This window comes from Desulfurococcus mucosus DSM 2162 (assembly GCF_000186365.1).
Lineage (GTDB): Archaea > Thermoproteota > Thermoprotei_A > Sulfolobales > Desulfurococcaceae > Desulfurococcus > Desulfurococcus mucosus.
Genome location: NC_014961.1, coordinates 1,090,601 through 1,143,750, shown reverse-complemented (window position 1 = coordinate 1,143,750; position 53,150 = coordinate 1,090,601). Strand labels below are relative to the sequence as shown.

General features: G+C 53.8%; 68 protein-coding genes and 4 tRNA genes (2 of these 72 running past the window's edge). 52 read left to right on the top strand and 20 right to left on the bottom strand.

The features are described 5' to 3' along the window. The 3 genes in view from DESMU_RS06060 to DESMU_RS06050 are tightly spaced (at most 4 nt apart) and all read right to left on the bottom strand, a layout consistent with a single transcriptional unit that may run on beyond the window. Positions 1–223, bottom strand: partial view of a pyruvate ferredoxin oxidoreductase gene (locus DESMU_RS06060; RefSeq protein WP_013562710.1) — the start only. It extends 959 nt beyond the left edge of the window; only the first 223 of its 1,182 coding nucleotides appear in the window; its start codon is at positions 221–223; the stop codon falls past the left edge of the window. Beyond that, positions 224–505: a 4Fe-4S binding protein gene (locus DESMU_RS06055; RefSeq protein WP_013562709.1), complete on the bottom strand. Its 282-nt coding sequence runs from the start codon at positions 503–505 to the stop codon at positions 224–226. Between the two features lie 4 nt (positions 506–509). After that, on the bottom strand, positions 510–1,088 hold the full coding sequence (locus DESMU_RS06050) for a 2-oxoacid:acceptor oxidoreductase subunit gamma family protein (RefSeq protein WP_013562708.1): 579 nt from the start codon (positions 1,086–1,088) through the stop codon (positions 510–512). A gap of 155 nt (positions 1,089–1,243) precedes the next feature. On the opposite strand from DESMU_RS06050, the gene DESMU_RS06045 reads away from it, so the two are divergent. Beyond that, on the top strand, positions 1,244–2,014 hold the full coding sequence (locus DESMU_RS06045) for a DNA polymerase sliding clamp (protein ID WP_083799361.1): 771 nt from the start codon (positions 1,244–1,246) through the stop codon (positions 2,012–2,014). On the opposite strand, the gene DESMU_RS06040 is transcribed toward DESMU_RS06045, so the two are convergent. Beyond that, on the bottom strand, positions 2,001–2,276 hold the full coding sequence (locus DESMU_RS06040; protein WP_245526431.1) for a hypothetical protein: 276 nt from the start codon (positions 2,274–2,276) through the stop codon (positions 2,001–2,003). The two genes, DESMU_RS06045 and DESMU_RS06040, sit on opposite strands and share 14 nt — an antisense overlap. Before the next feature lie 98 nt (positions 2,277–2,374). On the opposite strand from DESMU_RS06040, the gene DESMU_RS06035 reads away from it, so the two are divergent. Continuing rightward, a complete protein-coding gene (locus DESMU_RS06035; RefSeq protein ID WP_013562705.1) occupies positions 2,375–2,749 on the top strand; it encodes a hypothetical protein in 375 nt (124 codons plus the stop codon). On the opposite strand, the gene DESMU_RS06030 is transcribed toward DESMU_RS06035, so the two are convergent. Beyond that, positions 2,746–3,087 (bottom strand): hypothetical protein, encoded by a 342-nt coding sequence (locus tag DESMU_RS06030; protein WP_013562704.1) that lies wholly within the window; start codon positions 3,085–3,087, stop codon positions 2,746–2,748. The two genes, DESMU_RS06035 and DESMU_RS06030, sit on opposite strands and share 4 nt — an antisense overlap. A gap of 188 nt (positions 3,088–3,275) precedes the next feature. Between DESMU_RS06030 and DESMU_RS06025 the strand changes: the two genes are divergently transcribed. Beyond that, positions 3,276–6,065: a DEAD/DEAH box helicase gene (locus DESMU_RS06025; RefSeq protein ID WP_013562703.1), complete on the top strand. Its 2,790-nt coding sequence runs from the start codon at positions 3,276–3,278 to the stop codon at positions 6,063–6,065. A gap of 367 nt (positions 6,066–6,432) precedes the next feature. On the opposite strand, the gene DESMU_RS06020 is transcribed toward DESMU_RS06025, so the two are convergent. After that, on the bottom strand, positions 6,433–8,445 hold the full coding sequence (locus DESMU_RS06020) for a phosphoadenosine phosphosulfate reductase domain-containing protein (RefSeq protein WP_013562702.1): 2,013 nt from the start codon (positions 8,443–8,445) through the stop codon (positions 6,433–6,435). Positions 8,446–8,678: 233 nt separating this feature from the next. Here DESMU_RS06020 and DESMU_RS06015 point away from each other — a divergent pair, with 233 nt between their 5' ends. The 43 genes from DESMU_RS06015 (at position 8,679) to DESMU_RS05815 (ending at position 37,315) form a co-directional block, all read left to right on the top strand. After that, complete coding sequence (locus DESMU_RS06015) at positions 8,679–9,503, top strand: putative RNA uridine N3 methyltransferase (protein ID WP_013562701.1); 825 nt, start codon at positions 8,679–8,681, stop codon at positions 9,501–9,503. Positions 9,504–9,574: 71 nt separating this feature from the next. Further along, the gene (locus tag DESMU_RS06010; protein ID WP_013562700.1) at positions 9,575–10,765 is read left to right on the top strand and encodes a 50S ribosomal protein L3; all 1,191 of its coding nucleotides are present in this window, start codon (positions 9,575–9,577) and stop codon (positions 10,763–10,765) included. Positions 10,766–10,774: 9 nt separating this feature from the next. Beyond that, positions 10,775–11,593: a 50S ribosomal protein L4 gene (gene rpl4p / locus DESMU_RS06005; protein WP_013562699.1), complete on the top strand. Its 819-nt coding sequence runs from the start codon at positions 10,775–10,777 to the stop codon at positions 11,591–11,593. Then, positions 11,590–11,865, top strand: a complete 276-nt coding sequence (locus tag DESMU_RS06000) for a 50S ribosomal protein L23 (protein WP_013562698.1) — start codon at positions 11,590–11,592, stop codon at positions 11,863–11,865. Before rpl4p ends, DESMU_RS06000 begins: the two co-directional genes overlap by 4 nt. A gap of 10 nt (positions 11,866–11,875) precedes the next feature. Continuing rightward, positions 11,876–12,595, top strand: coding sequence for a 50S ribosomal protein L2 (locus DESMU_RS05995; protein WP_013562697.1), 720 nt, complete (start codon positions 11,876–11,878; stop codon positions 12,593–12,595). Between the two features lie 90 nt (positions 12,596–12,685). Next, the gene (locus tag DESMU_RS05990; protein ID WP_013562696.1) at positions 12,686–13,609 is read left to right on the top strand and encodes an AAA family ATPase; all 924 of its coding nucleotides are present in this window, start codon (positions 12,686–12,688) and stop codon (positions 13,607–13,609) included. Next, a complete protein-coding gene (locus DESMU_RS05985) occupies positions 13,518–15,494 on the top strand; it encodes a VWA domain-containing protein (protein ID WP_245526430.1) in 1,977 nt (658 codons plus the stop codon). The genes DESMU_RS05990 and DESMU_RS05985 overlap by 92 nt, the downstream gene beginning before the upstream one ends. A 37-nt stretch (positions 15,495–15,531) precedes the next feature. After that, entirely contained in the window at positions 15,532–15,975 is a 444-nt protein-coding gene (locus tag DESMU_RS05980; protein ID WP_187286332.1) for a 30S ribosomal protein S19, read from the top strand. An 11-nt stretch (positions 15,976–15,986) separates the two neighbouring features. Next, positions 15,987–16,460, top strand: coding sequence for a 50S ribosomal protein L22 (locus DESMU_RS05975; protein WP_013562693.1), 474 nt, complete (start codon positions 15,987–15,989; stop codon positions 16,458–16,460). Between the two features lie 2 nt (positions 16,461–16,462). Next, on the top strand, positions 16,463–17,131 hold the full coding sequence (locus DESMU_RS05970) for a 30S ribosomal protein S3 (protein WP_013562692.1): 669 nt from the start codon (positions 16,463–16,465) through the stop codon (positions 17,129–17,131). Then, entirely contained in the window at positions 17,115–17,342 is a 228-nt protein-coding gene (gene rpmC, locus DESMU_RS05965; RefSeq protein WP_048078738.1) for a 50S ribosomal protein L29, read from the top strand. Before DESMU_RS05970 ends, rpmC begins: the two co-directional genes overlap by 17 nt. After that, a complete protein-coding gene (locus DESMU_RS05960; protein ID WP_013562690.1) occupies positions 17,339–17,617 on the top strand; it encodes a ribonuclease P protein component 1 in 279 nt (92 codons plus the stop codon). Before rpmC ends, DESMU_RS05960 begins: the two co-directional genes overlap by 4 nt. Before the next feature lie 6 nt (positions 17,618–17,623). Continuing rightward, positions 17,624–17,974, top strand: coding sequence for a 30S ribosomal protein S17 (locus tag DESMU_RS05955; RefSeq protein ID WP_013562689.1), 351 nt, complete (start codon positions 17,624–17,626; stop codon positions 17,972–17,974). Continuing rightward, positions 17,974–18,402 (top strand): 50S ribosomal protein L14, encoded by a 429-nt coding sequence (locus DESMU_RS05950; RefSeq protein WP_013562688.1) that lies wholly within the window; start codon positions 17,974–17,976, stop codon positions 18,400–18,402. The genes DESMU_RS05955 and DESMU_RS05950 overlap by 1 nt, the downstream gene beginning before the upstream one ends. Positions 18,403–18,413: 11 nt before the next feature. After that, entirely contained in the window at positions 18,414–18,815 is a 402-nt protein-coding gene (rplX, locus tag DESMU_RS05945) for a 50S ribosomal protein L24 (RefSeq protein ID WP_013562687.1), read from the top strand. Position 18,816: 1 nt separating this feature from the next. Then, complete coding sequence (locus DESMU_RS05940; protein WP_013562686.1) at positions 18,817–19,575, top strand: 30S ribosomal protein S4e; 759 nt, start codon at positions 18,817–18,819, stop codon at positions 19,573–19,575. Continuing rightward, complete coding sequence (locus tag DESMU_RS05935) at positions 19,575–20,138, top strand: 50S ribosomal protein L5 (RefSeq protein ID WP_013562685.1); 564 nt, start codon at positions 19,575–19,577, stop codon at positions 20,136–20,138. Before DESMU_RS05940 ends, DESMU_RS05935 begins: the two co-directional genes overlap by 1 nt. Positions 20,139–20,147: 9 nt before the next feature. Continuing rightward, the gene (locus DESMU_RS05930; protein ID WP_013562684.1) at positions 20,148–20,312 is read left to right on the top strand and encodes a 30S ribosomal protein S14; all 165 of its coding nucleotides are present in this window, start codon (positions 20,148–20,150) and stop codon (positions 20,310–20,312) included. A 10-nt stretch (positions 20,313–20,322) separates the two neighbouring features. Next, on the top strand, positions 20,323–20,724 hold the full coding sequence (locus DESMU_RS05925) for a 30S ribosomal protein S8 (protein ID WP_013562683.1): 402 nt from the start codon (positions 20,323–20,325) through the stop codon (positions 20,722–20,724). Between the two features lie 12 nt (positions 20,725–20,736). Next, on the top strand, positions 20,737–21,291 hold the full coding sequence (locus DESMU_RS05920; RefSeq protein WP_013562682.1) for a 50S ribosomal protein L6: 555 nt from the start codon (positions 20,737–20,739) through the stop codon (positions 21,289–21,291). After that, complete coding sequence (locus DESMU_RS05915) at positions 21,288–21,701, top strand: 50S ribosomal protein L32e (RefSeq protein ID WP_013562681.1); 414 nt, start codon at positions 21,288–21,290, stop codon at positions 21,699–21,701. The genes DESMU_RS05920 and DESMU_RS05915 overlap by 4 nt, the downstream gene beginning before the upstream one ends. Positions 21,702–21,703: 2 nt before the next feature. Then, a complete protein-coding gene (locus DESMU_RS05910) occupies positions 21,704–22,162 on the top strand; it encodes a 50S ribosomal protein L19e (protein WP_013562680.1) in 459 nt (152 codons plus the stop codon). Positions 22,163–22,175: 13 nt separating this feature from the next. Continuing rightward, positions 22,176–22,772, top strand: coding sequence for a 50S ribosomal protein L18 (locus tag DESMU_RS05905; RefSeq protein WP_013562679.1), 597 nt, complete (start codon positions 22,176–22,178; stop codon positions 22,770–22,772). Beyond that, entirely contained in the window at positions 22,772–23,422 is a 651-nt protein-coding gene (locus DESMU_RS05900; protein ID WP_187286331.1) for a 30S ribosomal protein S5, read from the top strand. The genes DESMU_RS05905 and DESMU_RS05900 overlap by 1 nt, the downstream gene beginning before the upstream one ends. An 11-nt stretch (positions 23,423–23,433) precedes the next feature. Beyond that, positions 23,434–23,922, top strand: coding sequence for a 50S ribosomal protein L30 (locus DESMU_RS05895; protein WP_013562677.1), 489 nt, complete (start codon positions 23,434–23,436; stop codon positions 23,920–23,922). 11 nt (positions 23,923–23,933) lie between these two features. Then, complete coding sequence (locus DESMU_RS05890) at positions 23,934–24,401, top strand: uL15 family ribosomal protein (protein ID WP_013562676.1); 468 nt, start codon at positions 23,934–23,936, stop codon at positions 24,399–24,401. Positions 24,402–24,511: 110 nt separating this feature from the next. Then, on the top strand, positions 24,512–25,939 hold the full coding sequence (gene secY, locus DESMU_RS05885) for a preprotein translocase subunit SecY (protein WP_013562675.1): 1,428 nt from the start codon (positions 24,512–24,514) through the stop codon (positions 25,937–25,939). Positions 25,940–25,941: 2 nt separating this feature from the next. Further along, complete coding sequence (locus DESMU_RS05880; protein ID WP_013562674.1) at positions 25,942–26,397, top strand: hypothetical protein; 456 nt, start codon at positions 25,942–25,944, stop codon at positions 26,395–26,397. Positions 26,398–26,467: 70 nt separating this feature from the next. Beyond that, positions 26,468–26,740 carry a 50S ribosomal protein L34e gene (locus DESMU_RS05875; RefSeq protein WP_013562673.1) on the top strand — a complete coding sequence of 91 codons (273 nt, stop codon included), beginning with the start codon at positions 26,468–26,470 and terminating at the stop codon, positions 26,738–26,740. Between the two features lie 24 nt (positions 26,741–26,764). Continuing rightward, positions 26,765–27,310: a (d)CMP kinase gene (cmk, locus tag DESMU_RS05870; RefSeq protein ID WP_013562672.1), complete on the top strand. Its 546-nt coding sequence runs from the start codon at positions 26,765–26,767 to the stop codon at positions 27,308–27,310. Between the two features lie 41 nt (positions 27,311–27,351). Further along, the gene (locus tag DESMU_RS05865; protein ID WP_013562671.1) at positions 27,352–27,642 is read left to right on the top strand and encodes a 50S ribosomal protein L14e; all 291 of its coding nucleotides are present in this window, start codon (positions 27,352–27,354) and stop codon (positions 27,640–27,642) included. Between the two features lie 110 nt (positions 27,643–27,752). Next, positions 27,753–28,088, top strand: a complete 336-nt coding sequence (locus DESMU_RS07250; RefSeq protein WP_245526429.1) for a tRNA pseudouridine synthase A — start codon at positions 27,753–27,755, stop codon at positions 28,086–28,088. Continuing rightward, complete coding sequence (locus DESMU_RS05860; protein WP_245526428.1) at positions 28,036–28,812, top strand: RNA-guided pseudouridylation complex pseudouridine synthase subunit Cbf5; 777 nt, start codon at positions 28,036–28,038, stop codon at positions 28,810–28,812. Before DESMU_RS07250 ends, DESMU_RS05860 begins: the two co-directional genes overlap by 53 nt. Continuing rightward, entirely contained in the window at positions 28,809–29,390 is a 582-nt protein-coding gene (locus tag DESMU_RS05855; RefSeq protein ID WP_013562670.1) for a class I SAM-dependent methyltransferase, read from the top strand. Before DESMU_RS05860 ends, DESMU_RS05855 begins: the two co-directional genes overlap by 4 nt. A 5-nt stretch (positions 29,391–29,395) precedes the next feature. After that, positions 29,396–29,479, top strand: a tRNA-Ser gene (locus DESMU_RS05850). A gap of 131 nt (positions 29,480–29,610) precedes the next feature. Next, positions 29,611–30,732 (top strand): glycosyltransferase family 2 protein, encoded by a 1,122-nt coding sequence (locus DESMU_RS05845; RefSeq protein WP_013562669.1) that lies wholly within the window; start codon positions 29,611–29,613, stop codon positions 30,730–30,732. Positions 30,733–30,756: 24 nt separating this feature from the next. After that, positions 30,757–31,842 (top strand): glucose-1-phosphate thymidylyltransferase, encoded by a 1,086-nt coding sequence (locus DESMU_RS05840; RefSeq protein WP_083799351.1) that lies wholly within the window; start codon positions 30,757–30,759, stop codon positions 31,840–31,842. A 207-nt stretch (positions 31,843–32,049) separates the two neighbouring features. Beyond that, positions 32,050–32,574, top strand: coding sequence for a pyroglutamyl-peptidase I (gene pcp, locus DESMU_RS05835; protein WP_211252447.1), 525 nt, complete (start codon positions 32,050–32,052; stop codon positions 32,572–32,574). 280 nt (positions 32,575–32,854) lie between these two features. Then, positions 32,855–33,067 (top strand): pyroglutamyl-peptidase I family protein, encoded by a 213-nt coding sequence (locus DESMU_RS07045; protein ID WP_275451559.1) that lies wholly within the window; start codon positions 32,855–32,857, stop codon positions 33,065–33,067. Positions 33,068–33,160: 93 nt separating this feature from the next. Continuing rightward, a complete protein-coding gene (gene rfbB, locus DESMU_RS05830) occupies positions 33,161–34,171 on the top strand; it encodes a dTDP-glucose 4,6-dehydratase (RefSeq protein ID WP_013562667.1) in 1,011 nt (336 codons plus the stop codon). Continuing rightward, on the top strand, positions 34,168–35,064 hold the full coding sequence (gene rfbD, locus DESMU_RS05825; protein ID WP_013562666.1) for a dTDP-4-dehydrorhamnose reductase: 897 nt from the start codon (positions 34,168–34,170) through the stop codon (positions 35,062–35,064). The genes rfbB and rfbD overlap by 4 nt, the downstream gene beginning before the upstream one ends. After that, the gene (gene rfbC / locus DESMU_RS05820) at positions 35,065–35,628 is read left to right on the top strand and encodes a dTDP-4-dehydrorhamnose 3,5-epimerase (RefSeq protein ID WP_013562665.1); all 564 of its coding nucleotides are present in this window, start codon (positions 35,065–35,067) and stop codon (positions 35,626–35,628) included. A gap of 439 nt (positions 35,629–36,067) precedes the next feature. Further along, positions 36,068–37,315, top strand: coding sequence for a S8 family peptidase (locus DESMU_RS05815; protein WP_245526427.1), 1,248 nt, complete (start codon positions 36,068–36,070; stop codon positions 37,313–37,315). Between the two features lie 192 nt (positions 37,316–37,507). Here the strand turns inward: DESMU_RS05815 and rbcL are convergent, their stop codons facing one another. After that, positions 37,508–38,845: a type III ribulose-bisphosphate carboxylase gene (gene rbcL, locus DESMU_RS05810; RefSeq protein WP_013562663.1), complete on the bottom strand. Its 1,338-nt coding sequence runs from the start codon at positions 38,843–38,845 to the stop codon at positions 37,508–37,510. Positions 38,846–38,962: 117 nt separating this feature from the next. On the opposite strand from rbcL, the gene DESMU_RS05805 reads away from it, so the two are divergent. Next, entirely contained in the window at positions 38,963–39,451 is a 489-nt protein-coding gene (locus tag DESMU_RS05805) for an archease (RefSeq protein ID WP_245526426.1), read from the top strand. Here DESMU_RS05805 and DESMU_RS05800 read toward each other — a convergent pair. Next, complete coding sequence (locus tag DESMU_RS05800) at positions 39,448–40,005, bottom strand: archaemetzincin family Zn-dependent metalloprotease (protein ID WP_013562661.1); 558 nt, start codon at positions 40,003–40,005, stop codon at positions 39,448–39,450. The genes DESMU_RS05805 and DESMU_RS05800 overlap by 4 nt on opposite strands. Before the next feature lie 65 nt (positions 40,006–40,070). After that, a tRNA-Phe gene (locus DESMU_RS05795) sits at positions 40,071–40,143 on the bottom strand. Between the two features lie 97 nt (positions 40,144–40,240). Here DESMU_RS05795 and DESMU_RS05790 point away from each other — a divergent pair. Genes DESMU_RS05790 through DESMU_RS05780 form a run of 3 tightly spaced genes read left to right on the top strand, consistent with a single transcriptional unit; the run spans position 40,241 to position 42,875 of the window. Next, the gene (locus tag DESMU_RS05790; protein ID WP_013562660.1) at positions 40,241–40,936 is read left to right on the top strand and encodes a nucleotidyltransferase family protein; all 696 of its coding nucleotides are present in this window, start codon (positions 40,241–40,243) and stop codon (positions 40,934–40,936) included. Between the two features lie 16 nt (positions 40,937–40,952). After that, positions 40,953–41,507, top strand: coding sequence for a dCTP deaminase (gene dcd / locus DESMU_RS05785; protein ID WP_013562659.1), 555 nt, complete (start codon positions 40,953–40,955; stop codon positions 41,505–41,507). 12 nt (positions 41,508–41,519) lie between these two features. After that, positions 41,520–42,875, top strand: a complete 1,356-nt coding sequence (locus tag DESMU_RS05780) for a hypothetical protein (protein WP_013562658.1) — start codon at positions 41,520–41,522, stop codon at positions 42,873–42,875. 18 nt (positions 42,876–42,893) lie between these two features. On the opposite strand, the gene DESMU_RS05775 is transcribed toward DESMU_RS05780, so the two are convergent. Continuing rightward, a tRNA-Glu gene (locus DESMU_RS05775) sits at positions 42,894–42,999 on the bottom strand. Between the two features lie 102 nt (positions 43,000–43,101). On the opposite strand from DESMU_RS05775, the gene DESMU_RS05770 reads away from it, so the two are divergent. Further along, positions 43,102–44,106, top strand: a complete 1,005-nt coding sequence (locus DESMU_RS05770; RefSeq protein WP_013562657.1) for a zinc-dependent alcohol dehydrogenase family protein — start codon at positions 43,102–43,104, stop codon at positions 44,104–44,106. A gap of 9 nt (positions 44,107–44,115) precedes the next feature. Here the strand turns inward: DESMU_RS05770 and DESMU_RS07205 are convergent, their stop codons facing one another. The 6 genes from DESMU_RS07205 to DESMU_RS05750 are packed head-to-tail and all read right to left on the bottom strand — an operon-like array spanning position 44,116 to position 49,851. Beyond that, positions 44,116–44,286 (bottom strand): hypothetical protein, encoded by a 171-nt coding sequence (locus DESMU_RS07205; protein WP_154657794.1) that lies wholly within the window; start codon positions 44,284–44,286, stop codon positions 44,116–44,118. A gap of 21 nt (positions 44,287–44,307) precedes the next feature. Further along, complete coding sequence (locus DESMU_RS05765) at positions 44,308–45,555, bottom strand: RNA-guided endonuclease InsQ/TnpB family protein (protein ID WP_013562656.1); 1,248 nt, start codon at positions 45,553–45,555, stop codon at positions 44,308–44,310. Then, positions 45,548–46,186 (bottom strand): IS607 family transposase, encoded by a 639-nt coding sequence (locus DESMU_RS05760; RefSeq protein WP_013562655.1) that lies wholly within the window; start codon positions 46,184–46,186, stop codon positions 45,548–45,550. Before DESMU_RS05760 ends, DESMU_RS05765 begins: the two co-directional genes overlap by 8 nt. A gap of 53 nt (positions 46,187–46,239) precedes the next feature. Then, complete coding sequence (locus DESMU_RS07115) at positions 46,240–46,407, bottom strand: PDDEXK family nuclease (protein WP_148222880.1); 168 nt, start codon at positions 46,405–46,407, stop codon at positions 46,240–46,242. Next, positions 46,388–46,747: a hypothetical protein gene (locus DESMU_RS05755; protein WP_013562654.1), complete on the bottom strand. Its 360-nt coding sequence runs from the start codon at positions 46,745–46,747 to the stop codon at positions 46,388–46,390. The genes DESMU_RS07115 and DESMU_RS05755 overlap by 20 nt, the downstream gene beginning before the upstream one ends. Further along, positions 46,744–49,851 (bottom strand): DEAD/DEAH box helicase, encoded by a 3,108-nt coding sequence (locus DESMU_RS05750; RefSeq protein WP_013562653.1) that lies wholly within the window; start codon positions 49,849–49,851, stop codon positions 46,744–46,746. The genes DESMU_RS05755 and DESMU_RS05750 overlap by 4 nt, the downstream gene beginning before the upstream one ends. Positions 49,852–50,097: 246 nt before the next feature. On the opposite strand from DESMU_RS05750, the gene DESMU_RS05745 reads away from it, so the two are divergent. After that, positions 50,098–50,173 (top strand) — tRNA-Gly (locus DESMU_RS05745). A 10-nt stretch (positions 50,174–50,183) separates the two neighbouring features. On the opposite strand, the gene DESMU_RS05740 is transcribed toward DESMU_RS05745, so the two are convergent. From DESMU_RS05740 to DESMU_RS05725, 4 genes are all read right to left on the bottom strand, one after another. Beyond that, positions 50,184–51,116, bottom strand: a complete 933-nt coding sequence (locus DESMU_RS05740; protein WP_013562652.1) for an FAD-dependent thymidylate synthase — start codon at positions 51,114–51,116, stop codon at positions 50,184–50,186. After that, positions 51,117–51,863, bottom strand: coding sequence for an anaerobic ribonucleoside-triphosphate reductase activating protein (locus DESMU_RS05735; RefSeq protein ID WP_013562651.1), 747 nt, complete (start codon positions 51,861–51,863; stop codon positions 51,117–51,119). It lies immediately after the preceding gene. Positions 51,864–51,951: 88 nt separating this feature from the next. Next, positions 51,952–52,599 (bottom strand): DUF996 domain-containing protein, encoded by a 648-nt coding sequence (locus DESMU_RS05730; RefSeq protein ID WP_013562650.1) that lies wholly within the window; start codon positions 52,597–52,599, stop codon positions 51,952–51,954. A gap of 161 nt (positions 52,600–52,760) precedes the next feature. Further along, positions 52,761–53,150: the final stretch of a hypothetical protein gene (locus DESMU_RS05725; protein ID WP_013562649.1), read on the bottom strand. 435 nt of this gene lie beyond the right edge of the window; only the last 390 of its 825 coding nucleotides appear in the window; the start codon falls outside the window, past its right edge; its stop codon occupies positions 52,761–52,763.

The window sequence follows — 53,150 nt, the reverse complement described above, 5'->3', positions numbered from 1 at the left end:
GTGCACCCGCTATCGCGGCACCGAAGCATGCTGCTAGGGCGGAGTGCTCTGATTCAACCCTTATCATCGTGGCGTCGAGTTCACCGCTCTCAATCATCTCTGAGAGTTTTTCAACTATGCTTGTCTGGGGTGTTATAGGGTAGGCGGCTATCACATCCGGCTTAGCCAGCTTCACAGCGTAGGATATAGCGTAGTTGCCTGTGAGAGCTTTCCTAACCCCCATTCACCTCACCTCTTCAACGAGGCTTATCGCATTCACGGGGCACACGTCCGCGCACACCCCGCAGCCCTTACAGTACTCGTAGTCTATTACCGCACCTGTCTCGGGCTCCACCCTTATCACGTTGACAGGGCAGTATATCTCGCATTGATAGCACCTGGTGCATCTCCCTTGATCCACAACCGGCTTCTCGGTTCTCCAGGAGCCTGTTTTACCTGCTACTCCTTCACCCGGCCTCGTTAACGGTAGCACGCCTACCTTAGGCTGGATCACGCGTACACCCATATCGTTACACCTCGAGAACCAGCTTTGTCTCCCCGTAAGCACGTTCAGCAGCCAGCTTGTTTAATTCGCCTGCTTTCCCCCCGAAGTAATCCCCGATGGCCTTCTCAACGCTTTCAACACCTATGAGCCCGGTTGCCTTGGCAAGGGCCCCCAGCATGCTTGTGTTCACAACGGGCCATCCAGCTATAACCAGCCCCAGCTCCCTCGCTATCCTTGTGGCATCTACCCTGTAGATCCTTGCCCTGCCACGGTGGTTCAGGCTACCGGGAGGTATGTGGTCTTTCTCAGTGTTAACCACTACTACACCATTCTCCCTGAGCACTCCTCTCTTAACCACGCCTAGATCCAGTAGTCCTGGGTCTAGCACAACTATGATGTCGGCCTCGCTGAACATGCCGTGCCTCAGGATGGGTTTATCGCTGATCCGTGCGAACGCTGTCACAGGGGCTCCCCTCCTCTCCGCGCCGAAGAAGGGGAAGCCTTGACCATGCTTTCCCTCCATCATTGCAGCCTCCACGAGTATGTTGGCGGCTGTTACAGCGCCCTGCCCGCCTCTCCCGAAGAACAGTATTTCATATAGCATTCCACATACACCTATATACCAGTTCATACGATACATATCTGGAGGCTAATAAACACGCTTACAACTGGAAGCCTCGCCCTTTAGGGCGGGGAGGAGGTTAGACGGGGGAGTCAGGTATTTAACTCCTGTAGCGGCATAAACTACAATTGGTTAAGGTGGGTGGGTTGCCGAAGTTTAGAGTAGTCTACCCTAATGCATCCAAGATGAAGTACATTACTCAGGCCATAGCAAAGGTAACGGATGAAGCCCCTATCTATGTGACCCCTGAAGCCGTTGAGGTCAAGGTTCTAAGCCCCGATAAATCGATGCTCACAATAGTGCGTATACCTGCGACGGCTTTCGAGGAGTTCGAGGCGGAGGGAGAGGAGTCATTCATGGTTGCATCAACGGATTTAAACAGGGTGATGAGGAGGGGAGGCAGGAACGACGTGTTAGAGATGAAGCTTGACAGGGAGCACGGCGTGCTCGAAGCTGTTTTCAGGGATAGGAAGACAGGGGTTGAGAGAGTATTCCAGGTCGAGGTGCTTCCGAAGACACCTGAGCCTGTGCCAGAGTTAAACCTGGAGCTCGGCGTGGTCGTCAAAATGCTGTCAGAGGACTACAGGGGGATAGTGGGGGATGCGAAATCCATTGGGGAGGAGGTTGTGCTGAGTTTTGAGGACGGTAAGCTAACAGTGTACTCGTCTGAGCAGCAGAAGGAGTATGTAGGCGTGTTCAGCGAGGGCTCTCCTCTCCTATACGTGTATGCAACGGTTGACAAGGCCCGTGCCTCCTATAGCGTGGACCTCCTCTCTGCAACGGTTAAACCCGTGTCTGCTTCGAAGCAGGTTACTGTTTCATTCGACACTGATAAGCCGGCTAAGATAGAGTACGAGTTAATCGGCGGGGGCCAACTAATATACTGGGTTGTACCTAGGGTCGGCTAGGCCTCCTACCAGGCACCCCCTGTTTCTCCTCAAGCCTCTCGAGCAACTCTACAAGCAGCTTCCTGCGTTCATCAGGGCTCACGACCCCTCTCTCCACGAGGCCCTCGAACCGCCAAGCCGGCTTCGGGCAGACGCCTCTCTTCGGGCAGAGCAGGCAGCATTTTGCGTCAACCATGAGATCCGGGAACAACGTGCACTGCTTCACCGGGCTATGGTAGCCGCATACACTGCATCTCTCCCAGTAAATGGTCAATCCACGCACCCCTATTCAAGCCTGATCACGTGGAAAGATATTAAACATTAGGATGAGATGATATCTCACGAAGGGTTAATGCTCACGGCATCTATACGGGGATCTGGATGGTGCGCATCCTGATAGATTTAGCCAGGAGCCCCAGGCTCACGTTGAGCAGGGGGGACGCGTTAAGGTTGCTTAGCGAGCTCGCATCAACCAGAGCTACAAGGGACCTGGAGGAGGCTATCAGAATAGTGAGAAGCTTCGACGAGTACCTCAGGTATTCAAGGAGGAGGTTCGAGGAATACATTAATGTACCCAAGGATCCAGGCGACGCCCTGAGGGGGATGGTCGTAGTCCACAGGCTTAGATTGTTCACCGAGGGGGATAGGGGGATGGTGGAGATAGTGTTCGATAGAAGGGTGAGAGTAGACGACCTGGTTTCAGCACTTAAAAGAATAGGGTTCGACGAGGTGCATGTGGAGGAGCAGGGGTTCTAGCCGCTCTTCGCTTTCCCGGTTTTCCTCCTGCTTCTCCCACTCTTCTTACTCTTCTTCCTGCTCTTCCCCTTCTTCCTCCTGTTCCCCTTCTTCCCCCGTGCCCTCCCCTCGACGGGCTTCTTGACAGCGGCCTCACCTGTCCCCCTGGCTACAGGTGTCACCGCCTTGCTTAACTCATCTATGCTTGCCTCCCCCTGGAGTACTCTGCGCCAGAGCTTGGTTACATCTATTAGGAGCTTCAACTGCTCTATCCGTATCTCCTTACCCTCCTCCTCGTATTCTTCCTCTTCCTCCAGCACTTCTTCCCCCGTGAATTCCTCTTCATCGCTGAGGAGCATGATCTACACCTCTCCCAAACTATGGGGTTGAGATATTTTAAACATGCCAAGGCAAGGGTTCCGGGCTGCAGGATGAGAAAGATTAATTCGGGTGAAAGAAGCATAGAGTAAAACCCGTATATGGTTTGGATTACTCAGGGAGGGCGACGTGTAGGCGGGCTTGATTCCCGAGGCGGGTAGAGGCAGATATGAGCAGTATTGTTGAATGCATTAGGGAACTAGGATACGGGGACTTCACAGCTCTGCAGAAAGAGGTGTTCAGGAAGGTTGCATACGAGAATAAGTCGGTCCTGGTGACGGCTCCCACCGGTAGCGGTAAAACCGAGGCCGCAGTGTTCCCAGTATTCTACAGGATTATAGTGGATGGATTGAAGCCTATTTCAGCCATATACATCACCCCGCTGAGAGCGTTGAACAGGGATATAGAGTCGAGGATCAAGAGGATAGCGTCATGCTTCGGGCTGAGAGTCGCCGTGAGGCATGGAGACACGCCTGATGCTGCACGCAGGGAGCTAGCGGTGCATCCCCCGGACGTGCTTATCACTACGCCTGAATCCTTCATGTATATACTGGTAAACGAGAAACTGCTTCCCTCAGTGCTCAATGCAAGATACTTGATTATAGATGAGTTCCATGAAATGGTTGAGAGTAAACGGGGGCTCCTATTATTCACGGTGCTACACTTACTGGAGAAGTACCATGGCTTCAAACCATTGAAGATAGCTCTCTCAGCAACAGTCTCCGACCCCCATGGGCTCGCCGGGCTACTGGAGAGTAGTGGAGGCGTTGAAGTAGTGAGGGGTGAGCAGGTTAAGAGAATGGAGGTTAAGGTAGTGGTGCCCGGTGGCAACGTCTCCGACACCCTGCTGGGTGATGAACGTCTCGAGTCAAGGCTGCTTTACATCCTGAGGGCTGGCGAGGCCTACAGGGCGGTGCTCGTCTTCACGAATACAAGGTCTCTCGCCGAGATCCTTGGCTCACTTTTAAAGACCCTTGCCGGGAAGCAGGGGAGGAGCGTGGTTATCGCAGTACACCATGGGAGCCTCTCCCGTAGCCACAGGGAGGAGGTGGAGGCAGGGTTCAAGAAGGGTAATGTAAACATATTGGTGGCTACATCGAGCATGGAGCTCGGCATAGACATAGGGCACGTTGACTTCGTGGTTCAATATCTTTCACCTAGACGGGTCTCACGCCTCATACAGCGCGTGGGGAGAAGCGGCCACAGGCTTGAAGGAGTTAGTCGTGGAGCAGTGTTGAGCACCGGTAACCTGCTGCACGTCCTGGAGTCACTGGTCCTGGTTGATGAAGCGTTGAAGGGCAGGGTTGAAAGGGAGGATGTGATCCCGAAACCCTTAGACGTGCTTGCCTACGCTGTCGCGCTCACAACCCTCCTGAACCCATCGGGGGTGGATAAGGCAGGCCTCTTCAATAAGCTGAGGGAGCACCCCCTTTACAGGAACCTGGAGACCGGTGAGTACGAGAAGCTCGTAGAGTACATGTCTTACACACGCGTCATCAGGGAGGAGAACGGCTTCCTGAAGCCCACCAGGAAAACCAGGCTCTACATCTATAAGACATCGATGATTCCATCCACAAGGGACATAGTGGTTACAGAGGTCTCCTCGGGCAGGAAGATAGGGTCCCTTAACGAGGAGTACGTGGTGCTGGAGCTCAGGCCCGGTGACATCATAGTCCTAGCCGGGGACACGTGGAGAATAATATCCTTCGATGAAGACGAAGGCAGGCTCTACGTTGAGAAAGCGGTAGTAGACAGTAGTGAAGCCATTATACCGCACTGGGAGGGAGAGAACATACCGGTGGAGGCCACTGTGGCACTAAGGGTTGGGGAGACAATAGACTATGTTAAGAGAACCGGGGGGCTCCCACCAGGCTTAGCAAGGCTGCTAGAGGCCCAGGCCGGGTTGCAATGGGATTCACTCAGGGAGCTCAGCGGGGGGAGTGAAGTACACGTTGACTACGTGGAGGACGTGAGAACAGTGTTCATAAACGTCAACTGGGGTAGTAAGGTGAACAGCCTGCTTAGAGACGTGTTGGAGCATGTGCTTAAACGGGAGTTCCCCCTGGTCGACTTCGAAGCCTACTCCTCCCCGTACGTGGTCATCGTGAGGGTTAAGGGATATGTCTACCCAGCGGAGCTCTTAAGGGCTGTGAAGACATGCCTAGTGGAGCTATACAAGTATATAGGTGATGAAGCCTTCCTCAGGGATGTTGTTAGGGGTAGCCGGGCATTCTACTGGAGGATCTACCAGGTGGCTCAGAGGTTCGGCGCCATATCCCCTGGTGAGACCAAGGTGACGAAACCAATGTTGGAGGCACTGGCGGACACGGTGATAGGTGATGAAGCCTTCAAGGAGGTAACCGTTAAAGACTACGACTTGGAGTCAGCGCTCCGCCTAGCCTCACTGCTTGCAAGGGGTGAGATAGCTGTCCACGTGAGAACCTATAAAGGGTTAGCGGGAAACCACATGGAGCTACTTGGATACGTTGAGCTACCTGTTAAACGCGACATGTTAACAGTCGACTTATCCCAGTACATGGAGAGACTGCTTGAAAGAGAGTTAACACTCATATGCATTAACTGCGGCTACATGAAGCACGGCAAGGTGAGGGAGCTCATCGAGCTAGGTAAATACTCGTGTCCCCGTTGCGGCCTGGCGTCACTCAGCATTGTGAAGGGGGATGCATTAGAGGAGAAGGGCATCGTGGATAAATTGAGGAGCGGCGGTGTATTGAAAGGCGTGGAGCGACATGTAAAGGAGGATCTTGCTAAGAGAGCAGTACTACTCTACAGGTTCGGGGATCAAGCCCTCCTAGCCTTCGCTGGTAGAGGGGTGGGCACGAGTGAGGCCATCAGGATACTTAACAACGCGTCAAGAGGAGGGAACCTGATCGCCGAGATATATGAGAGGGAGAAAGCCTTCCTGAGGGTAAAGAAGTATATTGATAAACGCGGATAGCCCACACCACTCTAGGCGACTCCTCGAAGACACGTCTGCCCACGGCCACGGGTTTCAACCCTAAATGTCCACGGGGCATCAGAGGCGCGTCTCACACTACTGGTAACACCGTGTTTTCCCACCTGGGTTAAAGACTGTTCACTGAGTGAAGGTTTTAAGCTGGTTTAGCTGCTGGAAGACGCCGGGAGCGCGGCGGTGAATGGGAGGGGCTCTCCCGCATCGTTCCCCGTGGGGCGGGCCCAGTGGTGTCCGTCGACGCAGCCCCCGGTGAAGTACTGAGAATAGATGAGGTATCGGAAGGGGAAAGCCCGTGCTAATGGGCACGGGCAACCACGCATGAGGATGGTTGCTCAATAAGGGTTGCCTCTTAGTGCTCTGAGCTGGTTCCCCGTGGCGGGTGTGGAGGCTTATGGGTGTCTCCTTCCCCGGGTGTTGCAGTGGTTCCGCTATGCGTGGTGATTCTCCTCCTTGTTTTCCGTTTAAACGCCTTGGGGCTGCCTACTATGAGCGGTATGAGGGTTTTCTCAACGAGCTGGTCGCTTATGGGGCATGCTTCTAGGTAGAATCTCCTGGCTTCCCCGTCGAGGTGTTTCAGGGGGATGGGGCCGTTGGCTGTGAGCATCGCGCTACCTGGGGGCGTCCAGAGTATGCAGCTACCGCACTTGACGCACCCGTATGACCTGTAGGTTACCTTGAGGAGGTCTACTAGGTCCTCTAGGTTTTCACTGCTTGTAAACGGCTTGACGGTTAGGGTGTTACCCGAGATCTTTATGGTGGTGTTCTCCGAGGAGACGGTGAGCCCGCTGCCTTCATCTGTGACACTGTATCCGAGTCCCCTCATGTTCTCCTCGACTACTTTCTTCACAGTGGGGGTCAGGATCTCCCTGTTGAATGAGACCCTTAGTTCGCCGCCAGCCTCCACTACTTCAAGCGGGGCTAGGTTCACGCTGCTCCCGAGGAGTCTATGCTTGTACTCGCTTCTCCAATCCACAACGTAGTTTTCAACATGCTTGGCTATCCTTCTCTTCGCTGACGCCGGTGTAAGCCACCTCCATAACCCCAGTTTCACCCATTCACCTGGCTGATTCAGCTTCCTCCGCCACTCCTCCAGTACGCTGGCCCACCTGCCCCATAGCTCCGGGTACTCTGCCTCCACGTCTTTGAACTCTGCTAGGGCGCTTGAGGGGCATAGGAAGCATCCGAGCCTGTCGAAGCCTTTCTCATATAACTTATTATATGGTAGATTATGCCTGAATATGTAGAGCCAGCACTCGAGCTGACTCCAATCCTGGATGGGTGATGTCGATAGAAGGTGCGGTATCCACTTATTTCTCCATGTCTTCGGGCTCTTAGCCCTGTCCAGGGACTCGAATGCTCTCTGCCCCACGATGTTTAAGGCTCCATTAGGCCATAGAGCCCTGGTGAGCCTGGCTATCGGGACCAGCTTGGCGACCTTGCAGCACCACCTGTAGTCTTTCCCCGGGGGCCCGAAGACATTGACCGCCCTCCAGAAGATGTCTCCGGCTGATGCAACGTGTAGTTTCACCCCGTATCTCTCGGATACCTCGTGGACGTTTCTAATGGTTTCAGGTAGCTCGAGGCCTGTGTCATTGAACACCATTTCAAGCTCTCCGTACGCCTTGTACGCTAGGTCGAGTGCTACAAGGCTGTCCTTGCCCCCCGAGTAGGAGACGGATACGGGGAGAGGGTGCTTCCTCCTAAGCCTCCTGAGGAACGAGATGGATTTCTCAGCCAGGGCCTCTAATCCCTCCTCATTGTACTTCACTGCGTCGCTGAGTGATGTGGGCTTGCCGCTGGTTTCCACTGGTGCAGTCTTATCGTGGAATGTTTTAACAATGATCAAGCTGTCGCCGTACACCTCGCCTAACCCCTTTAAAACCCCCTTCTTATCCGCTACCACGACCTGCCTCATACTGGTGCTGGGCGCTGGCTTAACCTCTCTACCAGTGTAGATCGGCCCGTTTAACTCCACCTTGTCCACTAATCCATCCTCAACGGCCAGGTATGCCCCGGTGTAGGTTAACCTGAACCTCCATTTCTCCCTGAAGGGGTCGTAGTATAGTTGCCCCAGCACGTTTCCCGATGAGACTACCTCGTGCATTAAATCCCAGTGTGGCACCTTGTTTAACAATACTAGGCGGTTGCTGAAGAAGCGTCTGTATACTTCATCGCCCCCGTACTCGTAGATCACTGCGTTACGCAGCTTCTCCATGTCGCCCTGGAAGGCTGGCCTAGCGTCCCCTGGTTCACTGAGCCTAACGACATAGTAGAGGTCTACCTCCTGCCTTGGTTTGACAACCGGTATGTCCCTCCAGGGGTCCCAGTATATTTTCACCGTCTTAGGCCAGATCCTCACCACTATGCTGCACCCTTTACATCCCTGTATTGGTGGATCAAGTGTGGCCAGCCTATTATATAGCGGGTGGGATACTCCGCCAAGGGCTTCATGGTTATAAACCTTGCTTAACCATCTATCTGGATCTAGGTGAGCCTCGATGGGTGGGCGTCAGAGGACAACCCTGTTTATGATAAAGGAGAGGAAGGCGGAGTCCCAGGGTGGCCAGAGGAAAGGGTAGGATCCCGGGTTGACTGATGCAGGTAAGCATAGTTCTACCATCCAGTATACTTTCCGTTGAGTCAACCCTGCTCCTGAAGTCCCTTAGGATACATCAGGTAGCCCGGTGGACATCGATATTCGGGGTCAGCGAGGTAGTCTTCTACCGTGAATACGGGACGCCGCACGGGGAGTACATGGGGCACAGGCAGCTCATAGAGCTGCATTGGAGATACTTCTTCACTCCCCCCTACTTAAGGAGGAGGCTTGTACCGCGGAGCCCCCTGCTCCGCTACGTGGGTGCGCTGCCACCTATAAGGCTCCTCGACTTCGATGTCAAGGGTAAGCCTGTGAAAGGTGAGGAAAGGGTGGGTTTCGCTGCGAGGGAGAGGGGTGGGGTCGTAGTGTACCTTGACAATGAGGAGAAGTATACTCCATTAAACGAGTGTAGGCCTGGCTTTACGAAGGTGAGGGTGGTTGACACGGATGGAAGGCTGGTGGAGTGCCTTGACGTGGAGTACTATATGGGTCCCTCCCTTTCATTCAAGGAGTCTCTAATGGAGGCCTTGACAAGTGTAGAAGGAGATGTCTTCAAGGTGGCGACGGATAAGGCGGGGGCTCCGCCGGCCCAGAGGGAGCTTGAATCATTGGGAAGAGCGGGAAGGATTGCCTTATTCTTCGGCGGCCCTAGACGGGGCCTCTTCGAGATCTCTGAGGCCGAGGGCTTCAACCTCCTCGACTACGTTGACGTCGTCTGGAACACTATACCGGGGCAGAGGGTTGTCTCCATTAGGACTGAGGAAGCGGTTTTAGCGACGCTTGGACTCGTGAATTACTGGTTGAGACGGGTTGAAAATATATAGGCTGGGAACAACTATTCAACACTATGCTTTTAAAACCTGTTTATGTATAGAAGCGTTGAAGGTGTTTAGGGATGGGTCACAGGAAGCTGCATGCGCCAAGACACGGCAGCCTCGGTGTGAGGCCACGGAAGAGGGCTGAGGAGCTGACTCCACGGGTAAGGAGGTGGCCTGAGAAATCATGGTTCGACATAGTGGTTGAGAGACTGGGGAGTGAGGCGGCTTCCCGGGGCATAGCGGCTAAGCCAGTGTTACTCGGGTTCCCAGTGTACAAGGCCGGTATGACTCACGCCGTGGTAGTGGAGGATAGGCCGAACACCCCTGTGAGCGGTAAGGAGGTGTTCACCCCTGTCACGATACTGGATGCGCCGCCCATAGTGGTTCTCGGTGTGAGAACCTATGTTGTCGGCGAAGACGGCTACTTGAAGGCTAAGGGGGAGGCGTGGAGGAGCCCGGTTGACGCTGTGTTGAAGGCTTACGAGGAGCTCTACGCTGGCAACCCGTTGTTCAACATGAATGGGAGGGATGTTGTCAGGAAGTATCTCTACGGGTTGAGGAGGCTTAACCATGGATTAGTGAAGCCTGATCCAAGCGGTGAATACGGCTTCAAATTCATTGCTGAGAGCGGTGAGAAAGAGGTTAAGGAAGTGTTCAGCGGTGAGGTGGCTGATGTAAGGGTAATAGCGTCAACGATACCCGTGTTCTCAGGCATCGGTAAGAAGAAGCCTGAGATCGTTGAGCTCAAAATAGGCGGCGGCAGCATCGATGAAAGATTGAGGTACGGTGAGTCGATCCTAGGAGGCTATGTGAAGGCAGCCGACGTATTCATGGAGGGGCAGTTCATAGACGTGATAGGGGTAACCAAGGGCAAGGGCTTCCAGGGAGTGGTGAAGAGGTTCGGGGTTAAGGAGCTGCCTAGGTGGCATAAGCACAGGAAGGGGAGTAGGAAGATAGGTGCAAGGAGCCCTGGCTTCGGAACCATGAGTGAGCCGCCTCAGGCTGGTCAAATGGGCTTCCACAGGAGGACAGAGTACAATAAGAGGATATTGAGGATAGGGTTGAATGGTCTTGAGGCAACGGTTGAAGGCGGCTTCCTGCACTACGGCCTCGTCTACGGCCCCTACTTGATGCTCAAGGGGACGGTGTTCGGCCCAGCTAAGAGGATGCTTATACTGAGACACCCGGTGAGACCGCACTTGGAGTGGCTTCCTCTCTCCGGCCCCAGGATAGTTTACCTCAGCCTTGAAAGCAAGCAGGGGGTGTAGGTGGTGGATATGGCTCTCGAGATAATTACCCCGTTGGCTGTGAAGGAGAAGCTCAAGGTAAACGTGTACGGTGTCGACGGCAACGTTATTGGCGAAGTAGAGTTACCCGAGGTATTCAACGTCCCCATCCGAGTAGACCTTGTGCGGAGAGCGTTTCACTCGGCTTTCACAGGTATGCTGCAGCCTAAGGGAAGGGATCCCCTTGCAGGCAAAAGAACCACTGCGAAGTACTGGGGGGTTGGCTACGGGATAGCGAGGGTGCCCAGGCTACCCAATGGCACAGCTAGGTTCGTGGTGAGCACCCGTAAAGGGCATGCGGCTTTCCCGCCTACGCCCTGGGAGAGGATACGTGAAGAGGTGAATAGGAAGGAGAGGGTGATGGCTATTGTTTCAGCGCTCGCCGCCACTTCAAGGGTCGACATGGTGAGGCGGAGGGGCCATGTCTTCAGTGTCGAGAGGCTTCCAGTAGTAGTGTCCGATGATGTTGAATCAGCTATATCGAAGGCCTCGCAGGCCAGGGAGTACCTTGAGAAAATCGGCCTCTGGAGCGATGTTGAGAGGAGCAGGGAGGGCACGGGTATAAGGGCTGGCAGAGGCAAGATGAGGGGGAGGGCTTATGTTGAGCCACGCAGCATACTCTTCGTGCTGTCGAGCTATGAGTCACCGCTAGCCAGGGCCGTGAGGAACCTGCCAGGCGTCGACGTCTCCACGCCGGGCAACCTCAGCGTACTCCACCTTGCCCCGGGAGGCGTCCCCGGGAGACTCATGGTTATATCGAGGAGGGCGCTTGAAGAGGTAGCGTCGAAGTACAGGGTGAGGCCTCTATGAGCACGGATACCAATAGACTCTACAAGGTTATAATTAGGCCGGTGCAGAGCGAGAAAGCCCTTTCACTAATAGACAAGCAGAACACGTTGACCTTCATAGTTGACATCGATGCATCGAAGACCGAGGTTAAGAGGGCTGTCGAAGAACTCTTCAATGTTAAGGTTGAAGAGGTTAGGACGCTTATCACGGCTAGGGGCGAGAAGAAGGCCTATGTGAAGCTGGCCCCTGAGTTCAAGGCGAGTGATATTGCTTCACAACTAGGGCTCGTCTAGGTGGTGGTGTATGGGTAAGAGGATAATCCCGCAGAGAAGGGGTAAGGCATCCCCAGTGTTCAAGACACCGGATCACATACATGTGGCTCCAGCCAGATACCCGTTGCTGGATCCATCTAAGACCTACAAGGCTGTCGTCGAAGACCTGGTGCACGACCCCGGTAGATGGGTGCCTTTAGCCGAGATGAGGCTTGAGAACGGGCTGGTCTTCTACGTGCCCGCTGTTGAAGGCATGTATGTGGGTCAGGTCGTTGAAATAGGCCCGGAGGCTAAGCCTGTAAACGGCAACATACTTCCCATAGGCATGATCCCCGAGGGCACGCAGGTGGCCAATATTGAGAAGAGGCCTGGCGACGGAGGCAAGTTTGTCCGTGCAAGCGGTACATACGCCATCATAGTCGGTAGGTCGGGCGGTAAGACGCAGGTTCAGCTACCGAGCGGTAAGATAATAGAGGTGCCTGACAACGCTAGGGCGATGATCGGTGTTATAGGTGGCGGGGGCAGGCTGGAGAAACCCCTGCTTAAAGCCGGCGCCTCATACTATAAGTGGAGTGCTAAAAGCCATGTATGGCCGAAGGTTAGGGGTGTAGCGATGAACGCGGCTTTCCACCCGCATGGTGGCGGCAGCCACCAGCATGTCGGCAGACCCTCCACGGTTGCCCGTAACACGCCGCCGGGCAGGAAGGTCGGCCATATTGCAGCCAGGAGGACTGGTAGAAGGAAGGGTTAGCACCCCTCCATAACACCATTATTAATCCCTAACACATTCCTCTTGAAGTAGAGCCCTCTTTACCGGCTCAACCAGTAAGGGTTTGAAACCATGCTTACAGGAGTAGATGACCCAGTTGTGAGAAAGGTATACGAGATATATGGGCAGGTAGTTGAGTCTAGGCAACCGGTTAGGGACCCTGAGGCCATTATCGACGCGTTGAGGAGGGAGTTCAAGCTACTGGTTAAGCCACACGTAGTCTACATAACTGTGTCAGCCTTCATAAACAACAGGCCTGTCCTCTACGAGGGACCCCCTGGCACAGGTAAGACCGAGATAGGTGAAGCCATCCTCTACCTGTGGAGCGGTAAGAAGCCCTTCATACTACCCTGCAGCGAGAACTACGATGAGTACAGGGTGATAGGGGATTTCCACCCAGCTATGGCTATGGCTAAGGGTTTCAACGAGGAGAGCTTCATCCCCCGTCCCCTGTTAGCCGGCTTAATAATGGAGACCGGGGTGCTCGTCGACGAGATCAGGAGGAGTAGTGAGGAGTTCCAGAACCTCCTCTTAGACGTGATCGATAAGAGGAGGATAATAATACCTGAGTTGAAGAAAGTGTATAGGCAGAGGGGAGCCGGGTTCCAAGTGGTCTTCACCAGTAACCCCCTTGACATAGCTCAAGGAGAGTTAAGCGACGCCTTCCTGAGGAGAGTCGTCAGAGTGGAGTTCCACTACCCGTCCACCCAGGAGGAATACGAGATACTGGAGCTGAAGCTAGGGGACCTCGCCAGGAGGCTCAGCGACAACCTGGTGTTCAAGGCTATAGAGGTGGTCGGTGCCCTCAGGGAGAAAGCCGTTTACAAGCCAGGAGTCTCTGACACGGTTACATGGCTGACGCTCACAGCACTGCTCTCAGATATCAAGGGCAAGGAGAAGGCTGATGAAGACGACCTCCGTGAGGCCGGCAGGGCGGTCCTCTACAAGAACCCTGAGGACGAGGAGCTGGTGGATGAACTACTCGGTAAGCGTTGAGGAGTTAAGGAGGCTCGTGGATGAGGGTGTTAGAAGGGAGCTGGAAGCCCTGGGGGCCAGGCTAGCCGAGTTCAGGTGTGCCGGGGTCGACAAGCTAGTACTCTACGCTAAGATGAGGCTAGCGATCGCCCTGCTCGCCGGGAGGAATGTAGCGGACAGCCTCGACGGCGAGCTCGTTGAATCCCTTGGTTTAACCAGGGCTGCACGGACGCCTCCACCCCCTGCAGCAGAATTGTTTCAGATAGATGAGGGGGTCTGGAGGAGGCTGGCTAAGACGCGTTACACTACGTCCAGGAGCCTGCTCACGGAGTCGTCTTCGAGGAGGGGTATTCTAACATATATATGGATGAGGAAGACAGGGATCCTTAGAAGGCATCCAAACGGCTCCCTGATAGTGGATAGAAGGGAGCTGTCAAGGCATCCTGCCGGCTCGGAGAGAGAGCTAGGGCTCGGCGACATAGGGCGCTTCCTGGCCGAGGTGCCGAGCAGCCTCTGGAGCAAGGTGATCACGGAGGAGCTACTGGGGAACGCCGGGCTAGGGGATTTAATCACCCTGGCTGAAAGGTACCATGGCTTCGACCAGAGGGTTGATGAAAGACTAGCCAGCGAGGTGAGGAGGCGTATTGCGAAGGGCTGGGTTCCCTCACCGGAGGAGGCGCGGAGGCTTGAAGGAGTCATAGCTAAGGCCCTTAAGGGCTTGAAGACCACTGTGCCACCCCACCTGCTTCCATTCATCGACTCGGTTGAGGACTACGTGAAGGGAAGGGAGGGGGAGCTAGCTGGGGAGATAGAGAGACTGCCCCTCAGGGAGAGATGGGAGGTTCTAAGGAGCCTCAGGCGCAGGATAAGGGACCCCGGCTTCTTCAAGCATTTAAACCCTATTTCACTAGCCGAGCTGAGGAGCCTGGGCAGCGTTGACAGGGAGCTAGCCTCCAGAGTGATGCTTGGGCAAGCCATAGGAAGCTACCTAGAGTACCTCCTGACACGTGATCCATCCTTCCAGGCGTATGCAGTACACATTGCTGAGAGAATCGATGCCGGAGCCCTTGAGCCCAGGCATAGACCCCTGCTCGAGAGCATTCTCAACGGTGACGAGAAGAAGATGCTCTTCCTCCTCGGTAGGGAGGCAGGCTTCGATGCACTGGAGTTGCTGTCGGTGAAGCTGGGTGAGGAGTACTCTAGGAGCGGCGGGCTGGATCCAGCTGTGGTTAAACGCGCGATAGCCATAGGGATGAGGCTGCTCAACTATATGAGGGGTGGGAGAGGGTTCACGTGGAGGCGTAGGAAGACCAGTGTAAGGGGGAGGCTCGAGGTCAGGGGCACCCTGTATAAGTGGGTGCGCCTGGATAACGAGGCCGTGTTCAAGAGGCGGGAGAGGGTTCAACGCGTTATAGGGGTGGTGGATGTCAGCGGTAGCATGGCTAGGTTCGCAGTGTGGTCTATGCTATCCATTGCCGCTGTGTTCCCAGTGGTGTCGCACATAGTCTTATTCAGTGAGAAACCCCATGTATATAGATCCCCCTTTAAGAAAACCAGCCTGGTGCTCGCCCGCTTCCTGGAGAAACTATACACGGAGGGCTTCAAGGGGTACACTAATATATCGGAGGCACTGAGGCGCGCCGGCGAGCTAGCCTCGAGGGCGGATTCGAAGACGATACTCGTGTTCAGCGACCTGAAGCAGACTGTCCCAGACACGGAGCCATGGCTCGTTGCACGCTGGCTCGTTGAAAAAGGGCTGAGGGTGATCCTCGTGGTTCCACGCGGCACGGAGAGCGCTACCGTGGAGAGGTATAGGGGCGCTGGATGCGACATCGTTGTTGTCGAGAACCCTGAGGACATACCGAACATTTTAAAAAGGAGGATAAATCTTAAAAATAGAGTCTAGATAGCATCTATCACGTCGGTGCTTAACTCGAGAGGGGATGGTTGGTTTGGCGGCGAGCTTACAGGACATGCCAGTGGAGTGGAGGAAGTTCAAGTATAGGGGTAAGACCCTGGAGGAATTACTGAACATGTCCATGGACGACCTAGTCGTGTTGCTGCCGGCGAGGCAGAGGAGGAGTCTTAAGAGAGGGTTGACGAAGGCTCAGATAAAGCTCCTAGCGAAGATCAGGAGGATAGCCAGGGACCCGGAGCTAGCGAAGAAGACAGTGATAAAGACCCATGTAAGAGACATGGTTGTCCTCCCCGAGATGGTGGGGCTCACGATAGCTGTTTACAACGGGAAGGAGTTCGTGCCCGTTAAGATCTCGCCTGAGATGATAGGGCATTACCTGGGAGAGTTCAGCCCGACAACGAAGAAGGTGACGCACGGTGAGCCCGGCCTCAAGGCTACGAGGGCGAGCAGGTTCGTGGCGATGAAGTAGAGGTGAGATCCATGCCTACCTGGCACTACTCTGTGAAGTACAGGGATGAGTCGAAAATCGCTAAGGCCGTGAGATACGATATACCTGTCTCAGTGAAATACATGCGTGAGATAGCCTACACGCTTAAAGGCATGAGGCTCAGCGACGCGATAAGGTTCCTGGAGGACGTTATCAAGATGAAGCAGGCTGTCCCATTCAGGAGGTATAACGGTAAGCTGAGCCATAAGAGGGGGTTGGCCGACAGGTTCAAGTGGCCTATAGGCAGATACCCGGTTAAAGGCGCCAAGTACGCTCTCGAAGTACTCAGGAATGTGGAGGCTAACGCGGAGGAGAAGGGGTTGAGTAAGGAGAGGCTTGTAATAGTACACATAGCAGCCCATAAGGGTATCACGTTGAAGAGATACATGCCTAGAGCCTTCGGGCGTGCGACGCCGAAGTTCCGTAGGATGAGTAACCTTGAGGTAGTGGTAGGGGAGGTTGGCTGAAGATGGTTGGTCCACGGGTTAAATCCTACTTCCTCAACTATGGTTTAAAGAAGCTGATGATAGACGAGTTCCTGGCCCACTACTTCAAGGACGCTGGCTACGCTGATGTAGAGCTGTACAGGACTCCGACGGGCTACCGTGTAGTAATACACGCGGAGTACCCTGGGAGACTAATAGGTAGGGGAGGCAGCGTCATAAAGAAGCTTTCAACAATCCTGCAGACGAGGTTCGGGCTCGACAATGTCAATGTAACCATATCCCCTGTAGTGGACCCGGATCTAAACGCCAGGGTGGTGGCTTTCAGAATCGTCAGGGCGCTTGAGAAGGAGATACCCTTCCGACGGGTGATAATGTACATGCTTAAGAGGGTGATGGATGCAGGTGCCGTTGGCGCCGAGATCATAGTAAGCGGTAAGCTTAGGGGTGAGAGAGCCACATACGAGAAGCTGAAGGCCGGGAAAGTCTACAAGGCTGGTGAACCAGTGGAGTACGTGGTGGACAGGGCGGTTGCCAAAGCCCTGTTGAAACCCGGTATATTCGGGGTCGAAGTAGTCATAGTGAAACCCAACATAAAGCTACCCGACCACGTCGAGGTGAAGGCCCTTAAACCCGAGGAGATAGAGCAGTTGAAGCCGGCTAAGGCTGAGGCAGGTGGTGGCAGTGCGGGCTGACGAGATAAGGAAGATGACTCCTGAGGAGAGGCTGAGGAAGCTCAACGAGCTCAGGCTTGAACTAGTGAAACTGAGGCTGCAGTCGAGGACAGGGACCCTGACCAATACAGCCAGGATAAGGAATGTGAAGCGAGACATCGCAAGGATACTCACAGTTATGAAGGAGGCGCCTGCCGAGGAATCCAGTCCCGGAGAGGTTAAGCAGCAATGAAGGTGACAGGCCGGAACATCACTAGCCACGAGATCATAGGGTTGAAGACAAGGATCCTCCAGTACCCTGACCGAGGCTTAATCGGTTTAGAGGGCAGGGTGGTGGATGAGACGTTGAAGACCCTTCTCGTGGAGCTCTCCAACGGCAGGAGGATAAGGGTCTTCAAGTCGAACGGGGTTTTCGAGTTCACTCTCCCAAGCGGGGAGACCGTGGTTATTAAGGGGTCAGATATTATTGGAAGACCCTGGGACAGGTTGAAGAATATTTCGAGGTAGGTTTCAATGAGCCAGGCCAAGGTCAACGACATCGGGATACCGGGTGTGAAACCACCTGAGAAGACATGCGAGGACCCTAAGTGCCCGTGGCACGGGCACCTCAAGGTTAGAGGAGTCGTATTGACAGGCGTCGTCGTGAAGAAGAAGATGCAGAGGACTGTTGTAGTGAGACACGAGTACCTGCACTATGTTAGGAAATACATGAGGTATGAGAAGAGGCATAGGAATATCCATGCACACCTGCCGCCATGCATAGAGGTGAAGGAGGGCGATGTAGTGGTGATAGGTGAGACGCGTCCACTCGCAAAGACGGTTGCATTCGTCGTGCTAGGTGTAGTCGGGAAGGGTGGTGAGTGATGGGTGCGAAGAGAGCGGTAGCAGGTAAGCCGGCTTTCTCCAGGAGGAGGGTGAACACAGGTCTCCAAGTGATGTCGATAGCGAAGGCAGCCGATAACAGTGGCGCCAAGGAAGTGATGATAATAGGGGTTCCAGGCTACCATAGCAGGCTTAGAAGGGTTCCACCGGCGGGTGTGGGAGACCTCGTTGTTGTAAGCGTTAAGAAGGGTATCCCCGAGATGAGGAAGAAGGTGTTTAAAGCCATCATTGTGCGCCAGAGGAGGCCGTATAAGAGGCCGGATGGCACGTGGATAGCCTTCGAGGATAACGCGGTAGTCATATTGACGCCTGAGGGAACGCCGAAGGGTACTGAGATAAGGGGGCCTATAGCCAGGGAGGCAGCCGAGAGGTGGCCTCAGATAGCTAACCTGGCCTCGATGATAATCTAGGGGTGGGCTCGATGGGTTCAACGAGATCCGCGAAGCCGGGTAAGCAGAGGAAGCACCTGGCTGAGATGCCATTGCACTTAAGGCATAAGCTATTCAACGCCCCTCTCTCAGATGAGCTACGTGAGAAACTGGGTGTGAAGAGGCTGCCGGTGAGGCAGGGTGACACAGTGAGGATTATGAGGGGGGAGTTCAAGGGGCATGAAGGCAAAGTGGTTGAAGTAGACTTGAAACGCGTCAGGTTATTCGTAGAGGGGGTTCAGAGGAAGAAGGCGGATGGCAGCCCGGTCTACGTGCCCATACACCCCAGTAAGGTCATGATTATAAAGGCTGATGTAAGTGATAAGAGAAGGCTCGATATAGTTGAACGCAGGAAGGCCAGTGTAACGCAGTTGAAGCAGCAGGAGGTGGCGTAGGATGGGTAGCATAGGTGGCAGCAGGCATTTAAACGCGTTGAATGCACCCAGGTACTGGCCCATACTGAGGAAGGAGTACAAGTGGGTTGTGAAGCCTTCACCAGGCCCCCACGCTATTGAGAGATCGATACCTCTCCTAGTCCTGGTGAGGAATGTACTGGGCTACGCGGAGACCGCTAGGGAGGCAAGGAGGCTGATAGCTGGAGGACACTTCAAGGTGGACGGCAAGGTTAGGAAGGACTACAAGTTCCCCGTTGGTTTAATGGATGTCATCGAGGTGGTTGAGACAGGCGAGCTCTACCGTGTTATCCCGGTGCCTACAAGGGTGCTTGGATTAGTTAAAATACCGAGAGAGGAGGCTTCATTCAAGCTCTGCAGGATAGAGAACAAGGTGACGGTTAAAGGCGGACACATACAGCTCAACCTGCATGATGGCCGCAACCTACTGGTAAGGGTTAACGACGCCAGGAACCCGGTTGAAGACGTCTACGAGACGCTTGGAGCCGTGAAGCTCTCTATACCGGTGCAACAGCTACTCGACTACATACCGTTGAAGGAGGGCGTGATAGCAATAGTGTCCGGTGGAAGGAACGTAGGCAGGGTTGGGAAAGTAGTCTCCATACACAGGGGTATGAAGAGGTATAGGAGCATAGTCACCATTGAGGACAGGAGCGGGAATAGATTCCAGACAAGCCTCGACTACATCTTCCCGATAGGCTTGGAGAAACCCTTGATAACCCTGCCGGAGGGTGCATGGTGATGAGCGTGCTTACATCGGATGTGGAAAGCAGGATCCTTGAGAGATGGAACAGTAACCCGATGCTTAAACCATACATAGCGAAGGTCACAGTAAACATAGGTGTCGGGGCGGACTCGGAGAGGCTTCCCAAGGCCATGAAGGTCCTCGAGGAGTTGACGGGGCAACAGCCGGCCCCGAGGAGAGCCAAGAAAACCATCAAGGACTTCGGGATAAAGAAGGGAGACAAGATAGCTGCCGTCGTCACCCTGCGGGGTGAGAAGGCGCATGAGTTCCTGAGGAAGGTTTTCGAGACAGTGGGTTACAGGGTGAAGGCTTCAAGCTTCGACGACTATGGGAATGTCAGTATAGGGATAAAGGAGCACATCCATATGCCGGGTGTAAGGTATGATCCAGAGATAGGCGTGTTCGGCATGGATGTAGCTATAACTATTGAGAGACCGGGTTACAGGGTGATGAGGCGTAGGCGGATGAGGTCCCGTGTCCCCCGGAGGCACAGGGTGAGCAAGCTGGAGGCTATGCTGCTTCTGAAGCAGTTGTTCGGGGTTGAAATAGTAGGGGAGTAGGTGGTTTAAATGGCTAAGATTAAGCAGCCTAAGACCTATAAGTATGGGCGTGGAACCCAGGTCTGCAGGAGATGCGGCTCCAGGGATGCAGTGATCCAGGCGTATGGATTATACCTGTGCAGGCAGTGCTTTAGAGAGGTGGCCGCTGTAATAGGGTTCAAGAAGTACGAGTAGGTGTTGGAGAATGGTTGTGATGGACACACTTGCAAACGCCTTGTCAGCGATATACAACGCGGAGATGAGGGCTAAGAAGGAGGTAGTGGTGTGGCCGGCGTCGAAGCTGACTCTAAACGTGTTGAAGGTGCTGCAGAGAGAGGGATACATAGGTGAATTCGAGTACATAGATGACGGTAGATGGGGGAAGATAAAGATACAGTTACTTGGGAGGATAAACAAGGTCGGAGTGATCAAGCCCAGATACCCGGTTAAATACAGTGAGCTCGAGGAGTTCCCCGAGTGGTTGAAGAGGTATCTGCCAGCATACAACATAGGCGTCGTAATAGTGTCAACGCCCCACGGCGTGTTATCCCACAAGGAGGCTGTCGCCAAGCATACCGGGGGAGTATTGCTCGCCTACTGCTACTAGGGGGTGTGATACATGGTTAAAGCACTCCACATAGCTGAGAAAATAGTTGTCCCAGAAGGCGTCACGGTGGAAGTAGAGGGTTCAAAGGTTACTGTTAAAGGCCCCAAGGGGACGGTTTCAAGGGACTTCAGCCACGCGAGAGGGGTATTCATACGGCTCGAGGACGGCGCAGTAATCGTCGAAACATACGTGGCCGACCGGGAGAGGAAGGCCCTCGTTGGATCCGTGGCGGCCCATATACGTAACATGATAACAGGTGTCACGAAGGGGTATCGCTACAAGCTGAAAATAATATTCTCACACTTCCCGATCAGCGTGGTGGTCGACGAGAAGAACAGGGTTGTCAGGATAAGGAACTTCATGGGGGAGAAATCCGATAGGATTGCAAAGATCCATGGTAATGTAAAGGTCAAGGTGAGCGGTGAAGACATAGTGGTTGAGGGAGTGGATATAGAGGAGGTAGGGCTTACAGCAGCATCCATAGAGAGAGCTACAAGGGTGACCGACAGGGATAGACGTGTTTTCATGGATGGAATATACATCTATGAGAAAGGTGAGGCGTCGTGAGCGATACCCTGGATCGCCTGCTTAGGTTAAGGGCAGAGATGAACAGGAAGAGGCCGATGTTCCTCAGGCATCTATGGTGGAAGAAGGCTAAGTTCAGGAACGACCCTAAGTGGAGGAAGCCTAAGGGGATAGACAACAAGATGAAGCACCAGCTCAAGGGGTACCCGCCGATAGTCAAGGTAGGCTACCGTGGACCCAGCATGGTGAGAGGACTACACCCATCCGGGCTTGAACCCGTGGTCGTTAACTCCACGGGCGAGCTCGATGGACTCGACCCAGCTAGACACATAGTATATATTGGTAGCCGGGTGGGCCTGAGGAAATCCATAGAGATATATAAGCTGGCCACTGGGAAAGGCTTTAAAGTAGCCAACCCACCTAGAACAACCCAGTCCCAGCAGGGTGCTTAACTATGAGTGATCTATCATTCCAGAAGAGGCTTGCCTCGGAGATACTCGGAGTAGGAGTGTCAAGGATCAGGATAGACCCGAAGAGAATCGAGGATGTAGAGGCAGCTATAACGAGGGAGGAAGTGAAGAAGCTCATCAGAGACGGCGCTATATGGGTTGAACCAGTTCACGGCATAGCCGGCTACAGCTCCAGGGTCAGGCATGCACAGAGGGTGAAGGGGAGGAGAAGGGGGCACGGGAAGAGGAAGGGTACGAAGGAGGCTAGGCTGGACTCCAAGGAGCTCTGGATGGGTAGGATCAGGAAGATTAGGAGGTACCTTAGGTATCTGAGGGATAAGAAGCTTATTGACGCGAGGACTTATAGGAGGCTCTACATGCTGGCTAAGGGAGGCTACTTCAATTCTCTTTCATCGCTTAAACTATACCTCAGGGAGAACAATATCTTGAAGGAGGCCAGGTAGGGGTTGGATAGCTATGGCTAGGGGGCCAAGGTATAAGGTTCCGCGGAGAAGGAGGAGGGAGGGGAAAACCAACTACTACAAGAGGTACAGGATGGTTCTCTCAGGGCACCCGCGGTTCGTCATCCGGAAGACCCTTAACTACATATGGGTGCAGGTTGTGGAGGCACGTCCCGAAGGGGATGTCGTGATAGCTGCAGCCCACTCCAATGAGCTGAGGAAGAAGTTCGGCTGGAAGGCCGGCACATGTAACACTCCGGCTGCATATCTAACAGGGCTACTGGCATCCCTCAGGGCGCTTGAGAAAGGGGTCAGCTACGCTGTACCAGACATAGGGTTGCATAGACCAGTCAAGGGTGCCCTGGTGTTCGCGGCTATGAAGGCGGCGAACGACGCCGGGTTGAAGGTACCCGTTGACGAGGAGGTCCTCCCCAGCGAGGAGAGGATCAGGGGGGAGCATATAGCGTCCTACGCTAAGATACTGAGGGAGAATGGTTTGCTCGAGAAAAGGTTTTCAAGATACCTTGCCAGCGGGCTTCAACCCGAGGATCTCCCCGCTCACTTCGAGGAGGTTAAAAACAATATATTGAAAACCTATAGTAGGCAGGGGTGATGGATGTGTCGGCTAGCGCGGTTGACAAGGCTGCACTGGAGAAATGGGTTCCGAGAACCCGTGTAGGCAGGATGGTTTTAGAGGGGAAGCTGACTAGTTTAAAAGAGGTATTCGACAAGAACCTACCTATCCTTGAGCCCGAGATAATAGACTACCTTCTACCGAACCTCAAGTACGAGAGGATAGACACGAAGATAGTTCAGAAGATGACTGACGCTGGGAGAAGGACAAAGTTCCTTGTTGTAGTAGTGGTTGGGAACGAGGACGGCTTCGTAGGCGTCGGGACAGGTAAAGCAAAGCAGTATGTTGACGCCCTTGCTAAAGCCTTAAGGAACGCCAAGTTGAATATAACGCCTGTGAGAAGGGGTTGCGGTAGCTGGGAGTGCAGGTGCGGTGAACCCCACAGCGTTCCATTCACAGTGAGAGGCAAGAGCGGTAGTGTTGAAGTAGTGTTGAAGCCTGCACCGCGTGGAACAGGGCTCGTCGCAGGAGACGTAGCCAAGGTTGTGCTGAGGCTGGCCGGTATAAGGGATGCGTGGACGGAGAGCTTTGGAGAGACGAGGACGACCCTGAACTTCGCTAAGGCAGTTGCCAACGCTCTACACAACACCTACAGGTTCGTTACACCTGTTGAGTGGCTGAGGACGTGAGGTGGTTGCCCATGGCTAGGCTTTACGCTATCATCAGGGTGAGGGGTCAGGCCGATGTCCCCCCGGATGTAGAACACGTGCTCAAGCTGCTGAGGCTACATAAGAAATACCACCTGACACTATACCCGGCGGATCTCCCGGGGCTAGAGGGCATGCTTGAGAAAGCCAAGGACTGGGTGACATGGGGGGAGATAGATAAGGCAACGCTTGTCAAGCTGCTTAAGACGCGTGGAAGAGTGCCAGGCGGTAAGGCGCTTACAAACGAGTATGTGGCTGAGAAGCTGGCTGAGTACGGGGTCAAAGACATTGAGGGGCTGGCCGAGGCATTGCTCGAGGGGAAGCTACTCCTCCATAAACTGGAGAACATTGTGAAACCAGTTTTCAGGATGCATCCGCCGCGGGGAGGCTTCGATGGATCAGTGAAGAAGCCGTTTAAGGTTAAAGGCGAGCTGGGGTATCGTGGTGAAAAAATAAATGAGCTGATAGAGAAGATGCTGTAAGGGTGGTCGGCATGGTTGTGAGGAAGGGTAAGAAATCCAGGAAGCTTCAGGGCCGTACGAGAACCATGGGCTGGGGCAGGGTGGGGCAGCATAGGAAGAGCGGGTCCCGCGGAGGCTTCGGCGCGGTTGGATTCCATAAGCATAAGTATATATGGATAATCAAGCACGCCCCGAACTGGTATGGTAAACACGGGTTCCGTCCACGCGGGAGGATACCTGAGAGGAGAACCGTTAATGTAGGCGAGCTCAACGAGCTTGCAGGCAGGCTGGTTCTAGAGGGCCGCGCAGTCATCGAGGACGGGTTGATCGTCGTGGACACTGTGGGCATGGGGGTTGACAAGGTGCTTGGCTTCGGCAAGGTGACAAGGCGCATGAAGATCGTGGCCAGGGAGGTCACGGATGAAGCTAGGAGGAAGATCGAGGAGGCAGGCGGCAAGGTTATCCTGGTAGAGGAGCAGGCTTTAAAGGAGTCAGAGTAGTGTTTCCACGTTTTCCTCCTCTGGGAGACCCTTATCGCTGCGTGAATTTAATAAACCCTTCCTATTTCATTTAAAGGATAGTCTGTGGTGTTGAATAGGTGGTTTAAGAAATGGGTTTGCTTAACGCTATGGCGAGGATAGCGGACTACCTGCCGACGGCTGCTAAGCCTCGGGTTAAGCCCTCAATGTATGAGAGGCTGTTCTGGACCGGTATAGCCCTCGTCGTCTACATGATCATGGCTAACACGCCCCTGTACGGTATTTCTACCGCGGGACCCGAGCAGATACTTTTGATACAGATAATATTCGCGTCGAACAGGGGTACATTAATGGAGCTCGGCATAGGGCCTATAGTTACAGCGGGCCTGATAATGCAGATCCTTGTTGGAGCCAAGCTCATAGACCTGGATTTAACGGATCCAGAGAACAGGAAGATATTCACGGCTTCCCAGAAGACGCTTGCAGTGATACTAGCCGCATTCGAGGCAGCCATGTACGTGCTCTCATGCCGTTACTGGATGCCCCTGGGCAACCCCGTGACAAGCTGTAGTGCAGCATGGCATGTGAGGCTCGCCGTATGGCTCCAGTTGTTCATTGCCTCCTACCTTGTAATAGTGCTCGACGAGATGATACAGAAGGGCTGGGGCATAGGTTCAGGAGTCTCACTCTTCATCCTGTCGGGTGTGGCGACAACCATATTCTGGAACACGTTCAGCACTGTAACATATCGAAACGAGGTAATAGGCTTCATACCATTCATGATCCAGCAGTTGAGCAGTGGGAGAGGCCTTGACGCAGTGTTGATCAGGCCTGGTGGAAGAGACCTCGTAGGGTTTGCGGCAACCATAGGTATAATGCTGCTCCTAATATACTTGAGCAACATGAAGGTTGAGATCCCGGTTACATCACCGAGGCTGCAGAGCATTAAGACCAGGATACCGTTACAGTTCCTCTACGTGACCAATATACCGATACTTTTCATCGGCATACTCTACGCGAACATACTGGTATTCGCCACCTTGTTCAGAACATACTTGGCTTCCACCGTGCCATCCAGCATAGTGGATCTCCTAGCCAAATACGACCCCAACACGGGGAGGCTGATAGGAGGGTTAGCATACTATCTTGCATCACCCAACGGGCTGTATGGTGCACTAGGGGACCCGGTGCACCTACTGGTGTACAGTGTCCTCGTCTTCGTGCTGGCAGTGCTGTTCGGCCTAATGTGGGTTGAGGTAGCGGGCTTGAACCCCTCGGCTCAGGCGGAGCAGCTTGTGAGCAGCGGCTTCGAAGTACCCGGGTTGAGGAGTAATCCGAAGATCCTTGAGAGAATGCTCGCCAAGTACATATACCCGTTAACAATACTGTCAAGCCTCATAGTTGCAGCTATATCCGTATTCGCCGACGTGCTTGGCGCGTACGGCACTGGCACAGGCATACTGCTAGCGGTTGGGATACTCCAGCAGTACTACACGATGATAGCCTATGAGAGGACTCTTGAGGCGTACCCGTTGCTGAGACGCCTCGTGGGAGAGTAGCAATGCTTGTGACACTGGTTTTACTGGTATCCATCTCCTCGGCTATACTCATATCCATCCTCATAGACGCCGTTAAGAAGCACCCCTACTTCGCGGAGGCTATTAGAACCTACCAACTAGTGGAGATCCCTGAGACCCCTAGGAGTAAGGGTGATATCAGGAGGCTTAGGAAGTACAGGGCTCTCTACAAGTCCGCTAAGAGGAGGCTAACGCTACTCTTCATCACGCATATATCCCTTTTCTCACTAGTCTACGTCTTAATGATCTTCACAGTATCCCTGGTTTCACGTTCAAGCGAAGTCGTGAACATACCTGTCTCCATACCCTTCCTCTCATACATGGCTGAGACAGGTGTTTACAGGACGCACATCTATATTGTCGCATTAATAGGTTTCGCCCTACCCTTATACCTCGTCTCCAGGAGCGTCAGGTTCGAGCAGCCCGGGCCCCGGGCATGAAACTTTTAATAATCCCGCCTCATCATTACTCTATAAGCTGATGCCCTACCACTGCTCACGGTGACCCTGCATGCCTAGGCCGATGCATAGGAATAGGAGCTGGAGGAGGATTGTGGTTAGGACGCCTGGTGGAGAGGTAAGGGTACACTACGAGAAGAGGCGTCCAAGCCAGGCCAGGTGCGCCATATGTGGTAAACCACTAAACGGTGTACCTGCTTTAAGACCCGTGGAGATGCGGGGGCTCGCTAAAACGGAGAAACGCCCGGAGAGACCCTATGGAGGCTACATATGTCACGAGTGCCTTGCACGAGGCCTCCGGGAAGCCATCCGGCTGCAAGCATAGTCCTGTGCGAAGCGGTGTCCTGGATTGGTTAAGATTGTTTTCAGCGGCCCACCTGGTAGCGGGAAGACTACTCAGGCTAAACGCGTCGCCGAGTACTATGGTTTCAAATATTTTTCAGCTGGCGCCGTGTTCAGGGAGTACGCTAAGAGGAGGAATTTAACCCTCGAGGAGCTCAGCAGGATAGCCATGGAGGATCCCTCCATAGACATAGAGATCGATAGGCTGACGCTTGAAACCGTTAGGGGAAGCGATAACATAGTTGTCGACGGGCATCTAGCCGCATGGATAGTCTCAGACATAGTTGACTTAAGGATATATGTGACAGCCCCGCTCTCACTCAGGATACTCAGGGTGGCTGGGCGCGACAACATCCCGTTGAACAGGGCTCTCACGGAGACCCTTGTGAGAGAGTACTCGCAGAGGAGGAGGTTCATGGAGTACTATGGGCTCGACATATATGACACCTCCATATTCGATGTAACAATAAACACTAAGCTCATAGGCGTTGAGGAAGCATTCAACATTATAAAGACAACCATAGATAAGGTTTTAAAAGAGAGAACCCAGTAGTATGAGTGAGTGGAATCGGTGTTTAAGCAGGGGTGCTATGTATGCCCGCGATAGAGATAGGTAGGATATGCGTTAAGGTGGCTGGGAGAGAGGCAGGCAGGAAATGCGTTGTCGTAGACATAATAGACGACAACTTCGTCCTGGTAACAGGGCCTAAGTCCCTTACAGGTGTTAAAAGGAGGAAGGTTAACATAAAGCACATAGAGCCAACAGACAAGTCAATCAAGATATCGAGAGGAGCCAGCGATGAAGAAGTATTGAAGGCTATAGGGGAGAGTGGTCTCACAGACTACATGGTGCAACAGGTGAAGCCCAAGCTAGCCCAGTTCTAGAGGCTGAGGAACAATATTTTCCCCCAGGCCGACACACGTCTTTTACAAGTGAAAGCCTCGTCTTTTAAGGCGGGGAAGATGTCACCTATATGTTGAGAAGGGGGTGCTGGATGGGTTTAGTTGAGAAAGGCGTATCCTTCATAGACCATGTGACCACTAGGGCTGGCTACAGGAATGAATGGCTGGTACTAAGAGAAGCGGATACAAGCCCCGATCACGGGACACTACCCTACGAGAGGAGGATAAGCGACCACATAAACTACGGCGTGGTAAACCTGGATAAGCCGCCTGGGCCAACGAGCCACGAGGTCGTTGCATGGGTTAAGAAGATGTTCGGGGTGGAGAAGGCCGGTCACGGGGGTACCCTAGAGCCACCGGCGGGGAGACCCCAAGGTGACCGGCGTCCTACCAGTGGGGCTCGCCAACAGCACCAAGGTCATTGGTAATGTTATACATAGTGTTAAAGAATACGTGATGGTTATACAGCTCCACGGCGATGTAGCCGAGCAGGATTTAAGAAGGGTAGCCGGGTACTTCAGGGGGGAGATATATCAGAGGCCTCCCCTGAGGTCGAGCGTTAAACGCGCTATCAGGGTCAGGAGGATTCACGAGATAGAAGTCCTCGAGGTGAGAGGCAGGTTCGCGCTTATAAGGGTTCTCAGCGACCCCGGCACGTACATGAGGAAGCTGGCCCACGACATCGGGCTATTGCTCGGAGTAGGTGCACACATGAGGGAGCTCAGGAGGACTCGCACGGGGCCCTACAGGGAGGATGAGACACTTGTAAGGCTCCAGGACGTCAGCGAGGCCCTGCTCCTGTGGAGGAGCAACGGGGATGAGAGGTATCTTAGACGCATCGTGCTACCCGTTGAAACATCTATCGCCCACCTCCCGAAGATAATGATCTTGGATACAGCTGTCGACGCCATAGCACATGGTGCCAACCTGGCTGCCCCAGGCGTCGCCAGGTTAACCAGGAACATCGCGAAGGGTAGTACCGTAGCGATCCTAACGCTTAAAGGCGAGCTGGTCGCCCTGGGTACAGCCATGTATAGTAGTGGTGAAATAGCTAGGATGGAGAAAGGCATAATCGCAAAGACGAGGAGAGTGGTTATGCCGCCGGGAGTCTACCCGTCTACATGGAGGCATGGTAAGGGTACTCAGGGATGACACACTACTATAAGCCAGGGCCACCGGGCGAGAAGAGGCTAATCCCCCTCACCATACACGGCCAGTCCTTCGAGTTCCTATCCTACACGAGCCTCTTCTCAGGGTCGTCGATCGATGAGGGGACGAGGCTACTCCTCGAGAACATAGTGATCCCGGAGGAAGGAGTAGTCCTGGACATTGGATGCGGCTACGGCGTGATAGGGATAGTTGTAGCCAGACTGAACCCAAGGCTCAAGGTCTACATGACCGATGTAAACCCCCTCGCGGTTAAAACAGCACGCTTCAACGCTAGGAGGAACGGTGTAGGGGACAGAGTAGTAGTCGTGGAGGGAGACGGCTACAGACCCGTCGAGGGACTCGTGTTCAACGCCATATACTCCAACCCCCCGCTTGCAGCAGGCATGAGAGTAGTCGAGGAAATAGTGCTAGGGGCAAAGGAGCACCTTGCCGAGGAGGGTTTCGCACAGTTCGTCCTAGCAAGGGGTGGAAGCCACCTCGCCGAGAAAGCAAAGGGAAAGTATAGGGTAGTGGAAGCGAAGAGTAAAAAAGGATATATCCTCCTATATCTTAAACCATGAAGGGAGCCGGGGTGCCCGAGCGGTTCAAGGGGCTGGCCTTGAGAGCCAGTGGGCTCACGCCCGCGCGGGTTCGAATCCCGCCCCCGGCGCTTCCCAATACCACTGGGCCCTGGAAGGAATGGGATAACAGGTTTGGATCCGGGTTAATCCTGCATCAAGGGGAGTACTATCAAGACCCAGACCTCAAAAGTGCCCCGAGGAACTTGAAGGTGGTTGCGTAATGGTATATCCGGGTGTGTCGATTATATGGCTTAACTATAATTCCATGGGCGTGATCGACAGGGTTTTAGCATCGCTTCAAAGCGTCTTCGACTTAGATTACCCGCCCAACCGCTACGAGCTCATAATAGTCGACAATGGTTCCAGCGACGGTAGCTTCGAGGCCGTGAAAAAGTTTGTTGAAGGAAAGGATACTAGCAGAGTCAAGATGGTGAGACTCGAAAGGAACCTCGGCTTCACTGGCGGGGTTAACCTCGGCTTCTCCATGAGAAACCGGGGATTCAATTATGTCGCATTACTGAACAATGATGCCGTGGCCACGTCTAACAGCCTAAGGGAGCTCGTGGAGTTCGCGGAGAGCTATAGGAGTGTTGCAGCGGTTCAGGGCGTGGTACTGGATTCCCGGGGCCGTGTTGATACTGCCGGGGGCTTCATGACCGAGGACTTTGAGATGATGCCGTATCTATGGAAGGAGCCGGCTGGCAAAGCACCCTCGAAGGCCTTTGCAGTGACCTATGCAGACGGCTCTTACGCGCTCTACAGGATTGAATACATTGAGAGATGCGTGGGCGGACACATGTTTATATGGGAGATGTTCGCGTATGGCGATGACAACATCCTCGGGCTCATGCTGTGGAACTGTGGCTACGCATCGGTATCGATACCCGTGGTCGTCGCGGAGCATGAAAGGGGCTCCACGTTTAGGAGTCTCGCTGCATTCAGGCTATACCTTGCATACAGGAATAACACTGCATTATCAATGATAACCAACTCACGGTACAGCGGGTTAATACAGCTTAACACCGTGCTAGGGGCGTTTAAAGGTGCAGTGATAGGTAGGCATTCCACTAGATACATTCCTGTAGCGGTGAGATCCCTAGTCGATGGAAGAATACTGGGCCGGAGGCTTGCCGGGAAAGGAATACACATAGACATTTACAGGGCGCCAGTAATCACAGTGAAACCGTTGGAGGAGGTTCTAGGCCTCTACATGCCGGGCAGGCTTATAAGGAAGAAGATCACGGAGAGAGTGAGCAGATTTATTGAAAGGTTCAGCATGGAGGATTTCGAGAAATGTTGGAGGGAGAAATGTAGGGATCTACGTGGCATGCTAACTATTTAGCCTTTCCCACAAGTAAAAGATCTCATGGTGGAGTACTTGACGAGAATTCAAGGAGTCATACCGGTGGCGGGGGAGGGAAGCAGGCTCAGGCCCTTAACATTCACTATACCTAAGCCACTGATACCTGTGCTCGGCAAACCGCTCATAGTCCACAGTATCACCAGGCTCCTGGAGGCAGGTGTCTCCAAGTTCACGCTAATCGTAGGGCATCTAGGCTACATGTTCAGTGAGACCCTGGGCGACGGCTCCCCTTACGGTGTCTCGATAAGGTATGTGACACAGGAGAGAAGACTGGGGATAGCGCACGCCATTTACAGGGCGGTTGAGAACGGCGTCGACAACCCCTTCGTTGTCCACTTAGGTGACAACATCTTCGAGGAAGGAGTATCCAGATTCATTAGGGAGTTCGCTGAGGGAGACTACGAGGTCTTCATAGTTTTAACAAGGGCAAGGGACCCCACGCGTTTCGGTTGCGCGCTCATCAGGGATGGCAGGGTTGTCAGGCTCGTAGAGAAGCCGAAGGAGCCTCCGCCGGGTAGCTATGTTGTGACAGGCTTCTACGCGTTCAGGGATCCAGACATGGTTGGGAAAGCATTCAGGGATTTAAAGCCTTCTCAACGCGGCGAATACGAGGTAACAGACTTGATACAGTGGTTCATAGATAGAGGCTACAATGTAGGCTACGCTGTAACCAACGGCTGGTGGAAGGATATGGGTACGCCAAGCGACCTCCTCGACCTCCTCTACCTACTCCTAGACAAAGTGGATGCAAGGATAGAGGGCGACGTGGTTGGAGAGGTTAAGGGCAGGGTGATCATTGAGAAAGACGCTCTCGTCGAGGGCAGTGTGACGGGCCCAGCATACATTGGTAGAGGTGTCAGGATATCTAAGGACAGTAGTATCGAGCCTTATTCATCCATAGAGGAGGCCACTCTAGTGGAGTCGGGCACTATAAGTAGGAGCCTCCTGATGAACAATGTAGCCGTCTCACTCAACCGTGCACGCCTGATAGACAGTATCCTCGGAAGATACACCAGGGTAGATGTTTCCAGGGAGCTCCACGGTGATATGAGGCTGCTTCTCTCAGACTACAGCTACCTGCGCATCTAGATATCACAGTTCTTTGACACCATGTTACCGTTTATCCTTGAATACCCATCCTCATCTCTCATCATATCCAGGGGCTTCCGTCTTGTCCACGCCTCACGGGTTATCACCCAGGCCCCTGTAAACTCCGTTTGTCCCTAGATATTCCCCCAAATCAACAGGATGGAGGCAGCCTGGGTTTTTAACGCGTATATAGTTATCCATAGCCTTGTGGTGGGGATCGTGGCAAGGCTGAAGGCCCTTGTCACCGGTTACGAGCCCTTCGGCCAGCACAAGGTCAATCCCTCCGAGCTGATCGTTGAAAGGCTACGTGAGGCGGTCTCTGGGGAACTCGACGGCGTCGAGTTAGTGACAGCAGTGATCCCAGTGTCCTTCAGGAGGGCTGGGGAGAGGTTATTGGGGCTCCTTGAAGAGCATAGGCCGGACATAGCGGTGAGCCTGGGGTTATGGGCTGGTGCATCATATGTGACGGTTGAGAGGGTGGCAGTGAACATAATGGATGCAAGGATCCCGGATAACGATGGTTATCAACCCGTTGATGAACCCATAGTACCCGGGGGGCCTACCGCATACTTCTCAACCCTGCCGGTGAAGGCTATAGTGAAGGCTCTGAGGGAAGCCGGTATCCCGGCGGCTGTCTCGAACTCGGCTGGGACCTTCCTATGCAACTATGCCATGTACACGCTGCTCCACAGCGGTGCAACAAGGGGCTGTTTTCATCTTGATGTCTTCTAGAAAAGTTTATAAGCCTTGGTGCTGCATGTTTCCCCTGGATGATGATCAATGAGATAGGCTTGTGGAGTCTAACCGGGGTGCCCTGGCTGTGACGCGTGAGCCGGGGCAGGCCCCACGGGGCGATGGGAGCAGTGCTCCAAGCCCCTTGGGGCCTCTGGGAAGCCTGGCGGAGGGCCGCGTGCCGTTCGGCCCCATGCCCAGTGAACCCGCGCCGGAGGCGGCTTGGCTGCCCTGTGAAGGCGTGGGCGAGGAGAAAGCCCCTAGATATGATCGAACATAAATAGATGAGGATGAATATCTAAGGGCAAACGGCTACCCTAGGAGGGCAGGATACATGCACGTCCCCCTGTTGCCGGAGCAGGTGGTGCAGATGAAGACTGATATGGGTATTCCGCCCAGCATGTCGCTGGACTTAATGGTTAAAGCTGTTGTGATAGCCCTCAAGACCACGGTTGAGAGGTTTGAGACCGGGGATGAGAAGCTGCCTCCATGACTGCTGGGAAGGCCTAGGTCTGCTCGTAGCATGTATAAGCATAGAGATTTTATTGTCGTGAAACCATTAATGTTAATGAATACGGTGGCATGTATGAGGATAGCTGTTCTAGGTGGAGCCGGCTTCATAGGCAGCAACTTTGTTAGATACCTGGCCTCACACCGCTCCATGGATCTCATGGTGTATGATAAGCTGACATACGCCGGTAGATACGAGAACATAGCTGACTTAGTGGAGAAGGGTAGAGTGCTCTTCGTGAGGGGGGACATTGCTAATGAGGAACTATTGAGTCATGCGTTGGCAGAGTTTAAGCCTGACTTCATTGTGAACTTTGCAGCAGAGACACATGTCGACAGATCAATAAATGATCCATCACCATTCATCAAGACCAATGTCCTCGGGGTCTACACGGTTCTAGAGGTGTTGAAGAAAACGGATTCAATTTACATACATATCTCAACCGACGAGGTCTACGGGGATCTATGGGGTGATGGCGAGGCCTCCGAGGACTGGCCTCTCAACCCTTCAAGCCCTTACTCGGCGTCGAAGGCAGCCGGGGATCTACTCATAAAGTCCTATGGGAGAACCTACGGGATAAGGTATAGGATTCTGAGGCCGTGTAACAACTACGGCCCCTATCAACACCCTGAGAAGCTCATTCCGAGAACCATAATAAGGTTGCTTAACGGTAAGCCGGCGGTCATATACGGTGATGGATCCCAGGTGCGCGACTGGATACATGTCGAGGATACATGCAGAGCCATCGAGATGGTGATGCAGAGAGGAGGTGACTCAGAGGTATACAATATTTGTGCAAACCAGTATGCAAGCATCAGGGAGATTGTTTCACTACTCGTGAGCCATCTAGGGAGAGACCCACTCAGAGACATAGTCTACGGAAGACCTCGTCCAGGGGAGGACAGGAGATACGCTATGAAATGCGACAAGATAAAGGGACTCGGGTGGAGTCCAACTATAGGTATCGGGGAGGGCTTGAAGAAGACTATCGAATGGTATCTTTCCAACGAATGGTGGTGGAGGCCCCTGGTGGATGAGAGATACGTGCTCTCGGATTCACCGTGGAGCATGGGTGGCACTACTTGAGGATTCTCGTAACCGGTGGCACAGGTCTACTGGGCTTGTGGGTTACCAAGGTGTTTCTTGAGAGAGGTTACGAGGTCTACGCATCACACCATGAAAGGAAACCAGTAGGCCTTGACGGCGTGACATGGGAGCAGATGAACCTGGAGGATTTCAAGAGCGTTGCCGACACCGTTAAGAGGGTGAAGCCGGATGCAATCATACATACAGCAGCATTCACCGATGTTGATGGATGCGAGGAGAAAAAGGAGCTCGCTTACAGGGTGAACTACTTGGCAACAAGGATTATAGCGGAGACTGCTAGGGAGCTCAACGCTTACCTAGTGTACATATCCACAGACTACGTGTTCGACGGCGAGCGAGGCATGTACAGGGAGTTTGATGCGCCGGCACCCGTAAACTACTATGGGCTCACCAAGCTCCTCGGCGAGGTAGCTGTCAACACCCTGGCACCCCGCAGCCTCATAGTGAGAGTGAGCGGGCTCTACGGCTTCAGCCCTACGGGTAAGAGGAATTTCGGCTTGGTTGCACTGGAGAAACTCATGAATAACGAGCAAGTCGACGCATTCCACGACCAGTATCTTTCACCAACATATGTTAGACCCCTGGCTGAGAGAATAGCGGACATGGTTAAGAGGGAAGTGGTTGGAGTAATACATGTGGCTGGTGAAAGAGCATCCAGATACGAGTTTGCATCAAAGCTCGCGGAAGCCCTCGGGGTACCCAGGGATCTAGTTAAGAAGACGTCGATTAAGAACGCTGGCCTGAGGGCTAGGAGGCCGAGGGACTCCAGCCTGGATACAGGTAGGGCAGCCTCGATGGGTTTATCGATACCGCCGATGAACGAGTGTATAAAAAGCTTCATAAATGATTACCTTGCCAACAAGGTGGTTTAAATGCCGTTCAAATCCTTCACAAGGCTCAGCATACCCGACTTAATGCTCGTGGAACCCTTCGTCCACCAGGATAGGAGAGGATTCTTCACGGAACTCTACAAGAGGACAGTGTTCCTCTCCGAGGGCATACCATACAGTTTCGTACAAGTCAATATGAGTGAATCCAGGAAAGGGGTTGTAAGAGGCTTACACTATCAGCTTAAACCCATGGAGCAGGGCAAGCTGGTGACAGTGCTGCGTGGGAGGATATACGATGTCGCAGTTGACATCAGGAAGGGGTCTCCCTGGTTCGGCAGGTACCTGGGAGTCGAGCTCAGCGAGCACAATAAGTACCTGCTCTGGATACCCCCTGGATTCGCACACGGCTTCCAAGCACTCGAAGACAACACCGTGGTTCTATACATGGTCACTAAAGAGTACAGCCCCGAGCACGAGAGGTGCATAAGCTACAGGGATCCAGACATAGGGATAGAATGGCCCCTGGAAACAATCTTTCTAAGCGAGAAAGACGAGAAATGCCCGCCTTTGAAGAAAGCAGAGACCAATTTCAACTATCCTCTCTAACCATTTGCTCTTGAAGAGCACGTGCTCCCTCCAGAGGCCTCTGTCTCATCCAGGGCCATGGGCAGCAGTCGAGCCCGATTGCACGGGGTTTTCATCACCTAGGTGAACCTAACCCGTAGTAAAACCGGGCTAAACTACCCTTAACACAAGGCTTCTATCCTCGTTCTTTTGCAACCGGGTTTTCAGCCTATTGCTCCCTCCGCTCTTTAATGCGGGGGAGGTCAGTGGATTAATCTAACCTCCTCCCGTTCTAAAGGGCGAGGGTTTCCCGTTTAGGGGTTCACTGGTTCCCCGCATCTCTTCGGGTTTAGACATCTCCTCTGCAGGGCGGTCAGAGATCCCCATCTACGCTGGAGGCGGGATATCTCCGCGGGCTCTGGGCTAGCCCTGAACACAGCACTCAGGGTAAACTTTATTAACCCAAACCCGCTTACCTCCTGTGCTAGGTGGGATATCCGTGCACAGGAGGTATGTGTTGGTAATAGCCCTGGTACTACTATTAGTCCCACTAGTATTCTCCATTCAGTCGGACGCCCTCCTAGTGAACGGTGGATCGCAAAAGGTAAGGGTTGTAATAGGTTACAGGGATGACGCGTCGAAGCAGAGTATACTTAAGTCCCTGGGCGTGACTCCGCTGAAGGATCTAAGGGATATCAAGGCAATGGTCGTGGTAATACCGGAGTCCCTCATACAGCGTGTTAAGAGCCTGCCGGGCGTCAGGTATGTTGAGAAGGATGCACCCGCTAAGGCGCATGGTTTAAGCAGCTACTATGGTGATATCAAGTGGAACATGTATATGATAGGGATAACGGATGTATGGGACTACTATTACCAGTACTATGGTAGACGCGTCTTCGGCTACGGTGTAGTCGTAGCTGTATTGGACACCGGGATAGACTACTCGCACCCAGATCTCTACGGTAGGGTAGCCTACTGCATCAACACCATTGGTACGACAACCTATAAGGGAACCACGCTGAGCAGGTGCTACGATGGTAACGGGCACGGCACACACGTGGCCGGCATAATCGCTGCCACGATAAATAACCGTGGTGTGGCAGGCGTCGCACCCAACGTCACATTGATAGCTGTCAAGGTCCTAGATAACTCCGGCAGTGGGACGGTGAGCGACATAGCTGAAGGCATCACGGAGGCTGTGAAAGCCGGTGCGAAGATACTGAGCATGTCGCTTGGCTCCTCAGCTGACAGCAGTATATTGAGGGATGCATCATACTGGGCCTACCAGCAGGGCGCGATCCAGGTGGTTGCAGCCGGTAACTCCGGTGACGGCGACCCCTCAACCAACAATGTCAACTACCCGGCTAAGTATTCATGGGTTATAGCTGTTGCAGCCGTCGACTACTATGGTGACGTACCCTACTGGAGCAGCGACGGCCCCGAGGTCGACGTGGCTGCGCCAGGCGTGGACATACTGTCGACCTACCCAGGCGGTAAATACGCCTACTTAAGCGGTACATCCATGGCAACCCCGCATGTGACAGGCGTGGTAGCAGTAGTGGAGGCCATTAGGCTGGCAGCCGGCAAGAGCTGGCTGGGCTTCAGCTCCATATACAAGGTTCTAACGTACACGGCATACGACCTAGGGCCATCGGGCTTCGACGTCTTCACAGGCTACGGGTTGGTCGACGCATATAGCGCGGTGCAGTATGCTCTAAGCCTCCCGTAGTTTTTTCTCCGTGAAACCCATTTTCCCCCAGCTCTCCTTGAATACTGGAGGATAGGGTTTCAACTGTGGTCTGACCTCCTCCCCGCCCTAAGGGAACCCCCGCCCCTTTAGGTCACCATTACACATACATAAAAAAAACAAGCTTATAAACCTTCATCCCCGCCTTGAAAGGCGAGGCTTTCGGTTGTAAGGTTAGATTGGTTTCACGAAGCCCCATTTCTCAATAGCCCTGGCCAGCTCTCTATGTGTTTTCATGTACTCGTCTAGCGGGATGCCCTTTGATATTGCTTCCAGTGCCTGTCTGACTGCTAGTGCACCGGCTCTCGGCCCGTCTGGGTGGCCTATTACACCGCCTCCTATCTGCAATACTATGTTTGACCCTAGTGCCTCTATCACTGGCTGTATGTTACCGGGGTGGAGGCCGCCTGATGAGACCGGCATAGCGGGCTTAATATGGTGCATCGGCTGCTCTAGGTGGAACTGGTCGTCTTGATCCGGCTTGAAGTGGTTCTCCCTCAGTATCCTGGCGTACCTTATGACGTCGATTTTCCCGCCTTCAAGCTTGCCTGCTCCCGCTGTACCTATGTGTAGTTGATCTATGCCTATAATCCTGTAGAGCTTCGCTAACACGTACATTGAGATACCGTGGTAGGGGTTCCTGGTGAATGCAGCATGCATTGCTCTGTGTCCATGTATGGCGAGCCCGTATTCCTCTGCGATATCCCTGATGTATGTGAGGGCACTCCAACCAGTGATCACAACGTCGACCATGACATACGGGTTCCCGTAGTCGGCAACCAGCCTCAGCCTCTTCTCCATTTCACGTATATCTGAGGTAATATTGGCGAACCAAGCCTTCCTCTCCCCTGTCTCCTTCTCAACCTTGTCGATAACCCTCATTATGGCCTTGGCCCTTGCCTCGAACCTGCAGAAGCTGGGGCTGGTTAGGTTTTCATCGTCCTTCACATAGTCTAATCCACCGCTCAACAGTTCGAAGGCCAGTTTCTCAACCTCATCCGGGGAGTATCCTTCCTTGGGTTTAGGCACTGTGCCAACTATGGGTCTATCGCTCACCTTGAATATCTCCTTTACGCCTGCTACACCCTTGCTGGGACCCTTGAAGGATTCCAGGAATTTCCTCGGCAGGTAGATGTCTTCGAGCCTTAATGCTTCAACACGCTTCATACCGAAGATATTCCCCGCTATCGAGGCGAGGAGGCCGGGGATGTTGCCTTCCTCGAACAGTTCCACGGGGTATGCTATCCTAACTATCCATGATCCATCGCCGAGATCCCTGAAGAAGTATGCCTTACCGCTCAACCTCCTAACCCTTGTCACATCGTACCAGCTGTAGAGGCTTGTCCATGTGCCGGTGCTGCTTTCAGCAGCGACGCCGCCGGCTGCATCCTCTATCGTGAACCCTGGTGCTGGTTTAACCCTGAAAACCGCCACGACATCGTTGTCTGGATCCGGGTTGTAATCCCTGTTCACATATTCATGGTAGGTCTCGAAGTCGAACTTGCTGCTCATGCATGCTTCACCCAGGTGTTGTCTCTTCTAATATTCCCTGCACACCCTAATAACGGTTAAAGGAGCTCGCCATCCGTTGCAGGGAGTGTTTAAAGGAATGTTGACAATGTACCTAACATGGTGGCAACGGGGCAGGTGTGCATGGAGGAGGTTATTTACTCGAGGAATGGTAGATTCGACTTCCTCGAGCACACTGGCGACATATATGTGAGGGCCTATGGCGGTAACATACTCGAGCTCTTCGAGAACGCTGGCCTCGCGTTATTTGACTCTATGACGAATATAGATGGAGTTAACTGTGTCGTTGAACGAGACCTCCTCGTTGAGGGATTCGACCTTGAGAACCTCCTGTATAGGTGGCTTGAGGAACTCCTAGTGCTCTACTATAGTGAGAGATTAATGTGCGGCTGGATACGTGTCGACGCTGTTTCAGTTGAGAGACACGGGGATGGATTCACCTATAGGCTTAAAGCCAGGGTTTCCTGTGAGGAATTTGATCCATCTAGGCACGAGGCAAGGGTCGAAGTGAAGTCCCCCACGTATAGCTTGATGAGGATATTGAAGGATGAGGATAAGTGGATTGCATACTTCGTCCTAGACATTTAACCCTTAAGCCTGCGTGAGCACTCGTTGCAGAAGTACCTTGTCTTAGCGTCGACTTCAACTATGCTGTTGCTGAAGTTCATGACGCATCCAGGGCTCCTGCAGTGATCTAGGCCGAGGACGTGTCCTAGCTCGTGTACAGCCTCTTTGACAAGCCTCTCGAAGTACAGGTTGAAGTCAGGCGGGGACCCATAGAACTCCTGTCTAAGCCTCTTCGAGAAAACTATGGCTGCCGATAGATTCGGCATAGCTTCACCGAACACGAAGTTTAATCCCTCCTCATACCCATCGAGGAAGCCCAGCCCGAGTACAGGAGTGCTTCTCTCAACCCCTGAGAGCTGGAGTGTGGAGCGCAGGTACTCGATGAGGCATTGGGCACGGTACTGTTTCCTCTCCCAGTTGAAGCACTTGATCGGCGGCTTCAACACCTCGCTCCATACAACCACCTCCGCCTCGACACCTGCTCTCCTAAGGGACTCAGCGAGCGACTCCTTTAAGGCGTCGAGGTATTCGAGCACGCCGTGGCTCGTGAAGGGGACGATGATGATCCTTTTCAAGGGGCACTACACCACCATGGATGAGAAACACTTGGCTAAGGAATATAAAGGCGTAGGGCACGCTATGCCGCCGCGGGGACTTGAACCCCGGGCATCCCGGTCTTCAGCCGGGCGCTCTCCCAGCTGAGCTACGGCGGCCTCAATACATACATAGTCTACGAGGGGTTTATTAGGTTTTCCCGCGTGCCCGAAGCATTTTTATCCCGGAGCCGGATAGGTAGTCACGGTGTCCAGGTTGCTCGCAGTGATCCTTGCAGGAGGCTACGGTAAGAGGCTGAGGCCGTTCACAGAGGATACGCCTAAGCCGATGGTGCCGGTTGGCGATAGACCGATCCTTGAGTGGCAGATAGAGTGGTTGAAGAGGTATGGGTTCAACGAGTTCGTGCTCCTAGTGGGCTACAAGAAGGAGAAGATAATTGAGCACATAGGTAGTGGAAGCAGGCTCGGGGTCAGGGTTACCTACGTAGTCGAGGATGAACCCCTCGGCACAGGTGGTGCTGTGAAGAACGCTGAGCACGTTCTCTCCAGGGACAACGCATTCCTAGTTGTCAACGGCGACATAATAACTAATCTAAACCCGTTGAGGCTCTTCGAAAAACTGGAGAAAGCAGGCTACCTCGGGGTCATAGCATCGATACCGTTGCCAAGCCCCTACGGGGTCCTGGAGATAGAGGGTGATGACAAGGTGAAGGGGTTCATTGAGAAACCCCAGTTAAGCGATTACTGGATCAACGCCGGAGTGTACGCGCTGACCCCGGACGCCTTAAAGTACTTCCCGGAGAGAGGAGACTTGGAGAAGACGGCTTTCCCAGCAATGGCTAGGGAGGGCCGCCTCGGGACGGTTCGGTACACAGGGGTGTTCTGGAAAGCTATAGACACCTTCAAGGAGCTGGAGGAGGCTTCAAAAGCTATACACGAGATATTCAAGTAGACTCATGGTGGGCGTGTTGATACTGAGCGACTGGGATATACGTGTCTACCTTGAGAAGAAACTACTCGTCATAGACCCCTTGTTCGAGGACACCGTGAGGGAGAACGGGGTCGACTTGAGGTTCGGTGAGGAGTTCTGTAGGTTCAGGAGGGGTGCACGCGTCGTTGACACCCTGAGAGACGGTGTGGACGACGTGTTGGAGTGTAGTAGGGTTGGCGGTGAAGGCTTCGTGGTGAACCCCCTTGAACACGTGTTGACAACGACGCTTGAATACGTTGAGTTCCCGAATGACCTGATAGGGCTGGTGAACCTGCGTAGTACTTTCGCCAGGTACGGGCTCTACATACCGCCCACTGTGATAGACGCCGGGTTTAAGGGGAATATAACCATAGAGCTCGTCGGTAGCACCATCCCGGTGAGGGTTTACCCCGGGCAGAGATTCCTCCACTTGATACTGGCTAGGACGAGTAGCCCTGTGTATAAACCGTACAGTGGGAAGTATCAGGGTCAGAGAGGGGTGACGCCGCCGAGGCTGGATGGTTCACACGCGGAGGGTGCACGCGTCCTCTAGGTTCAACGAAGGGTGGTTAAGCTGGCCCGTGGATCCGTTGAAGCCACGGGGAGGCTGGGCAGTGTAGTAATAGTGTTACTCCTCATCGTAGCCGGTGTAGCTGTGAGGGCGCCGTTCCTCTCGACTACCTGTGGAAGCGACGTGGTTCAGTTCGCGGGTTTCGCCGACACGTTTCTTCACCGCGGTTTCAGCTTCTATGAGTACAACTACTGGGAGGCACCGGGTAACAATTGGCCGTACCCGTGGAGATACATCTATGGACCCGTGCTCCTCTTCACGCTGGCTCCCCTGAGGCTGCTTGTAAGTGACCCTGTGAAGGTTGTCAGGGACACGGGGTTGAACATATATGTATCGCCATCATGGTGTGCAGCCGTTAAATCCGTGTTCACGGCCTTCGACATCCTAGTGGGGTTGCTGATATTTCTAATCGCCTGGAAAGCAATGCGGGTTGGCAGGGTTAGGTCTACGCTTGCATCACTACTGTACCTGCTGAACCCGATGACGATATATATCTCAGCGATCTACGGCATGTTCGATAACATCGCGCTATCACTCCTCCTTCTCGGGGCATACCTTTACATGTACAAGGGGCGTGAGCTCACAGGTTTATTCATCACAGGCCTATCTCTCTCAGTTAAGCAGACAATCCTGCCCCCGGTACTGGTCTTCCTAGTGGACGCCTTCAGGAGGCATGGGGCTTCAAGAGGCTTCCTCAACAGTATCCTAGCCGTTGCTGCCGGTGCTCTAGTACCCTTCACCCCGTTCATAGTGGCTAGCCCGCCCAGCCTAGCTCTACTGGTACAAGCGTTCGCCGAGACTTCGAGGCCGGGTTTCACCGAGCCACTCGTGTATAGTTTCAACGGCGTGTCAAGCCTGATCACCTTTATACGCAGGGAGAGCAATCTCTGGGTTATCGAATCCTGGTGGATTCCATTCACTGTGCTAACTGTTCTCACGCTCCTCACATACTACAGGAGGGGCGGGGATCTTCTCGCAGCAGCGTTCACCAGTTACGCGGTGTTCACGGCATCCTACTGGAGGGTGAACCACCAGTACCTAGTACCCTTGGTGGCAGCCATATCCCTGATCTTGGTAAGTGGGAAGTGGAGGGTTTTGAAACCTGTTTCACTATTCATCTACATATGGATAGGCCTGTGGCCCGTGGCATTCCCTACAAGCTGGTGGAGCCACGTCCACCTTGAAAACCCCGATGTAAACACATGGAGGCTCCTGGATTCACTGTCATTAATGATCTTTGACCCGGCTTTCTACGTAGCCTACTCCCTAGCCCTCACCCTAGGGCTCTACATCATGGTGACCGCATCACTGGTCTACTGGAGGGTTGATGAAGCCGGGTCGAGGACGTAATGTGCTAGACGGGTGGAGTGCCGCCGCCGGGATTTGAACCCGGGTTTCCCGCACCCTTTAAACGGACCTAGGGTGTCACGGGCTCGAGAGGCCCGCATACTTGACCGGGCTATACTACGGCGGCAACCTGGATATGATTACATATTGGACACGGTTTTTAAAGTGTTTCCGCTATTTAAACGGGTTCATTCATTAGGTAGTGGTGGATGCCGCCGGGTGCATGTAGTTGAAGGCGATGGTTCTATACTCCCCGTCCCCCATTGAGTCGAAGCCGCTTAGATACATGGATGTAGACAAGCCGAGCCCTGGCAGGGGCGAGGTATTGATAAGGGTTCACAAGTGCGGTGTATGCAGGACAGACCTCCATATTGTTGAAGGCGAGTTAAAGCCCGTGAAGCTCCCAGTGATACCGGGCCACCAGGTTGTGGGCGTGGTGGAGGAGGTTGGCGAGGGTGTTGAAGGGGTCTCCCCAGGGGAGAGGGTTGGGGTCCCATGGCTATACTACTCCTGCGGTGAATGCAGGTATTGTAGGAGAGGGCTTGAAAACCTCTGTGAGAACGCCTTGTTCACAGGGTATAGTGTTGACGGGGGTTACGCTGAGTACATGGTGGCTAAGGCCGGCTTCATACACAGGATCCCTGGTAGTATAGGTGACGAGCATGCCGCGCCATTAATGTGTGCCGGGGCAGTGGGCTACCGGTCGCTTAAGCTCACCGGGCTCCTCGGTCGAAGCGATGCAGTGCTCGGCTTATTCGGCTATGGGGCGGCTGCACACCTAGTGCTCCAGGTGGCTAGGAGGCTCGGGTTAAGGGTCTACGTGTTCACAAGCAGCAGGTGGAAGATAGAGAAGGCGCTTGAGAACGGGGCTGAATGGGCTGGTGGAACAAGCGAGGAGCCACCGCGTAAGCTTGACGCAGCGATAGTCTACGCGCCGGTTTCACAGGTCTTCATCGAGGCGTTAAGGAAGGTTGATAAGGGCGGTAGAGTTGTGTTAGCCGAGATATACATGACGCCGGTGGAGAGACTCGACTACAGCCTCCTATGGTATGAGAGGGAGGTTAAGAGCGTTGCCAACGTGACGAGGAGGGATGTACGCGAGTTCCTGGAGATCGCTGAGAAACACGGTGTGAAACCGGAGGTTAAGACATATGGGTTGAAAGAAGCCAACGAGGCCCTTGAGGAGTTGAAGAAGGGAGGCCACCTCGGCCAGATAGTCCTGGATATTGCTTGAGGAATCAGCTCACCTCTCCATGCACTTCTTCTTCAAGTCTACTGGGAGATCAGGGTTCTCCAGCACAATGCTGTTGCTGCATGCATCGAAGTATATTGAAATAGCCTTAAACACTACACCCATGGAGGCCGCCTCCTCCACGACTCCACCTATCTCCCCATCGATGCCGCAGTATAGCATGAATCCTTTAGCCGTTTGTCCCTAGATATTCATCCTCATCCATTTATGTTCGATCATATCTAGGGACTTTCTCCTCGCCCACGCCCTCATCGGTAGCCATGCTACCTCCGGTGTGGGTTCACTGGGCATGGGGCCGAACGGCACGCGGCCCTCCGCGAGTTTTTCCAAAGCTCTCCTCTCGATGTTCATCACCGCAGCAATGTCTCTCCCTCCTTCCCACCCGCAATGCAGGCAGAGGAGAGACCTCGGGGCATTGCCCCTCACCAGCCTCCCCCCGCACTGCGGGCAGGTGGAGGAAGTGCCTCTTGGGTTGACCTTTATGACTGGAATCCCCTTCTCTCTCGCTTTCTGCACGATTTCCCTAACCATGCTCCTAAAGCCGGCTCGGTATATTCTATCTCTAAGCTTTGGATCGTCCACGTCTTTAATCATGTCCTTCGGTGCTTCTCTAGGCAGATTTTCAACCGCAATTGCAACGCCTAACCTCTCTGCCTCTCTGACGATGAGACTAGCTACCTTCCTTCTAATGTCATTCTTCTTGTTAAACTCATTACGCTTCACCATGCGACTCGCATATCGATTTCCCTTCGTGGATTGTAGGATTTCTCTTCTGTTGTGGTAGCCCACGGTTATTTTTCTAATCCTCGTCTCAAGAATATATACTTTGTCTCCTGCCTTCACCGTCACGTTATTTTCATTAAGGTCTACGGCAATGACGCTCCTCGTCGGCCTTTCCTCCACCATCTTCTCAAAAACGAAGTATACGTAGGCTACCCTTCTCTTCTCGTCAAGTTTAAGGCGGATCTGCGTTCTCAACCGCCAACCGCTGTTAACGTACCTCCAAAACAGCTTGGTGGGCCAGAGCGGTATCATGATCCACCCTCTGTGCGTAGCCACCTTTATCGCTGTGTAGCCTTCTGACTTCCACAGGTGGTCGTCGAGCCAGATGCTTACCTTCCTCACCTCTGGCCCACCAGTCTTTGCTTTTCCCTTGCACTTCAACGCTAGAAAGCTCCTTACGCGCTGAGCGGCGTCTTGGCAAGCCGTATGTACATAGTGCGATGGGAGGCCTGGATACCTCTCCCTAAGTTCTCGATACTTCGCCTTCTTTAGCCCGGTGAATGACTTAACGCCGTGTTTGAAGCCGTACTCCACGAGATGGACAACGAACTCTCTGTACTTCTCCCCAAGCTCCCTTAGAGCGTTGAACTTCCGCCAACCCAGTCGCGAGCTGGGCACGATGACAGTTCGCGTTAGAAGGCTAGTCATGGCTGACCTCCTCTACGAGTTTTCTAAAACCTTCGATGAGCCTTTTCTTCTTGTGACTACGCATGCCGTATAGCTTGCCGGCAAATGATGCAATTATTGCTATCATGTCCTCTACTAGCTCTTGCATTGCGTCTTTGGGTTCTTCTCCGAAGGCAACCTCGATCCTAACGCCAAATTTCCTGAAGAAGTACTCCAAATATTCAAATCCAAATCGCGTCAGCCTGTCTTTATACGCAACGACTACGACATCTACCGATCTGTTCGTCACTAAGTCGAAAAGTCTTCTCAACACTCTCCGCTCTGTATTCAACCCACTAGCAATGTCTGTTAGGATTTCAACAACTCTATATCCTTTCGTCGCACAGTATTGAAACAAGTATTGCGTCTGTCTCTCCAAATCGTTCCGCTGATCGGCAGAGGAAACGCGAGCATATATGACGGCTCTAACCTCCTTCACCTCTGGTTTTAGACCTAGAAGTCTCTCGACCTCGCTGTACGGAATCCTGTACTTGCCGCCAACAGTCCTAATGGCCTTAATATGTCCCTCGCTAATCCACCTGCGAAGAGTGGAGTAGCTAACGCCGAGTATCCTACAAGTCTCACTAGGTCTTAACAATCTTTCGGAATCCATAACTATCAAAAAACATGAATAGTCTCAAAGCTTATAAACTTTTCTAGAAGACATCAAGATGAAAACAGCCCGGTTCTACCGGGTTCGAGGACGCCGGTGAGTCTGCCAGTGTTGTTTATGTGGGCTTCCATAGGTGTGCCGTTAACCTCTGTGAGCACGGTGAAACGGTTCACGCGCGTCAGTATCCTGCATTGAAGCAGCCTACCGGGGTTGAGCTTCATGATTGTTTTCAAACCGTAGCAGCCTCCTCAGGGTGTTCGCGGCTTCCCTTCTCCACGTGAAGAGGAGCACGAGTATAGTTATCTGCCCTACATCGGGTGAAATGCTTCCCCCTGCTGCAGCCTCCTCGAGTATGGTGAACGGGTACACGGCTATTCTCTCGTAGCGTGCCATCATGTAGAGCGCGGTGTAGTGGAGCACTATGAGCGCTATCGAGGAGGCTGTGAAGAAGATTTTAACGATCCCCTTTAACTCGAAGAGTGAGGAGACAGCGAGGAGCACTATTATAAGTAGTCCAGCCAGCATGCTGTACACGTATACGGCTTGATCCAGCATTATCATCGACTACCCCTCTTAGCTAGCTCGCTGAGGATCAGGTACTTGAGGTAGAGGATTTTAGCCTTACGCCTGGTGAAACCCTCTATCACCCCTGCTTGCTCACCATGGAGTCTCCCGGCTTCACGCACATTGTGAAACACTCTTAGGACTTCGGCTGGATCCACCTTCGGCTCATCGCTCACAGCACTAGTTACAGCCTCCTCTATGCTTGACGCGGTGACACCTAGTTTTCCAGCCTCCTTCGATACATCTATGACCTTAACGCTTGGATCCCCTAGTAGGCTGACTAGTTGGCGGAGGTTGGCTCTCTTAGCCTGCTGGATAACCATGTCCCTGTCCTCCACTAGGATCGTGTAGCCCTCGTACACCGCCTTCTCAGCTATATGTCTTTCAAGCTGTAGGAGTCTTGGAGGAGGCTTCACATAGGGTATTGGAGGATACAGCTCCACGGCTACGTCGTGACCGCCGCCATCGTAGACGCCGAGGGATACAAGTAGGCTGGGCTGCAGGGCTTCCTCGTCGAGTATCTCGCTGACTATGGAGAGCGAGAGGAGCTTTAACGCTGGAGAAGGCTTGGGGATCACGGCCTCTAAGCCGGCTAGCCTCACCTTTATCTTCTCCCTTGAGAGAATGTAATCTATGCATCTCAGTAGCTGCTGCCTGACGGGCTCCCAGTTGAACCCCATGGTTATAAGCGTTGAGTACGCTATGTCATCTATCTCGGAGAGAAGTATCCTGTCCAAGTCGTCGAACACGTATTCCTCAACAGTCTTCCTCACGTCAAGCCAGTTGAACGTGTTTATTAAGCCCGCTGCCTCGGGCTCGTGGAGGGAGAAGTATTTGTACTCGCCTATTTTTACAACATCATACATTATTGTCTCGAAGGCTATGCCGTAACGCCTCCTGAGAATAATCATTAATGTGGCGAGGGCCAGTCTCAGGAGCTCAGCGTTCTCCACGGGGTCCACGGTGTAAATGTATCCATATGTGAAATCCCTGTACTCGCCTCCCGTAGGCATCGGGACGTATATTGTCTTCTTATCATAGTAGACTATCGGGGATCCTCCACGGGTGATCACCCGGGGCTTCTCGGATCTAACGGTCCATATACATCTATCAGGGATCTTCCGGTATCTGCCGAAGCCGTTTTCGGGGACGTATACTACGCAGAGCTCCTCGCTGGTTATCCTACCACTCAGCAGATCCCTTACTAACTGGGGTTTCTCCCCCCAGTTCAGCTTCACATACCTGTACTCCTCAAGCGCCGTTGAGAGAGCGTCGTCAGCGTAGAAGTCGACCTCCCTTATATTCTTCTCAACTATGCTCTTCACATGCCTCGTGGTCCTACCGTGGTTTATTGCTACTACCAGCGCGTCTTCACCATAGTCTATGCACCCGGGCTGGAACTTTTCGACGAGGTCGCAGTGCCCTATGGGCTCTAAGGGTATGAGTTCTCCGCCTCTTTCAATATACCTTTTTATACCGTAGGGTGGTGCATACTCGTAGAAGTTCAGTCTTTCAAAAACAGTGTCAAGCATCCTTGGATTGACGCCCTGCTGCGTCAGCACGCCTGCTCTCCGTAGAGCCTCTTCCTCGAGGCTACTTAATTCAGCCTTAAACCAGGGGGACTTAAGCTTCACGATACCTGTGAATAAATGTATGTAGAGGTTTGAAGGATTGATCACGGTTTTCTCAACACCTAGCTCCAGCCATTTCCTCAAAGCTTCAAAACCGTTTGACAACAACTCCCTGTCCCAGCGTGAGAACGGGATTATCACCGATTCCGCGAAGCCGAGTTCCCTTCTCCTCCCCTTCCTTCCCTCCCGTTGATGAAACTCCCTTACATCGTCGGGTAGCCCGAGGTGTATCACCCTTGCAGCCTCACCTATGTCTATGCCCTGGGACAGTGTTCTAGGGGATATGAGGATCTTGATCCGGCCGCTCCTAGCAGCCTCCTCAACCTCCTCGCGCTTCTTCTTCGACACAAGATGGTGGTGTGTGGCAACCGGTATGTTCTCGCCATACCTGTTCCTCAGCTCCCTCAGGATTTCTTCAGCTGTGCTTATGCTCCTCGTGAACACTATCGTCAGGTATTCGTCCTCCATGAAGCCTGAGATTATTTCAGCAGCGTCGACACCGGGTTCAGGGAACTGGTAGCCGAGTGCCTCGAGGATTGAAAGTATCTTCAACGAGTTCTCCTTGAACCTCCTGAAATCGTTGACTATGTCACTGTACTCTTCGAGCTCCCTATGGTGTTCAAGGATCCTCCCCCACTCCTCCTTAATGGTCTTCCATAGGTGTTCAAGGTTTCTTCCAAGCACTATGTAATACCTGTTCTCGACCTGGAATGGTTTTCCATCGATAACCGAGTATTCTCGCCCAGTCTTCTCCTTTAGGAAGGCTCCTAGGTCGTCTGGGTTGGAGAGGGTCGCGGTTAGCACTGCTACCTGGGGAGGCTTTTCGCTCACAGTTGACAATACATCGGTCATTGCGAGCAGTAGTGCTATGCTTCTCGGACTATAGAAGTCTATTTCATCAATGACGAGGAGGTCTATGTTCTCGTAGAGGCTTGCAAGGAGAGCCGTCTGCTTCCTCACGAGATACTTCTTCAGGTCGTGTAGGATGAACGCTGGGTTAGAGACCACTACGCTTGCAGACCTAGCCCTCAGCCTCATAGCGGATCCCCCGTGCCGGCTCACGTACTCCCCTCGCTTAACACTGTCTATTTGGAATGGTTCATCGCCGAAGAGGGAGAGGTACCTGTTCATCCTTTTAACCTGGTCGTTTGCAAGCGCCAGGGTTGGATACAGGGCTAGAACCCTTATCCTGTGACCCTTCGACAACTCGTCTAGGACGTAGAGCATCCATGCCTCTGTTTTCCCGCTTCCCGTTCCAGCCTTCAATATCACGTTTCTCCCTTCTCTCAACGCTTGGAACGCCCTGTATTGGTGCGCGTAGAGCCTGCAGCCGCCTATGGGTAGTGAGGCCAGCTGCGGGATCAAATCGGCGAACCTGAGATCTACGAGTTCGGGTTCAACGGGCTCCTTAACAAGCTCTACGAAGCCGTATCCTTTACCTGAGAGCACGTCTCTCGCGGAAACCCTCATACAGCTGACACCAGGCCTACACCTCGGGTTTGATTCCACACGAGGGAGCACTCAGTGTTTCCGGCTCTCATCACAGCCCTGCTCATGAGACCCTCTTATCATCATCAAGCCACAGTATGACTCTAAGGGTTTTAATCCCTGCATACAGCAGCAACAATTACTCCTGTAGCGATCCCGGCGACATCCTTCAGGGTCAGACCCTGAAGTTTTATAAGTGGAGGCAGCCTGATTATTTTGAGCATGGATGCGGCGGTCGTCTAGCCTGGACTAGGACGCCGGCCCTCCAAGCCGGAGATCCCGGGTTCAAATCCCGGCCGCCGCACCTTTTCAAACTAGCTGCCTGGCTCCAGGTCGCCGTGCCCGCAGCCAGCACCCCTTAACGCGTTGCGGATGCACTCGGCTATCCTGTCTCTTGGGACGAGCTCTGGGCATCTCTCAACGGTAGGCGTGCACGAGCCGCTTAGGTATTCGTCGAGGGTGCAGGGTGCGGCCCTAACCCTCGCGTCCTGCAGCACGCACCTGGGCCCCGCGTACTTGAAGAGCTCCGGGGCGACGCGCCGCAGCTCCATGAGCATCTGCCACGCTACGTTCCTCACCTCCCACTGCGCCCTGCTGCAGGTTCTAAGCGGGATGAATACTTCGAGGAGCTCCCTGGCGTTCATGGACACCAGTAGCCGGGTTTTCACAGCCTGCGGCAGGAGGTATCTCGCGTCCTCGAAGGAGATGCCGCTGGCCACGGCCCTGTAGTAGGATTCAACGCCTCTGAGCAACGCCTCTAGGAACCCTTTGTCCTCGGCCTCGACCACGCGGGGCGGCACTATGAAGGCCTCCGCTACGACGTCGAGCAGGTCGTGGAACCCTGGGCTCGAAGCGGAGAGCGAGCCGAGAACCCTGAGGAACGCTCCGTAGTCCTCGGCATAGGGGATCCCGGTGAGCTCGCACGCCTTCTTGATCATCCCCCTCAGGTACTTATCGCTGTACCTCTGGGAGAGCTGTGAGAAGGATGCGTGCCTGTGCCTCACCAACTGGTGGCTGCACGCCCTGCTGCACACTACTTCGAAAACGAACAGGGAGTGTTCGAGGGGGGAGCCGTGCCCGCGTTTAACGAGCTCCCTGACCCACTCCTCGGCTCTTTCACCACTCATCCCCTCGCTTATCGAGGTAAAGTCCTTCGGCGAGAGCGTTAGCTTCGACGCCGACGCGATTATCCTCGGGGAGTCGTGTAGGTAGGCGACCAGCCTCGCGCTGGGGAGATGCCTGCACACCTAGCGGGGCACCTCCCTCACCACCGTCTTGAACCCGCGCCGCCTGAACGCTTCCGCCACGGTCTCAACCTCCGGGGCATCCGGCATACAGTGCCTGCTGCACCATTCAAGGTCTCGCGGGTCGACCAAGGGCTTCGTCAGCAGGGGGTTCACGACAACGGTGGTCTTATCCACGTGTTTCCCGAGAACCGGGAGCACTGCTTCAACAGCCTCCTCGATGCTCCCGGCGGTGAGCCCCTTGGCAACCGGTATCCTGAGTTCCAGGGGTATCTCGTTCTCAACCACTAGTCTCAGCGAGTCCACGTAGAGCTTGAAGAGCGTGCTTGATGAAAGCGGGGTCCCGGTGAGCTCGGCGAACGGTGTTTTAAGGTCTGTTGCAACATGGTCGATTAAACCCTCTTCCACCAGGGTTTTAAGCGGCTTGTAAAGCGTGAGATTAGTGTTGACGCTTACGGGGACCCCTATCTCCTTCACCCTCCTGAAGAGCCCGGCGAGCCCCCTGTACTGTAAGAGGGGTTCTCCCCCGGTGACGTGGAGGTAGTCTATGAACCCCTTGCTGGAGTCCACCTCGCTGAGCAACCTGTCGACATCCAGCGGCCTACACACCTCCCTGTCCCCTGTGGCGAGCCTCCAGTTGTGGCAGAAAGGGCACTTCAGGTTGCACCCGCACAGCCACAGCGTGAAGGTCACAGAGCCGTGCACATCCACCAGGCTTACATTCTTCCACCCGGACCCGATGAGCTCCATGCTAATCTCCACCGCCCACGCTAACTGCTCATCTCCCGAGTAGCTAAAAGCTGTTGCCTCCCTCTAGGCGCTGAGGTGAGGAGGAAAACTACGGCTGGATCTTGTTCCCCGCCGGTGCCTGCTCCGACTGCCGTGGTTCCGGCGCGAGCAGGAAGGCGAACGCGGCGGGCACCCAGGCGGTGAGCGGTGCAACGTAGGCGATGATAACGAACGCTATGACCCCGGGCACTATCGACAGCGACGCATCCGCCCAGGCCAGCACCGCGGCGACCGCCGAAAGCGCGAACGCAGCACCGGTGCCCGCCACCATGGCGACGCCAGCGGCCTTGAAGAGTTTTTCACCGGTCTTGGAGGCCAGCGCGTCGAAGGCCTTCCTGAAGAGCGTTGCCCCGGCGAGCTGCGACGCAGCCAGCACCAGTAGTGCGGCGCGCCCGAAAACCCTCGGGGTCGGAGAGCAGAACCACCACTCGCACAATGTCGCCTCTAGGTACGCCGCGTACAGCCCGAGCGCGGCGAACACGGCGAAGCCCACCACCTCCACGGCGACGGCTTTCACGGCCCACTTATACGCCGACTCCTCGCCGTACGCCTTTGCCACCTCTCTCAACCCCTCAAGCACGAGCAACAGGCCCACGAACGCGGCGAACGGCGCAAAGAAGCCGAGCACCAGCGGGGCCAGCGCCACGATGAGCGCGCCCGCGCCCGCCAGGATCTTGCCCTCCCTGAAGCCACCCATACTCGGCCACCGCTTAAAATTGTGTGCACTCCACTATTTAACTACTGTGGGCAATGCGTAAACAACTCCACAACCGCGGTTGGCAACTGGCAATGCCACATGGCACCAAGTGCTCTTCCTTTACAAGCAGGGGTAGGAAAAACTTTGCACACGAGGAGGGCTTAGGCGGGCTCGACATACAGGATTATATGTATGTCGCCGTAGAAGCCTGTGGCGGGGATCGCCACGGCGATCTCCACCTCGGCGCTCTCGCCGGGCATGATGACCACGGGCAGTTGCGTCAGGGGTCTGACGGGGAAGCCCTCCTTGCACCCAATCCCGACCACCTTAACCGGGTAGCTGGCCTGCGAGTAGATCCTGATGGTCTCGTTCATCTCGTCGCCCGACGCTACATACCTCCAGGCCGTCGACCCGAGAGCGTATACCCCCGTGACATTACCGGAAACCTCGGCCTTGACGAGGATCTTGGAGATGTAGATCAGAGGCGGAACGAACAACTCTTTGTAGATGCCGTGTGCGGTATCGTTGTATATCAGCTTCGAGGGCATAGT

Excerpts from the sequence above, each read along its gene's own strand:
- DESMU_RS06055 (WP_013562709.1), bottom strand. The coding sequence starts at position 505 with ATGGGTGTACGCGTGATCCAGCCTAAGGTAGGCGTGCTACCGTTAACG.
- DESMU_RS06050 (WP_013562708.1), bottom strand. The coding sequence starts at position 1,088 with ATGCTATATGAAATACTGTTCTTCGGGAGAGGCGGGCAGGGCGCTGTA.
- DESMU_RS06035 (WP_013562705.1), top strand. The coding sequence starts at position 2,375 with ATGGTGCGCATCCTGATAGATTTAGCCAGGAGCCCCAGGCTCACGTTG.
- DESMU_RS06030 (WP_013562704.1), bottom strand. The coding sequence starts at position 3,087 with ATGCTCCTCAGCGATGAAGAGGAATTCACGGGGGAAGAAGTGCTGGAG.
- DESMU_RS06025 (WP_013562703.1), top strand. The coding sequence starts at position 3,276 with ATGAGCAGTATTGTTGAATGCATTAGGGAACTAGGATACGGGGACTTC.
- DESMU_RS06015 (WP_013562701.1), top strand. The coding sequence starts at position 8,679 with ATGCAGGTAAGCATAGTTCTACCATCCAGTATACTTTCCGTTGAGTCA.
- DESMU_RS06010 (WP_013562700.1), top strand. The coding sequence starts at position 9,575 with ATGGGTCACAGGAAGCTGCATGCGCCAAGACACGGCAGCCTCGGTGTG.
- rpl4p (WP_013562699.1), top strand. The coding sequence starts at position 10,775 with ATGGCTCTCGAGATAATTACCCCGTTGGCTGTGAAGGAGAAGCTCAAG.
- DESMU_RS06000 (WP_013562698.1), top strand. The coding sequence starts at position 11,590 with ATGAGCACGGATACCAATAGACTCTACAAGGTTATAATTAGGCCGGTG.
- DESMU_RS05995 (WP_013562697.1), top strand. The coding sequence starts at position 11,876 with ATGGGTAAGAGGATAATCCCGCAGAGAAGGGGTAAGGCATCCCCAGTG.
- DESMU_RS05990 (WP_013562696.1), top strand. The coding sequence starts at position 12,686 with ATGCTTACAGGAGTAGATGACCCAGTTGTGAGAAAGGTATACGAGATA.
- DESMU_RS05985 (WP_245526430.1), top strand. The coding sequence starts at position 13,518 with ATGAAGACGACCTCCGTGAGGCCGGCAGGGCGGTCCTCTACAAGAACC.
- DESMU_RS05980 (WP_187286332.1), top strand. The coding sequence starts at position 15,532 with ATGGTTGGTTTGGCGGCGAGCTTACAGGACATGCCAGTGGAGTGGAGG.
- DESMU_RS05975 (WP_013562693.1), top strand. The coding sequence starts at position 15,987 with ATGCCTACCTGGCACTACTCTGTGAAGTACAGGGATGAGTCGAAAATC.
- DESMU_RS05970 (WP_013562692.1), top strand. The coding sequence starts at position 16,463 with ATGGTTGGTCCACGGGTTAAATCCTACTTCCTCAACTATGGTTTAAAG.
- DESMU_RS05960 (WP_013562690.1), top strand. The coding sequence starts at position 17,339 with ATGAAGGTGACAGGCCGGAACATCACTAGCCACGAGATCATAGGGTTG.
- DESMU_RS05955 (WP_013562689.1), top strand. The coding sequence starts at position 17,624 with ATGAGCCAGGCCAAGGTCAACGACATCGGGATACCGGGTGTGAAACCA.
- DESMU_RS05950 (WP_013562688.1), top strand. The coding sequence starts at position 17,974 with ATGGGTGCGAAGAGAGCGGTAGCAGGTAAGCCGGCTTTCTCCAGGAGG.
- rplX (WP_013562687.1), top strand. The coding sequence starts at position 18,414 with ATGGGTTCAACGAGATCCGCGAAGCCGGGTAAGCAGAGGAAGCACCTG.
- DESMU_RS05940 (WP_013562686.1), top strand. The coding sequence starts at position 18,817 with ATGGGTAGCATAGGTGGCAGCAGGCATTTAAACGCGTTGAATGCACCC.
- DESMU_RS05935 (WP_013562685.1), top strand. The coding sequence starts at position 19,575 with ATGAGCGTGCTTACATCGGATGTGGAAAGCAGGATCCTTGAGAGATGG.
- DESMU_RS05930 (WP_013562684.1), top strand. The coding sequence starts at position 20,148 with ATGGCTAAGATTAAGCAGCCTAAGACCTATAAGTATGGGCGTGGAACC.
- DESMU_RS05925 (WP_013562683.1), top strand. The coding sequence starts at position 20,323 with ATGGTTGTGATGGACACACTTGCAAACGCCTTGTCAGCGATATACAAC.
- DESMU_RS05920 (WP_013562682.1), top strand. The coding sequence starts at position 20,737 with ATGGTTAAAGCACTCCACATAGCTGAGAAAATAGTTGTCCCAGAAGGC.
- DESMU_RS05910 (WP_013562680.1), top strand. The coding sequence starts at position 21,704 with ATGAGTGATCTATCATTCCAGAAGAGGCTTGCCTCGGAGATACTCGGA.
- DESMU_RS05905 (WP_013562679.1), top strand. The coding sequence starts at position 22,176 with ATGGCTAGGGGGCCAAGGTATAAGGTTCCGCGGAGAAGGAGGAGGGAG.
- DESMU_RS05900 (WP_187286331.1), top strand. The coding sequence starts at position 22,772 with ATGGATGTGTCGGCTAGCGCGGTTGACAAGGCTGCACTGGAGAAATGG.
- DESMU_RS05895 (WP_013562677.1), top strand. The coding sequence starts at position 23,434 with ATGGCTAGGCTTTACGCTATCATCAGGGTGAGGGGTCAGGCCGATGTC.
- DESMU_RS05890 (WP_013562676.1), top strand. The coding sequence starts at position 23,934 with ATGGTTGTGAGGAAGGGTAAGAAATCCAGGAAGCTTCAGGGCCGTACG.
- secY (WP_013562675.1), top strand. The coding sequence starts at position 24,512 with ATGGGTTTGCTTAACGCTATGGCGAGGATAGCGGACTACCTGCCGACG.
- DESMU_RS05880 (WP_013562674.1), top strand. The coding sequence starts at position 25,942 with ATGCTTGTGACACTGGTTTTACTGGTATCCATCTCCTCGGCTATACTC.
- DESMU_RS05875 (WP_013562673.1), top strand. The coding sequence starts at position 26,468 with ATGCCTAGGCCGATGCATAGGAATAGGAGCTGGAGGAGGATTGTGGTT.
- DESMU_RS05865 (WP_013562671.1), top strand. The coding sequence starts at position 27,352 with ATGCCCGCGATAGAGATAGGTAGGATATGCGTTAAGGTGGCTGGGAGA.
- DESMU_RS07250 (WP_245526429.1), top strand. The coding sequence starts at position 27,753 with ATGGGTTTAGTTGAGAAAGGCGTATCCTTCATAGACCATGTGACCACT.
- DESMU_RS05855 (WP_013562670.1), top strand. The coding sequence starts at position 28,809 with ATGACACACTACTATAAGCCAGGGCCACCGGGCGAGAAGAGGCTAATC.
- DESMU_RS05845 (WP_013562669.1), top strand. The coding sequence starts at position 29,611 with ATGGTATATCCGGGTGTGTCGATTATATGGCTTAACTATAATTCCATG.
- DESMU_RS05840 (WP_083799351.1), top strand. The coding sequence starts at position 30,757 with ATGGTGGAGTACTTGACGAGAATTCAAGGAGTCATACCGGTGGCGGGG.
- rfbB (WP_013562667.1), top strand. The coding sequence starts at position 33,161 with ATGAGGATAGCTGTTCTAGGTGGAGCCGGCTTCATAGGCAGCAACTTT.
- rfbC (WP_013562665.1), top strand. The coding sequence starts at position 35,065 with ATGCCGTTCAAATCCTTCACAAGGCTCAGCATACCCGACTTAATGCTC.
- rbcL (WP_013562663.1), bottom strand. The coding sequence starts at position 38,845 with ATGAGCAGCAAGTTCGACTTCGAGACCTACCATGAATATGTGAACAGG.
- DESMU_RS05805 (WP_245526426.1), top strand. The coding sequence starts at position 38,963 with ATGGTGGCAACGGGGCAGGTGTGCATGGAGGAGGTTATTTACTCGAGG.
- DESMU_RS07205 (WP_154657794.1), bottom strand. The coding sequence starts at position 44,286 with ATGCTATACTGCGGCATCGATGGGGAGATAGGTGGAGTCGTGGAGGAG.
- DESMU_RS05765 (WP_013562656.1), bottom strand. The coding sequence starts at position 45,555 with ATGACTAGCCTTCTAACGCGAACTGTCATCGTGCCCAGCTCGCGACTG.
- DESMU_RS05760 (WP_013562655.1), bottom strand. The coding sequence starts at position 46,186 with ATGGATTCCGAAAGATTGTTAAGACCTAGTGAGACTTGTAGGATACTC.
- DESMU_RS07115 (WP_148222880.1), bottom strand. The coding sequence starts at position 46,407 with ATGAAGCTCAACCCCGGTAGGCTGCTTCAATGCAGGATACTGACGCGC.
- DESMU_RS05755 (WP_013562654.1), bottom strand. The coding sequence starts at position 46,747 with ATGATAATGCTGGATCAAGCCGTATACGTGTACAGCATGCTGGCTGGA.
- DESMU_RS05750 (WP_013562653.1), bottom strand. The coding sequence starts at position 49,851 with ATGAGGGTTTCCGCGAGAGACGTGCTCTCAGGTAAAGGATACGGCTTC.
- DESMU_RS05735 (WP_013562651.1), bottom strand. The coding sequence starts at position 51,863 with ATGGAGCTCATCGGGTCCGGGTGGAAGAATGTAAGCCTGGTGGATGTG.
- DESMU_RS05730 (WP_013562650.1), bottom strand. The coding sequence starts at position 52,599 with ATGGGTGGCTTCAGGGAGGGCAAGATCCTGGCGGGCGCGGGCGCGCTC.